Below are 57,671 nucleotides of genomic sequence, written 5' to 3'. Positions count from 1 at the left end.
GTTTTGCCAGGCATAGATCTCACCTTCGGCTGCCGTTCCGTACAGAGGGACATTGTCCAGGGAATCAAAGGTGAGAGATACCAGAATTTTATCCGTATAGGAAACTAGGGGTTCCAGGACTCCGTTCGTTCGGTACACGTTGAACCGGGACTTCATTCCATTGGGCTTCTTTTCCTTCTTATCATTGCTGGATTCTTCCTCCGGGCTGGCATTCGAGAGGAAATAGAGGTCTCCGGAGGGAGCCAGGGCAATCTGGGAGATTTCATCCAGATCATCCTGCCACAACACTTGAATCGCCCCCTGTGCGTCTGCATGAAAAAGGAGGCCTCTCCCGTACGTTCCGCCGTAAACACCCCCTTGTCCATCCGGTACCAGGGTGACGACGGCGACGTCTTCCGGAAATTCAGTAATCCGTTTTCTCCGGGTTCCGTCCCAGCAATCGAGTGCGGCCGGGTTGGAGGTAGCCACGTAAAGGACTCCATCGGTAATTGCCAGATCACGAATCGTGAGCCCGTCAAAATCTGGCAGGGTCTCCGGTTTCCCGTTTTTAATCTCCAGAAGGCCCCGGGTGTCCAGGGTCGTTGCGAATAGCTCACCCGGCGTCTTCACGGCGATCGCAGAAACGACAGCATCATCCAGATCGGCTACGAGTTCTACCGATTCTCCACGGATTCGGTAAATTTTACCTTCCGTGCCTGTGGCAATATAAAGATCCTTCCCGTTTTGCGTGATGTCGGTTACGAGGAGCTCTTCCAGACCCACAATGCGGTTCCATCCCGGACCTGGAGTCAGTCCGCGGTCGGTAATCCAGACCCCGTTGGCCTTACCAATGCTCCATGCCTTGAAATCACTCAGATTCCATGTTTTTGAAGCAGAGTAAAGCCATGGAGAAGAAAGGAGGAAAAGTACCAGGGCAATGCGTTTCATGATCCACCTCCTGGATGGTCATGGACTGCCAGTTCGATCTTTTCCCAGCCCCTCACAGGATAGGGAAATGTAAGAGCCGATTCAGGCGAAACGGAGTAGGGGAGGTTGGTTCCTCCCTGAAGAAGGGTTTTCATCCTGGGGCCGGCTTCCGGAATATAGAGATCCTCACTGCGGATCCCCGGCCTGCGTGAAACCCATACCAGGTGGAGGGTATTCGACGGCTTAAGAGAGTGAAGAAAGGTCAGCAGACCGCTGTAGGAGCTTACGCTCTGTTTTGTGAGACTATCCATAAGAGCGCCCAGTGAGGTCCCCGAAACGGCATAAAGCGTCAATCCCAGCCCCTGAGGAGATGCCGGGACTCTTGTCACCAGATGCTCCGTTCGTTCCGTACCATCATTCATAACCAGTGATAGCGCAAGGGATAGCTTTTCCCCCGGTGTAACCCGGCCGTGATCTGGAATCAGGGATCGAATCCTCGCAAAACTGACTTTTGAGTCCCACCCGATTTCGATGTCCATCGAGCGAAGTTGAACCGATTGGAAGGGATTCTGAAGGAGTAAGGCCAGAACACCGATTGAGTAGGCCGACATTTCCTTAAGGGCACCGTCTCCGGAAAAGTTTTCCCTCACGGTGACGCTGCCTGATTCTCCAAGATCCATGGTCTGAAGCAATTCGTACGTTCCAGTACCGCCGGAAGCCGGATGCCCCGATAGGGAGGTCTGCAGGGTCCATGCCGCAAGCATGGGTGCAAGGGCCGGGTTGTCTGCAATGCGGAACGATTCGGTACGACCTGGAGAAGCTTTGATGGTGACGGGAATCATACGCGCTTCTTCTCCCAGCCGTCCCGATACCGCGCTTCGCCCATCGTGGGTAAACGTACCGATGATGGTTCCCATGTTGGACATACGGAAGCTTCGAAAGAGGCTTGGGACTGTCAGAACAGGATGAGCGCGAGCCATGGGGAACGAAACTTCTCCGATTCCGAGGAAGGGATGTCCGAAAGCCATGACATCTTCCCCTTCGACTGAAGTCACGGTGCCTGACGCAAAGAGGGACTGGGGGCCGATCACCATCGCCGCCGCCACTGCATCTCCCGGTTCAAGGGAATGGAGAGGGGTGGATGTCGCTTTCATGCCTCCTCCTCCCGACACCGTACATCCCAGGGCTTCAAAATAGGGTGAGGTCATCGAAAATGCCGGACCATGGAGGAGTAAGGGGAGCGGGGTAAGGGATGAATATCCTGCACTGGCAGAGGCCGCCGTATCCGTGATCAGGGAAAGTAATTCTTCCCATTTCGAAGTTCGAGCCAGAGAAATAACTCTGTCATACGGTGGAAGGGGAATTGTCCGTATCGCACGTCGCTGCAACATGACTTCGGCCGGTGTGATCCCGCAGAAGGGTTCCTTGGAAAAACCCCATCCATAGGCAATGGCACCGAGCAGTTTACCGTCGATGTAGACCGGAGAGCCGGACATCCCTGCTACGATACCGGCGGATTCAAGATCAGGATGGTTCATTCGGCCGAGCACGATTGGATAATCCGGGGCGATTTCGGAGAGAACTCCCAGGATATCAACATCGAATTCAATTTTCTCTTCTCCATGAAGGATTGTGAGCGCCCGCCCCTTCATGCCGGGTTGGACATCGCGAACGGGGTAGACATCGAGGGCAGCCAGGGTCGCAGAACCGAGGAGAATGAAGAGCGCGAATTGACGGAATCCTTTGAACATGCTACCGTTTCTCCGTTATGATATCCGTATGGCAGTTCTTCCTTCATGAAACAGGATGGGTCGCCAAAATAGTCCTGGGGATTCTTCTTTTCTTTTCCCTGGCTTCCTGGGCAATCATCCTGGCAAAGTATCTTACCCTGAAACGGGTCAAAAGGCAAAATACCCTTTTTCGACGGGCGTTCCACAAAGCCGGTAAATTTTCTGAGGCCACGGAAATTGCGACCCGGCATCCTGCCTCCTCGGCTGCTTCGATCTTTAAGCGATCGTATGACGAAGTCTCTTCCCAGGCTCAGCAGGGAGGGGTCCGCTGGGATCTTGTGGAGAGAGAAATGGGGCGTGAACAGCGTGCCTATCATGCTCGACTCCGAAGCGGGCTTGCTTTTCTTGCGACTACGGCGGGCGCCACGCCTTTCATCGGTCTCTTCGGAACGGTCTGGGGCATCATGAACGCATTTCGGCAAATCGGTCTATCCGGATCTTCATCCCTGGCCACGGTCGCACCCGGAATCTCGGAGGCCCTGATCAACACTGCCGCAGGCCTCTTTGCAGCCATTCCGGCTTTGATGGCTTACAACCTCTTTGTCAATGGCCTTCGACGTATTGCGGAAGATGACCTCGACTTTTCGGATATGCTCCTCACGCTACTGATGAAGCGTGTTCCTGCCAGGACCACTCCATCCCAGACTCCCGGGGGTTCTGTTTCTTGAAAACGCATAACGGCGAAGAAATCGCTGAAATCAATGTCACACCTCTGGTTGATGTCATTCTCGTTCTTCTGATCATCTTTATGATTACCGCTCCCTTTCTTCTCCAGGGCATTCAGGTTGATCTGCCCCAGGCCTCAGCTCAGGCATTTAAATCTCAGCCTGCCCAGCCTCTGATTATCACGATTGACAAGGACGGGGAGATCTACCTGAAAGAAAATCGGGTCACCCTTCTGGAACTGAAACGGCGCCTTCCCTCCCTCATGCAGCTTCATAACGGGGAAGCCGTTTACTTCAAGGCGGATGAGGCTGTGCCTTATGGACGTGTAATCCGGGTCCTGGACACACTGGACGAATTGGGAATTCACGACATCGGAATGGTGACAGGAGAAAACGATTGACCGCAAAGGTGGTGCCCCCCTGGGCGGTCGCACTTTCCTGCCTTCTCCATGCTGGACTGTTTACCGCTCTATTTATCCTGCCCAACGCGGTCAATGGATCCTCAACCAAGCGTATGCATGCCGTCCAGATCCGATTGGCACCTTCCATTCGTATTCCCGGAAAACCGAAGGCAGAACCGGGAAAACCTGCGGAGGAGAAGGCACCGGTACAGGCGGCAGAACCCATTCCAAAACCGCAGGAAACACCCAAAGCATCGCCCGTCGCAAAGCCCAAGCCTGTCCAGCAGGATAGCGGAGCCAGGATTCCCCCTCCGCATCCCGTTCCGGAAAAACCTGCCGTCATTACCGCACCCTCGGGTGGGGGCGGAGGCCTTTCCGTCGCAGGGACATCCGTTTCCTCCTTTGACGGTGTGGCTTTTCCCTTTGATTACTATGTTCAACAGTTTCTGTACCGCATTTCCGCCAACTGGTATCGACCCGACATTCCGGGTCAGCGTTCTGTTACCGTACGCTTTGTCATTTCTCGATCAGGCAGGATCCATGATATAGAAGTCGAAGAGGGCAGTGGCATTCCCGCTTTTGATCGTGCCTCCCTACGCGCGGTTTACGCCTCCAACCCACTTCCCCCTCTTCCCTATGATTTTTCGGAGGATTCACTTAGTGTCCATCTTAAATTTGAATAAGTCCATTTCGCTTCTCTTTCTCTTTGCAGCCTCGCTCCTGGTGGCTCAGGAAGACATCTATGTAAACCTTCAAAAGGCGGGTATCACCCGCTATCGGCTCGGGGTCAAAATCCCGGAGGAGACCTTTTCAGGAAGTATGTCCTGGCTGAACACACTTTCCAGGGACCTCATACTCTCGGAAGCTTTTGAACTGATGTCTCCTTCTGGAGATGAACCCGAAGACCCGGAAAAGAAATTTGCCTTCTGGAAGAATGCCGGCGTAGATTTTCTGCTGACAACAACTGCCTCCATCGATGGGGACAATCTGGTTCTGACGCACAACATCTACGACACAAAGACCCGAAAGGTCGTACTTTCTAAAAGATATCGTGGACAGAAATCCTCCGTCACGACAATGGCCCACACCCTTGCGGATGAAATCGTTCTCTATTTTACCGGGAGACGCGGGGTTTCCCAGACGCGAATTGCCTTCGTGTCGGACCGAAGCGGGGCAAAGGAAATTTATTTCTGTGATGCCGATGGTTCCAACCCCCAGCCTCTGACGGCTCACAAGGACATCTGTCTTTCTCCGGCATGGTCTCCCGATGGAGAGCGCCTGGCCTTTACATCCTTTGTTCTCGGGAAGCCGGCACTTTTTATGCTTATCTGGAGACAGGCGAAACTTATTAAGCTGCCGACAGGACTGAATGTGAACACCTCACCCGTATTTTCTCCGGAAGGGGATCACATGGCTCTGGCCGCCTCGCAGGATGGCAATACCGATGTTTACATGATGAATCTCAATACCGGAGCCATCCAGCGTCTGACCCATACCCGAGCCATCGATACAAACCCGACCTTTTCTCCCAACGGGCAGGAATTGATCTTTACCTCTGACCGAACCGGAACCCCCCAGCTCTACCTGATGGATCGGGAAGGAGTCAATGTGAGAAGGTTGACCACGGAAGGATCTTACAATGATGAAGCCGCATGGTCGCCCGCCGGGAACCTTATTGCCTATGCGTCCAGGGAAAACAATAGATTTCAGATCAAGGTGATGGATATCCTCACAGGAAATACTGCCACTCTGACAACCGGGGGGAACAACGAATCTCCTTCTTTTTCTCCAGATGGCCAGAGAATTGCATTTACTTCGGATCGCAGCGGAGAGTCTCAGGTCTATACCATGAATATCGATGGATCACGCATTATGCAGCTCACGACCGAAGGCAGTAATTTTTCTCCGGCCTGGTCGCCCTATCTGGTAACGGGTAATGCCCCCTGAGGTCTATTTCTTCCCCTGCACGCGAAAGGACACGCTCGAACACCTTCAAAACGGAATGAAAGAGCTGCTGAATCGAACGGCTTTCACTCAAAGGCTCGAAAGAAACGATGCAGTAGCTGTTAAGATCCATTTTGGAGAGGAAGGAAACCGGGGACACGTTTCTCCGGATCTGCTATCTCCCATTATTCTTGAAATCCGTTCCTCCGGGGGACGGCCCTTTCTGACGGATACCAACACGCTCTATACCGGCCGTCGTTCGAACGGCGTCGACCATCTGATTCTTGCCTGTGAACATGGATTTACACCGGAGCGTACCGGTGCGCCTGTCCTGATAGCAGACGGGCTTTTTGGTGACGATGGAGTCGATGTTCCCCTGGAAGGATCCATCATTGGTAAAGCCTCGATCGCACGGGATATTCACATGGCCCAGGGGCTGGTTTCCATAAGCCATCTTACAGGCCATCTTGCAACCGGGTTCGGCGCATGCCTGAAAAACCTCGGTATGGGGTGCGCAACGCGGAAGGGGAAGATGGTCCAGCATTCTTCAATGAAACCCAGAGTCGCTCCTAAAAAATGCGAGGGTTGTGAAACCTGTGTCGAGCTCTGCCCTGCGGGTTCCATCGAAATGGTCGAGGGACGAGCGGTAATCCAGTCGGATGGGTGCATCGGATGCGGCCAGTGTGTGGCAACCTGCCGGTTTAACGCAGTCATCTTCGACTGGGGGGAAACGGCGGAACGGCTCCAGATGAAGATGGTCGATTATGCCATGGCCGCCCTGGCGACCAAGGGACAAAAGGCAGTCCATATCACAGCACTCACCCATATAACAAGGGAGTGTGATTGTCTCGCCAGGGATGAAGCACCTCTATGTGACGACATCGGGATGCTGGCTTCCAACGATCCTGTGGCTCTCGATCAGGCTTCTGTGGACCTTGTTCTTTCTTCCTCGGGACGAAGCCTGGCAAGCCTCTCAAATCGAGAGGATTTACCGGTTGTACAGACCGTCTACGCAGAATCAAGGGGTCTGGGAAGTCGCACCTATTCTTTGACGCATATCTCTTGAGACAGGTCTCGATTCCCGACATTTGCATTTGAGAAATATTCTCAATATTTCTTACGTTATACAGACAGAATGAACCAGCACAAAATACTTATTATTGACGACTCCAGACTCGTTCGGGAAACTCTCAAGGCTGATCTTTCTGCCCTCGGTCATGAACTGATCACCGGTGCAACCGGTGTAGAGGCGGTTAAGCTGTACAACGAATGCAGGCCCGATATCGTGATTCTGGACTGTCTCCTCCCTCTTCTTTCCGGTTTTGTCGCCTGTCAACAGATCCGGAATATGACCGATACCAACCAGTATCCTCTGATCATAATGATTTCCGGCGTCTATACAAAATTCAAATATCATCTCGAGGCGAAGCAGTATGGCGCCAACCACTTTCTCACCAAGCCGGTCTCGGGAGAGTCTCTTCAGCCCCTTCTGGAGGCTTTTTCATTTCAAAAACCAGTTGAGACTCCGCCTTCGGTCACACCTGCACAGGATAGAAATCCATTCCTTGTCACGCAGGATGAGTTTCAATTCTGCCTCAAATGGTCTTTGAAAATTCAGGGCAGAAAAAAACAGCCGAGCTCGTTCCTTGCCTTTCAATCGCAGTCTTCCCTGGATGAACTGAAGCAGAAAATTCTTCCGGTCATGCGGGAAACGGATGTGCTTACGGAAGACCCGGAAACTCATACCATCTATGTTTTACTTCTGGACGCCAACAGGAAGGGAGCCCGGCGTTTTCTTCAACGGCTGACCGGTGAAGACGAACCGTTTCTCCCGGATGACATGAAAATCGGCAGTGGGGAACTCTCCCACGTCATTGCCGAGGACTTCCTCCACTCGTTCGATCATCTTGAATGGACCGCTCTTTCCTGAACCGGGAACTTCTGGATGGCTGGAAGGCCCGCCTGAAGATTGCCGCCCTGATTGCAGTTGTCGCGTCTCCGCTCTGGGGGACGGTGGAATTGTGGCTCTTTGGATCTGCCGGAAGAACCATGATGATTTACCGGATTGTAATGGCACTCTTCATGGGCCTGATCTACTTCATTTCCGGACGGGCCCGCAGCTATAAAGATCTACTCGCCCTGACCTATTCCTCCTATGTCGTGGTGGCCATTCTCTTTACTCTCATTCAGTTTTCCAACCCTGATTACACGGTGTTTTTTGTGGAAAGCCACTATCTGCTGGCCTTCTCACTCCTGCTCTTTCCCCTGCGTTTTTTGGAGGTTTTCGGGATCACTTTAATTCACGGTACCTTTTACATCCTGATGAATCTGACCATGATTCAATCCCCGGGACCTGTGACAGCCCACCACATCTTCTCCATGGTCATCCTTCTTCTCTTCATCAATATCGTAGTACCGGCAAATCGAGCTCTTCGCCTCGAAAACATCCATGCAACCCGGACACTGCGCCTTCGGAATAAGGAACTTTACGACATGGCAAACCTTGATGCCCTGACGGGCATTGCCAACCGGAGATACTTTATGGACCGCCTGGAGAAGACCTTCAACCAGGCTGATCCAACCTTCATGCCCCTGCTGGTTCTCCTGGATCTGGACAATTTTAAGGAAATCAACGACTCAAAAGGTCATCTGGAAGGGGATCGAGTCCTGACCCGAGTTGCAGAAATCCTGTCCAGGAATATCCGTGAGGGTGATCTATGCGGTCGCCTCGGTGGCGATGAATTTGCAATCCTGATCCACAGGGGAGGAGGCACGGCCGATGTAATGCCTCTTCTAAAGAGAATCCATGCCTCGTGTCAGGAAGAAGGAATCCGGCTTTCGTGCGGTTATGCCCGGATGCATCGGGGGGAGTCACTTCTCAAGTTCCTTACCCGGGCAGACCGGGCTCTCTATAAAGCCAAGCATGATGGAAAAAACCGGATTTCCGGCATGTTCGAATCCATTGATGAAGCTTCATGAGTTCTTTTGTACCTTGCAATGGGCGATACCATTTGTCATGATGAGAGGCCATGACTTTCTTGATTTCACCGGATAATCCCTGGGCAACAGGGACAGTCTTGATCCTTGCAGCATTCTTTGGAATTTGGGCCGAACGGAAAACCCGGATCGGAGCCAGAATAAGCGGCTGCCTTGTTACGATGGCCTGTACGTTTTTCCTGACCAACCTCGGCATTCTCTCTCCGGTCTCTCCGGTCTACGATGCAACCTGGGGATATATTGTTCCCCTTGCTATCCCCATGCTTCTCTTCAAATCAGACCTTCGTGCCATCTTTCGCCAGTCCGGTTCGACGTTAGCCGCCTACGGGATTGGTGCCGCAGGTACCAGTATTGGAATTGCAGCAGCGGTTTTTCTGATCGACCTGGGTCCGGCAACCTGGAAGATTGCAGGTCTCTTTACCGCCACGTACATTGGTGGATCCCTGAATTTCGTAGCGGTTTCTGAAGTTCTCTCGATGCAGAATGATGCCTCGTTTCTTATGGCAGCCGTTGCGGCGGACAACCTTCTCATGGCGGCCTATTTTTTCTTTCTCTTTCTTCTTCCGGGACTCTACATCGCCAGGAAAATCTTTCGCTTTCGTTATCCCGTTCACGAGATAGAGGTCATGCGGCGTACTGCAGATGAAGGGAAGGATCGAGGGCCCACCATGACGCTTTACGAGCTCGGCCTGACGATCACCGTGGGTACTACGATTGCCGCGCTGGGAAAAATCCTGTCCGACATGCTGGGAATTCCATCTGCATCCATTCTTGTCCTCACCGCGATTTCCGTTCTCCTGGCCACCTTTCGTCCATCCTTCAGCAGTTCTCTGAAGGGAGGGGAGGAGATCGGCATGTTTCTCATGCAGATCTTTTTTGCCGCCGTCGGTGCAACAGCCCACATCGGAACGATCCTGCGGGAAGGCCCGAAGCTCTTTCTTTTCGCAGCAGTTGTTCTCTCCATTCACGGGATTACCGTTCTCAGCGGAAGCAAAATCTTTCATATCAGGCTTGAGGACGCTCTGGTCGCCTCCAATGCCAACATTGGTGGTCCGACCACGGCCGCCGCGATGGCGGCTGCGATGAGGTGGAAGGACCTGGTCGTTCCTGCCATTCTTTGCGGCACTCTGGGATATGCCCTGGCAACCTACGTGGGCGTGGCCGCAGCCCACCTGGTGAAGATGATCCTGATGTAAACAGTTTTAGAGAAACGGGCTTGAGAGTTCAAGAGCCGCACCTTTCTGAAAATCAAGGGTGCGGAGTTTTTCTTTGAAAGAATCCTGCTGGATGCTACAATGCGGTAGGGTATTCACGATGGTCCGGGTAGAAAATAATTTGCATCCTTTGAAAGAGAAAAACTTGATTATGGACCCAACTGGACTCAATGAGGGGCAGTGGATTTCGCAAGGAGGTTCAGGTTGAATGAGTCAAGAGTCTACGTTTCCAGGGAGGAATCTGCACAGATCCTCGCGCAGCTGAACCGCCAGCGCAGGATCCAGATCTTTGGTCTGGTCATCGTTGTGCTCGCAGCTCTCATGGCTCTTCTGTCGAGAGTCATCCCAAACACTGTGCCGGGGTTGTCCTTTTCCTTCTGGGGTCCGTTGGCATTTGTCCTGCTCCTGGTAAAGCTGATCCTGTTCTGCGCAGCATGGCGCTGTCCGAAGTGCGGAACATCGTTAAGCTCCAGCTACTGGCCGCGTTTCTGCCCGGGGTGTGGAATCGCCTTTGTGGATGCGGGCGAAAAGTGAGAGGACGTCAGGGGACTTTTTTCAATACTTCCTTTCCGCCGGGTTCGGGTTTATGGAAGGGGCAATCCAGCTTGAAGTCCTGAATGGCCAGAGGAGTGTCCGTCAGGGTGCAGTGGTGAGGTGCGGCAGGGTCATCATGCATAAACGGGCGAAAGTGCTGGCAGGCCATGCAAATCCTCGCCGAGGCAATGACCTCGCTTCTCTGCAGGCTTACAATGAGCTTCATCAGGAAGAGAAGAACCCTGGACTTGTCTTCTTCCGGGAGTTCCATGACCTGCCGGATCAAAGGAGCCTGCCAGTTTTCCAGCTTTCGGACCAGGTTAGCCCCCTTTCGGGTAAGAATGAGGGTCTGAATCCTTCGATCATCCGGATGGGGTTCCTTGTTCAGAAACTCTTTTTCAGTAAGCACTCGAATCGCATCAGATACCGTAGCCTGCGTAAGGCCAAATTCCTCTGCCAGGTAACTGACGCGGCAATGTTCCAGGGCGCGATCCTTAAGGAAAAGAAGAAACTGAATCTGAATCGGGCTTAAATGAACTTCTTTGGCCTTGTCCCAGAGCAGCTGGCGTAAAACATGGGTAAGGCGTTCCAGGCTGTCCACGATCTTGATATCGGTTTGAGCTGGTTCACGATGAGATTCAGACACGAATTGCCCTCGATTCTTTTAAGGATTCCTAAATTATAAAACAAGCGCGATGTATTGACAAGGTTGTAACCGTATTTTTCTTTAATGAGAAGGATGATCATTGTACGAATGAATATATCCCTTAATAACAAGGACTTTCGAATCTCAGTCTTATCCTTCAATTTTGTGTGACAAGAATCAATGAGTCTAATTTAGAAATCCTTTGATTTTTTTGGTAAATCCAATCCATAAATATACTTCTCGAAAAAGGGATGCCAATCTTTTTTCGTTATATAGTTGATAAGACCGATAAAATCCTCAGTTGTAACCTTCTGATGCTGAAATGATTTTAGAAAACTTCGCAAAACAGTCCAGAAAGTCTTGAATCCAAGTTCTTCTTTCAATGCTTGAATCACTACAGGTCCTTTAGCATAAATAAGAGCATGCTGGTATGTACCTGCATTCTCCCCTGTAAGCAAGAAAAGCCCGTAAATGGAAGCTTTCTCCGTTGCATCCTTTGATCTTGCATACCAGTGGTTGTACATCTGGCGTAAATCATTCTTTTGACGTGTTTTTGATAAAAACACTCCGGCCATATACTCAGCCAATGCTTCGATCAGCCAACTGTCCTCATACGACGCTGAATGAACAGAATGTCCAAAATACTGGTGTGCCATTTCATGGGAGAATCTTTCGTTGGCTCCCTCCGAATACAGTTGAGTATCTTCATCCTTCAAGGAGTTGAAAATTTCACCGGATGCAAATATCATCCCTGGTGGAGCTTGTCCCCACCCCAATCCTTTTGCTTCAACGATCAACAAAGATTCAAAAGGAAACTCTTTCAAGTAGTAGTTATAAACATCCATAGATGATTGAGTAAGATTTTCAAGAAGATCATATGCTCTTTTGTTTTCAAAGATCAATGAGGCGATCGTAACCTTAGTGCCATTGACCGTTACCGTATGAGGATAATATTTTCCCACTACAACGGAGTGAAATATGCACGGGTATGTGCCTGCACCCTGAAATATGTAAATCCCGTCTTTTTCGGTAGAAGTCCAGTGGTCCACTGATGCGTAGGCTCGTAAAGGGAGTTTCGTTTTGATTGAGCCGGAAAAGAGCGTATTGACTCCATAATGACCGTTACTCAGGCTTGGGAACCAGCCAATCCCAGATAACCTCACATAGGATCCAATAGCTGCTGAGGGTTCAAAAAGATCTCCATGGCATGAGATTGAAATTTTGAGGGTTTGGCCCTCCAGTGTGGCCTTTGAAAGAGTAATTGTTAGATAATCTCCATCATGGATATAGTCTAAGGGATTTCCCTGTCCATCCACTATTCGATCCACATAAAGGTGATTTACTACAAATCCGGCACCTTTAGATTCCAGTGTTGTGTTCCAGAGCTCAAGCCTCAGGAATTTAACGGCCTGTCTTTTGAACGAAATTATTTCGTTGAATTCCGCTTTCATGTTTTCTAAATCGGTGAAATCAAGATCGTATTGCATGGATGTGAGTAAAGCTGGAATATCGGGATTGACTCTTCGATCTTCTCGTAGAGTCTGTTCGACGACTGGGTTGAGCCAATAGATGTTTGACAATCCTTTCCGCTTGATCGAGGAATTCTCCAATACTGATAACCGCTCTACACCGCCCCAAATGGGATCGTATTCATACAGATAATCATCTTTACTTCCTTCCATTTGGAAAACGAGCTCTTCTGTTTCGCCCAAAACGCCTGCGAGTACCCAGGCGATCGGTTGGGAAAAATCCTGGCTGAAATATAGATCGTCCATAATTTCAAAAGCACTTCCAAAATCATTTACGACTTCCAACTTTTCTGGAATTTTTTTGATTGCCTCAAATCCCAGTACAGCGGCGGTTTGGATATCGTCCTCAATCGTACCTTCCCTGTTCGCATTATGATGAGAAGCATGCTCAAGATTATAATCAAGTACCTGGCGTGCAAAGGTCTCAGTGACGCTTTGAAGCATCTTAGCCCTTCCAGAAAAAAGAAAGCCAGTTGTCACCCCATGATAGATAATAGGGACAGCTTCACCTTCTAAGAGCTTCAAAGTCATGCCCCCTTGATGAAGGGTCATATCCTTGACACGAAATCCCTGATCTGAAAGATTAAGGTCGTTTACCGTTCCCAAGCTTATAGTTGAACAAAATAGAATCGAAATAATGAATCCGAATCGAGTCACCATGTCCTCCCACGAATATATATTCAAACTAGCCTTAATAATTAAGAAAATTATAGATAAACAATGAGAATTGTGTCAACATGTTTTCCCGATTCCATCCATGTTGATGAAAAAAATATACGGGGAAAGTATCAAGTATCGAATACTACACATGAAATACGATAACTTGTTTGATCATATCAAGCTGAAAACAATGTTTTAAAATCAGAAAAACGCCGGGGTTTGATCCCCGGCGCATATATGCTGGCTGGCTGGAAAATATAAAACTAATGAGTCTTGCGGAATTCCTTCATGAAATCGGTCAGGCATTCGATTCCTTCCAACGGCATGGCGTTGTACATGGAAACACGGATACCGCCCACGCTCCGATGTCCCTTCAGGCCGTGGAGATCCCGGGAAGCCGCTTCCTTGATGAACTCGGCTTCCATCTCTTCCGAGGGGAGGCGAAGCGTGACGTTCATCCAGGAGCGGTGTTCCTTGTCTGTCACCGTCCCCCTGTAGAAGTCGGCCATGGAATCCATCGTTCCGTACAGGAGTTCCGTCTTCTTCCGGTTGATCTTTTCAACTTCGACGAGTCCGCCCTGATCTTTGATCCACTGGATGACGAGGCCGACCACGTAAATCTGGAAAACCGGGGGAGTGTTGAAGAGAGAGTCTTTATCCACATGGGTCTTATAGGCCAGCATCGTTGGAATGTCCTGTCGGGCTTCAGCAAGCCAATCCTTGCGCAGAATGACAATCGTCAAGCCCGCGGGGCCCAGGTTCTTTTGCGCTCCGGCGTAGATCATGTGAAATTTGGAAACGTCAACGGGACGACACATGATATCGGACGACATGTCTACGACTAGGGGCCTGTTCCCGACTTCGGGATAGGCCGGCCACTGGGTACCGAATATCGTGTTGTTGGATGTGATATGAACATAGGCGGGGTTTTCAGAAAGCTTAATCTCCTCCGGGTAGGGGAGACGGTTGAAATTCATGCCGTCCGTAGATGCCGCGACATTGACAGAACCCTGAAGCCTGGCTTCCTTGATCGCCTTCTTGGACCATTCACCCGTGTTAATGTAATCGGCCGTTCTGTCTTTGAGGAAATTCATGGGAAGCATGCAGAACTGCAGGCTGGCGCCTCCTCCCAGAAAGAGGATTTCATAGGTGTCGGGGACGCCAAAAACCTCATGGAAGAGGGCTTTGGTCGATTCATGGATGGGGGTGTATTCTTTGCCTCTGTGGGATATTTCAAGAACAGACATTCCCGAATTACCGAGCTCGACAATGTTTTTCTGGACCGTTTCCAGAACGCTCAGGGGCAGAGTTGCGGGACCGGGGTTAAAGTTAAACTTACGCTTCGCCATGGGTCTACCTCCGTAGTGTGAAAAGATTCACGAATAGACTTTATCCTAACATAAGGTTCCGGGGGCTTCAAGAGGATTCCAGTGCCCGACTTCATGGCTGAAGGCACACTCCCGATCAGGCGGGAGGGAAGAATCGGAAGGCCAGGCTGGCCAGGCCCAGAAAGGTAAAAAAACCGCCGACGTCTGTCGCCGTAGTCACAAAGATGCTCGAACCAAGGGCCGGGTCTTTCCGAAACCAGCGAAGGATGATCGGAACCAGGGCACCAAAGAGCCCGGAGATGGTCAGGGTGGCAATCATCGCCAGAACCATGATAATGCTGAGAATTGGGTTTTTGAACCAGAAATAGCAGATCAATCCCATGATCGTGCCATGGATCAGTCCGTTATAGAAACCGACATTGACCTCCTTAAGGACGGCTTTCCAGCCGCCGGAAAAGGTCAGTTCCCCCAGGGCAAGTCCCCGAACCACAACGGTCAGGCTCTGTGATCCCGCATTACCTCCCATACCGGCAACAATAGGCATCAGTACAGCCAGGGCAACATAGGACTGGATCGTATCCCGGAAGAGGGAGACGGTAAGAGCCGCAAGTATGGCGGTACAGAGGTTGATCAAAAGCCATCCAGCCCTCAGACGGACGGAACGGGACACGGGTGTGAAAACACGCTCCTCCTTGTCGAGGTTGGCCAGGTGGTACATATCCTCCGTTGCCTTTTCCTCCAGCACGTCCAGGACATCATCAAAGGTCACCACCCCGAGAATCTTACGATCGGCGTCCACAACCGGGATGGCCAGAAGATCATAATTCGAGACGAGTGCCGCGACTCTCTCACTTGGCATGTCAGGTGTGATCGTAATGGGATCAGAGACCATGATGGACCGTACCGGCACATCCTCTCCACTGATCACCAGGGTATTTATGGGGACCGTGCCAAGAAGATGTCTACTTTCATCCAGGACATAGACGGTATAGAGATCACGATCTGCGTAATCTTTTCGCAGAAACTGAATGGTTTCTCCGACGGTATATTCCTCCTGAACGGCTGCATATTCCGTGGTCATGAGACCACCCGCGGTATCCCGGTCAAAGATTAATAACTTTTCCAATTCGAACCGGATCTCTCGATCCAGAGTGGAGAGAATCGTCTGCTGACGTTCCTCCGGGAGGTAGGTGAGCAAGTCAACGGCATCGTCCGGTGAAATCCTGGTAATCATCCCTGCGATTTTTTCGTCCGTAAATTCACTGATCAAATTTCTTGCCAGCTCGTCAGGGAACTCCGCGAGAACCTCTCCAGCTCTATGAATCGTGGATAATACCTGGAGAATGGACATCTGGTCCGAGTGCCTCAAATGATAAAAAATCTGAACGATCTCCGCCGTTGTCATCTTGGAGAGCATTTTCTTCAGGTTGGATGTAGCTCCGGAGATAAGCAGCCGAAGAATTACTTTCTGAACGTGGTTCAGATGCGTGGTCTGATCCATAGGTCACCTCGAACGCCCGGTATGGGCGCATTCATGGTATCACGGCTGGATACCGGGAGCCGTTTTCAGGATACGTTATAAAGATTCAGAAGAATCGTGGCAAGTCCCAGAAAGATGAAAAATCCGCCGACGTCCGCCGCCATCGTGACAAAGATGCTGGATCCCAGGGCCGGGTCCTTTTTCAGCCATTTCAAGACGATGGGGACAAGTGCACCAAAAAACCCGGCAACTATTAACGTAGCCACCATGGCAAAAAACATGACGATGGCCAGAATGAGGTTCCTGGACCAGAAATAGGTGATAATTCCCATGATAAGGCCATTCATCAGACCATTAATGAGCCCAACTGAGACTTCCTTCAGGGTAGCTTTCCAGCCTGCGGAGAAATCAAGTTCTCCCAGAGCGAGGCCGCGGACCATGACCGTGAGGCTCTGAATCCCTGCATTTCCGCCCATATTGGCCACAATCGGCATGAGAATGGCCAGGGCTACGTACTGTTCGATCGTATGGGAGAAGAGAGAAACCGTAAATGCAGCCACCATGGCAGCCAGGAGGTTGATGAAGAGCCAGCCGATCCGGAGGCGCACAGATTTAATTACGGGGGTAAATACACGTTCCTCGGTGTTCAGGTTGGCAAGAAGATAAATATCTTCCGTAGCTTCTTCTTCTACGACATCGATAACATCATCAAAGGTGACGACACCCAGAAGCTTATGGTCATCATCCACAACCGGGAGGGCGAGGAGATCAAAATTGGATACGATTCGGGCAACCTCTTCCTGGGGTGTCTCGGGTGAAATACAGATGGGGTCGGGAACATGGATGTTTTTTACGATGGCATCTCCCTCCGCAAGGACCAGCTTGTTAAGAGGAAGCGTTCCCACCAGGTGACCCCGGTCGTCCACGACGTAGATATAGTAAACATCCAGCTCGGGATATTTGGTCCGAATCGTCTTTACCGCCTCTTCCACCGTCATCGTGTCCCGAATGGCGATGTACTCCGTGGTCATGAGACCGCCGGCGGTATCCTCATCAAAGATGATGAGTTTTTCAAGGGAGAATCGATCCGGCTCACTCAATGTGGACAGAACCTTTTCCCTTCGGTTCTCCTCTACATAGCTCAGAAGATCGACGGCGTCATCGGGAGGGATCCGTAAAAGCATCTGCCCGATCTTTTCATCGGGAAACTCCGACAACAGCGTACTTGCAAGTTCCTCGGGAAGTTCACTGAGGACTTCACCGGCTCTCCGCACGGAAAAGAGGAGGGAGAGAAACTTCATCTGGTCGGCATGCCGAAGCTCCGATACGATTTCGACGATCTCCGCGGTCTTCAGCTTCACAATGGCACGCTTTACGTTTTCATAGGAGCCCGTCAGGAACAGGCGCAAGATTACCCGCTGGACATGGTTCAGCTTTTTCGTTTCCACCTGGGCACCTCCTGAGGGTGGATTTATAAGATTACGAAGGACAAAGGTCTATTTTAGCTCACTACGTAATTAGCGGCAAGGATCCCCTGTGTTATAATTCACACTTCGCATAAGGAGGGAGTATGCCTAAAAACGAAGAATTCATTGAGATCGAAGAACAGTACGGAGCCCACAATTACCATCCTCTGCCCGTCGTCCTCAATCGAGGCGAGCGTATCTGGGTGTGGGACGTCGAAGGAAACAAGTATCTGGACTGTTTGAGCGCATATTCGGCCCTGAACCAGGGTCACTGCCATCCCCGTATCGTGGAAGCCATGTGTGCTCAGGCCCGGAAACTTGCCCTGACTTCCCGGGCATTTCGCAATGACACCTTTGGCCCCTTTCTGAAAAAAATTACCGGTCTGATCGGCTTTTCCCGTGCACTCCCCATGAACTCCGGTGCGGAAGCCGTGGAAACGGCCATCAAGGCAGTTCGGAAATGGGGATACAAGAAGAAGCGAGTTCCAGAGGATAAGGCTGAAATCATCGTCTGTGAAAACAACTTTCATGGACGGACGACGACGATTGTCGGATTCTCTACCGAGGAACAGTACAAGGACGGATTTGGACCCTTCACCCCCGGGTTTGTCGTTGTCCCTTACGGCGACGTGGAAGCCTTCCGCAAGGCTGTGACTTCCAACACCGTGGCCTTTCTCGTAGAACCCATCCAGGGAGAAGGAGGCGTACTCGTTCCTCCGACAGGCTATCTGGCCGAAACCGCCGCCATTTGCAAGGAAAACAACGTTCTTTTCATTTCCGATGAGATTCAGACAGGACTTGGACGCACGGGAAAGCTTCTTGCATGCCAGCATGACGGCGTGAAACCCGATGGAGTCATTCTTGGCAAGGCACTGAGCGGCGGGATGTATCCCATCTCTGCCTTTCTGGCCAATGATGAAGTTATGGGAGTCTTTCATCCCGGTGATCATGGTTCAACGTTCGGCGGAAATCCTCTGGCTTCCGTCATTGCTTCTGCCGCGCTTGACGTGATTATCGAGGAACGTCTTTGCGAAAAAGCCCAGGAGTTAGGTGAATATTTCATGAACCGGCTCCGAAAGATGAACAGTCCCCATGTAGATCATGTGCGCGGTCGCGGTCTCCTTATCGGTGTGGTGATCAAGGAATCTTCCGGTGATGCGCGTCCCTTCTGTGAAAAGCTGATGGAAGAGGGGATTTTGGCCAAGGAAACCCATCACACGGTGATCCGGTTTGCACCTCCTCTTGTCATTACAAAAGAGGAAATCGATGCTGCGATGGAAAAGATCGCACGGGTTCTGGAAGGAAAACTCTAAACTTCAATATATTTGCCAGCCAAAGCAAACGGGCCCCGAACGGGGCCCTTATTTTTTTACCTTCAGACAGGCAGGACCATGACCGGGCAGGGCGCCACCCGGATCATGCGCTCCGTTGTACTCCCCATCAGGATGAATTCAAAGAGGGAATGCCCTCGCTTGGCCATGACGATCAGGTCGGAACTTTCCTCTCTGGCTACCTTCAGGATCATGGTTTCTGCGACACCCTGTTCCAGGCGGGTCTGTACCCTGGATGAATCGATGGACGAGGAGGTCAGGGAATCCAGGGAAAACCGGGTGGAATCTTCCTTCCCATCTTCGACATGGAGAACCGTAATCCGGCTTTCCGGATTAGCGGACAGCTCTACTGCAGCCTTCAGGGCCTTCGAAGAACCCGATGAAAGATCCACAGGCACCAGGATTCTCCTGTACGGGTATTCCGGGTCCGGGGCAACAACATCCTTTCGCACGGTAAAGACGGGAATTTCGGCCCGTTTGACGACCGCATCCGTGACGCTTCCCAGCATCCATTGATCCAGGCCCCTCCGTCCATGGGTACCCATCACGATCAGATCGGCCCCGATTTCGGAGGCGACACGAAGGATTTCGGAATCAGCGTCAATACCCCGTCGTACCATTTCTTGAACGTCAATACCCTCTACCCGGGGCGCCTTTTCCCGAAGAACCTCCTCCGCGATCGTTTCGGCCCGGCTGTAGACATCCGGAAGTTCGGGGAAATGGAACTTCGGATTGTTAGGGTCGTCCTCAAGGGGAACCCGTACATGAAGAAGTGTCAGACGGGCTCCAAAGAGAACGGCCAGGGTAAGGGCGTGGGAAAAAGCATTTTCCGCAGTTTCGGAAAAATCGGTCGCGTAAAGGATTGATTGAACCATGCTTCATCTTACGGTGAACTTTTTTATTTTTCAAGTGTATATATAGTGATTATGATCCCGGCACTCCACCGTCTCGTCCTTTTTGGGTTCCTGGTTATCCTGGGGGGATGTTCCTATGAATTTGACATGGAGATCACAAAGGCACGTCCCACGGAAACCCGCCATGCCCCCCTTCTGAATACGAACAATTATCCAAAGGCGATCGAAGACGGCTATTATCTGGACGTTGAACGCTATCTGGATAGAAACTCTGACCTGGTGGAAGAACACGCGAAAGCTGAACTGGCGCTCGGGCAGATCCTTCTCTATCGGGGAAAAATTGAGGAAGCCGCTGAACATCTTCTGCGGGCACGGGATCGTGCTGGAAGCCTGGAAGTGAAATCCCGGTCCAACTGGTTTCTGACCCTCTGTTACTACTATCTTAACCGCTTTGCGATCTCTGCTTTTTATGCCGAAGAAGCCAGGCACACCGGGGTCCAGATCGATGAAGGATTTATAGCATTTTTAAAGAAAGGCGCAAACCGTAACCTCTACCGCATGGATGGAACGGAAGCAAAAGTATCGATGACCTATAATCAGCCTCGTCTTCCCTTCCTTTCCGTTGTGGTAAACGGGAGCGAAGCACGGGCGGTTGTGGATACCGGCGCATCGATGACGATCATCTCTTCTTCTCTGGCAGAAGAGCTGGGGATTCAAATTGATCCCGAAATGAAATCCTGGGGATACGGCCTGCACCAGAAGAAGATCGATCTCCATTTTGCCTATCTGGATACCCTTCGTCTGGGTGAGATTACCGTTTACGAAGTTCCCGTCATGGTATTTCCGGATGAAGATCTGATCTTTCAAACCCGGCGCGGAACCCTTAAGATCGATGTGGCTCTCGGATATCACCTTCTCCGCCAGGGGCGCCTGTTTCTCGATTATCGTGCCAAGATCTTGCAGTGGGTCCCCGCATCGACAATGGAACCCCTGGAGGACCAGAACCTCTTTGTAACAGGCCTGCGCCCATCTGCCATGGTGGCCATTAACGAAGCCTTCGGTTATCACTTTATTCTGGATACGGGGAGCGAAAAGACCTTCCTCTCCACCTCGGGGTCCAACCGATCCTCCACGCAGGAAAAGATCAACTTCTACAAGATGATTTTCCATGGATTCGGAAAAGCCCGGACCGTCAACCTCAAGGCCGGGGACCTCCTCATGGCCCTGGCCGGGTACCAGGCCGCGTTTAAAGATATCCCGGTCAACCGGGAAAGTTCCTCCCTGATCGACGGATACGTCGGAAACGATTTCTTAAGCAATTTCCAGGTCATGCTAGATTTTCCCCACGGGAGAATCTCGTTAACGCCCTACCGGCTTGCCCGGGCAGAAATCGTCGCAGAGCCCGAAAAGGAGCCTACGCAGACTCAGCCCTAGGACCTTCCGTCTTTTTTCAGAGCGTGTATAATGACGGAAATGGACCTTCTCGTTACGATATTAGAACGTATCAACAACATGATTCTCTGGGGTCCCCCCATGCTTATTCTTCTTGTCGGAACGGGAATCTACCTGTCTTTCCGTCTTCAATTTATCCAGATCCGGGGACTCTTTAAAGCCCTTCATATGGCCCTGATCGAACGGAAGGAAAAATCAGGGGATGCCAGTGGGGACATCTCCCATTTTCAGGCACTGATGACAGCCCTTTCCGCCACGGTGGGAACAGGCAATATCGCCGGTGTGGCGACCGCCGTTTCGGCTGGCGGCCCCGGCGCGCTTTTCTGGATGTGGATCACCGGATTCTTCGGCATGGCAACGAAATATTCCGAGGCTGTGCTTGCGGTCAAATACCGCGAAACGGATGCCTTTGGAACCATGAGCGGTGGCCCCATGTATTATCTGGAAAAGGGTTTGAAGGCTCCGTTCCTTGGGATTCTCTTCGCCATTTTCGCATCCATCTCCGCCTTTGGCATCGGAAACATGGTCCAGTCCCACGAAGTGGCCAAGGCAGTACAGGATACGTTCGGCATGCCGACAATCTATACGGGCCTGATCCTTGCCGCGGCCACCGCCCTTGTGATTCTGGGAGGGATTCGGAGCATCGGAAAGACAACAAGTGTTCTCGTACCCATCATGATCGTCGTCTACTTCCTGGGATGCATGGCGGTTTTGGTTCTGCACTGGAAGGAAATTCCCTCGATCTTCCTCCTGGTCCTGGAAAGCGCTTTCTCACCGCGTGCCGCGACCGGTGGTGTCATCGGGTATTCGGTCAAAGAGGCCATCCGTTTCGGTGTGGCCCGGGGTGTCTTCTCGAACGAATCAGGCCTCGGTTCTTCTCCGATCGCCGCTGCAGCCGCGAAGACGTCCAACCCCGTCAACCAGGCCCTGGTCTCCATGACCCAGACCTTTATCGATACGATTGTCGTCTGCTCCCTTACCGGGTTTACGATCCTGGTGACCCAGGCCTACCTCAAACCGGAACTTTCAGGGAGCGAAATCACAAACTTTGCCTTTGAGACAGCTCTCCCCGGCCTGATCGGCCGCTTCATCGTCTCCTCCGGACTGATTCTCTTTGCCTACTCGACACTTCTGGGCTGGAGCTACTATGGGGAAAAGGCGATTGAATATCTATTCAGGGAACGGGCGGTCATGCCCTACAGGATCCTTTTCTGTGTCGCCGTCTTTTTCGGGGCGGCTTTTGCAAAGGTCGATTTTGTCTGGCAGTTTGCCGACTCGATGAACGCACTGATGGCTCTGCCCAATCTTCTGGGCCTGGTCATTCTTTCCAACGTCATTGTTCGTGAGACTCGAACCTACTATGGAGGAGGGGAGAAAACAAGGAGGATATCACCATGAGCTGGGTCCTTGAAATCTTTGTGGGAGGTCAGCATGCCAGACGCCTCACGCTGGATCTTCCCGAAATTTTTATTGGCCGTTCCCCTTCGAACCACATTCATCTGCCTCATGTAGCCTGTTCCCGCAAGCATGTCCGGCTCGCCGTTACATCGGGGCATGTAATCCTTGAAGATCTTGGTTCGACCAACGGTGTATATGTGAATGGCCAAAAGATGAATCGAGGCCTTCTGGGTGATCGCGACCGTTTTACAGTCGGCCCCTATACATTCCTCTTATCGAACATTGAACATCCTGAAGATGTTCCCTCGGTCTCCAAATCGGCAACCCGGGACGAACAAACAGGGCGCCACACCGTATTCATTGATGAGGAAGTGAAACGGAAATTCGTGGAGCACTCCAATCCGCTGGAAGACACGCATTCGGGGGTATGATCATGGTATTTGACAGCCTGTCCAGAGCTTTCACCACCACACGGAAACTTCTTTTCGAACCCTTTGACGCCCTGAAGTGGCTTAAATGGGGCGTGATTGTTTTTTTGATTCAGCTCACCTCCGGCGGACCGGGCCCTCAGCTTATGTGGCATGGTGGAGGAGGAAAGGGAAGCGGACACGGGGACGCCCTGAAGATCCTTCTTCCCTTTATTCTCTTTGTCGGGGTCTTTGTCCTCCTTATCGCCGTCATCATCTGGGCGGTCTTTCTCTACCTCTCTTCCCGGGCGACCTTTATGTACATTCACGGCGTCTCCAAAGATTCAGCACAGCTTGGAGAAGCCTGGCGGGCGCACCCGAAGGAGACCCTCTCTCTTTTCTGGTGGAGAATCTTCTATTCCCTGGGAACGGTTCTGATCATCCTGGTCACGGTCGGGATTCCGCTGATCTTCTTTGCGCTTCGGGTGTCCCGACACTCTCTTTCTGCTGCAGATATTCCATTTCTGGTCCTCGCGGGCCTTCTTCTTCTGCTGGTGGGAGGGGCGGCCGCCCTCATCGGCGCAATCACGAAGGATTTCGTAGCTCCGATCATGGTTCGCCGGAAGGTCGGTGTTCTGACGGGGTGGCGTGAAGCCATCTCTCTCCTGGGACCCCATGTCGGTTCCCTGGCCCTCTTTTACATCATGAAGGTCCTCCTGGTCGTCATGGCCGGGGGAGCCATCGTGGCCGCGGTCTTCATGACCTGCTGCTGCCTGATCTTTTTCCTTATCATTCCCATCATCGGCCAGGCCCTGACCCAGCCGATTCATGTCTTCTTCCGATCCTGGAGCCTTCACTTCCTGGGGATGCTGAATCCGGAGCTGGATCTCTTTGTCCAGCATGAAGCTATTCAAGAAGAGAGCAAGAAGGAAGAGCCTGGAGAGGAAGAATCAAGGGAAGAAGCGGACGAGCCTGAGGAAGAATAGAAAACAAAAAATTGATACTGAGATAGGCAGTGCCCTTTAGATTTCCAATCTTACGGGCATCCATTCGGCGAGCCGAGATATTCCATGGACATCTCGGGTCTAATGGATAACCCGTAGATAGTAGTTCGTTGATGGTATTCTCAAAATCTGGCGATCTTTCAGGCAAGGTGGCCGGTCTTCTTAAAGCGTGATATGGTAAAGGTACCTTTATCATCATTCCGTTTCCCGGGAGGCGCCTTGAAAAAGACCCTGCTATCCATTCTTGCTCTATTCTTTGTCATTCCGTGCTTTGCAGAAAGTCCAGGCAATGCGTACATCATGCTGGGCGACATCGATCAGAACTGGTTTATTACAGGGGTCCGCTGGCTTGCAGGAAAAGACTCTGTCAAGGATCTTGAACCGGTGTTCGAAGCCTATCGACAGAAGTTTGAAGCCCGGGGATACCACGTCATCATGAATGAAGTCGCAAGCTACCCGGACTTAAAAAATGCCCTTCTGGACCCGAATATCAAGGCATTGGCCTGGTTCAGCCACGGGAACACTCCGGAAAATGCTCCCTCATTCACATCGGTCGATGATCGGGAAATAACGGGGGAAGAGGTCCAGCGATGGGCGAGGGAGAAGCTGGCCCGTACCTACCCATGGATGCAGGAGATCATCGACGGTCTGGGAGTCGCACCCAAATCCTGGAGAACAGAAATCCCAAGGGAGGAGTATCGATGGAGAAAATCCCTGTATGAAAAAGCGCACATGGAGCTGGAGGAAGTCTATCTGCATGTCTGTTACAGCATGCGCACGATGACCTGGCGGGATCTCATGCTCAAGGAAGGGGGAGTAATCCGTGGGTATCCCGACAAAGCCTACCTGGACGATCGATCCAGGATGTTTTACCGGGAGATCTTTCCGGACCTGGCGACAACGATCGAGGCGAAACCTGCCCGATCCTACCGGCCGGGAGAGACCTTTGTCCTTTCGTCGACCGATGAAGGCGGCACGACCCAGTACAAGCATGAGTGGACGCTGCCCTCCGGGGAAAAAGTCACCCAGCCCGAGGTGGAGATCACGGCCGGTAAGCCGGGAACCTATACGGTATTTATGACGCTGTACGATTCTTCCGTACCGGTGAAGATGGCGGAAGCCCGATACAATTATGAAGTTTCCGATGAAGTTGCGCTCTTCAACGAAGGCGCGAACGGAGACTGGAACCTGGAAGAAGTCGATTTCGAGGTGAAGCAAAGCGGCGCTTACGTCAGAGGATCCGTCGGGAAGACACCCACCTCCGACTGGACGATCGACCGCAGCGGGTTTCACTTCAAAAGCCGGAAGGATGGGTATCGTTTCGATGTGACGTGGGAAGGAATGCCCGACAGGATAGCGCTGGGGAAGAGCTACACCGTCCGTGTGAAGGCCGCCACCCGGGGTCCCCGAAATGCCACGGTTTATATCGGCCCCGTGGGCCCCATCGACTGCTGGGAGATTACCCCGTACGTTCCGAATGACACCCTGACAAAGACCTTTAACAACGGTTTTGGGCTGCCTCTGAAAGGGAAAGAGAGGCCGGAGGAAGAGATTACCAATTCCATGGTGCTTAAGTTTACCCTTACAAAACCGGGAATTCGTCTCGACAAGAAAGAAGCCGCATTCTTAGAGCTGGACTGCAGCGGAATCGCCAAGATTCGATGGACCTATGCGAGGTAGTGGAGGATAAGGGTTTCGTGAGTTGATGAGCACCCTCCCTACCACCCCCTCATCGACCTCCAGAGTGACTCTATCTGGGGGTAGTCGGTTTAATGGGTTGATGAGCACCCTCCCTACCACCCCCTCATCGACCTCCAGGGTAACTCTATCTGGAGGGTAGTCGGTTTTATGGGTTGATGAGCACCCTCCCTACCACCCCCTCATCGACACCCTCAAGATCTGCGATCTTTCGAGTATCCATTCGGCACGCATGTTACGAGCCGTAACATACAGCCTCATGGACCTCCAGGGTGACTCTATCTGGGGGGGTAGTCGGTTTTATGGGTTTCAGGTGTCAGAATATCACCCAAACAGGAAGTTATGCGCTGCAAAGCAATAAAGAGATTCAGAACGCTGGCGTACTCGTCAATTAGGAAACCGGTTGTTAAATTCACTTAAGCGGTACACTTCTGAGATCAGGTTATGATTTCTTACAAATTCTCTGAACCAGCTATTCCTTTTCCAGTCCCGGTAACTTACAACATGGCTGAATGCACGAATATATGTCTCGGCTGAGTCAATCTTATCGTTGTCTAAATACCATCTTACGCACTTAAAGTAGTAACGCGATGAAATTCGGGCCGCGATTAATAAGGTGGGAGTAATAATAATCATCCCTGAAATTGTGATTAGGAAAATAATATGAAATTCCGTCGCGTCTATATCGGAACTGTTATAATACCAAGTTAGTATCTTTTCACCCAATATCCATACAAACGCCATGACAGGCCATATAAATACAGCGGTTAAAAATGCGATCACACCCCAAGTATTTTCAACTATATAGGGCATTTTAAAGGGGAAATCAGATTGTGAGATCTTGGTTTTCGTTTCTGTCATTTTGCTCTCACCCTAGTCCAGAGAAAATCGAGCCCATAATTTCGCTGAAAGGGAAGTATCAAACAGAAATAGCCCCCGAACCATGGTTTCATCATATCATGAGCACCCTGCCTTGGCTAATCATATTGAAAAAGCCCCTGTTTTCAGATCAATAGCCATGTAATATCTGATCTCATCATTTTCGCCATCTTTTCTTCATTCCGGAAATTTCACCCTGGGAAACCCGTAGTTGGGGAGGGCTGTTTGACAACTGAATAATATAGGCTTATTTTAGAAGGGAAGGGGGGCCGCATTATGAAACTTCGATGTCTCTTGATTCTTTTATCCCTTTTCACAATATCCATGTACGCCGCCGGGCCCTGCACCAGCTATATTACTTCAGATCTCAGCCACGTGACCATCACACTGGATCAGACGGAGTTCGAAGGGGAGGGGCCCTTTCCCCTGACCTTCCGGGTGTCGCCGGCATCGACGGAGGATCTCTATCTCTGCTCCCTCGATTTTTACGCTCCTTACCTGCTGGTCACCGGTGTCGAAAGCGATCAGGGCTCGGCAAACTACTCCTATTCTCTTCCCAAGTATGCAATCTATCATACTGATCTTAATACCCCGATCCACATGGATCATGAAGTCACCTTTACCATTTTCGTCAAAACCTCCGACAAATACCAGGAGCTTCAGAGCCGGGTATCCTTTGGTCTCGACCTGAGGTTCACTCCCACCTGCTCCGGCAGCACCTCCGACAGCTTCGAACAATTCAACACAGTCGCCAGATTTACCCGTGAATCCAAGGGTTGCCTTACATTTTCCATCGATCTCAGCTCCTATTTCTGGAACGTGGGGGAGGAGGGAACGATCCGGTACTCCACCGTGAACCACTGCAGCCGGGTCGTGGGGTCCAGCGAACTCGACGGCCTGGCTCTTGTCGTGCATTCAGGGGTCACGACCCCCTTTCAGGGCGTGCAGGACACCAACGCGACACACTGGCAGATCGAGGAAGCCTTTTATCTGCTCGCCTATTTCGACCCCCTTCAGCCGGGGGAGGAAGCATGGGTCACCACCCGGGTGAAATCCGCCTGGGGCGGCCCCTCCGATGTACGCCCCTATAGCTTCCCCACGCTTCGATGGTATGAAAACCGCTCCCTGTACGACGGAATGAGCCGGAGGGGCTACTCTGTCACATCACACTGTATTTGCAATGAGAATGACGATGGAAAGAGGGAGCAAGATCAAAGCCTCTTTCCATCAGGAAAAGAGGTGCTCCCATGAGGGCCATTCGATTCGCTCTGCTGGTCCTTGGGATCGCCCTGATGCTGCAGAGCGCGCACAGCCGGCCGTTCTGCAAAGCCTCCGGTCCTCTTCGAATCTGCATCGAGGGGCCGGATCATGTGACTGCAGGGGAGGAGATGATTTACCGCCTGACCTTTACCAATATTTCACCGAGTGCTTTTTATGACGATGGCATGATACTGTCTCCTCTCTTTCTTATGAATCAGTATGATCCCGACCGTTTTCACTTTGACTATGACGGCACTCCGGATATTGAGGACCCACTGGGCTACAATCTGCTGGGATTCGACCTGGGTCCTCTCGATCCGGGCGAAAGTACGACCGTCAATCTGGAATTTATCTATTCAAGTTTTGGGGGCGGTGTCTACGAGCAGATCGACCATATGGATACGATCAGCCTGTACTGCAACATGGGGAATCACCGACCGATCAGCATTCAGTACCCGATATCCATCGAGACCCCGCTCGAGGATTCCAACATTCACCAGGACATTTCGCAACCGGACAGGGTTACCCAGGGCACCCGCGTGACGTATACCTACACGATCGAAAACATCTCGGAAATCGATTTTTCCAGTTCACCCACCAACCTTTCCCTCTGGCAGATCTTTATTCCGAGTGACTTCATTGATCCGGAAGTCATGGATACAACCGCGGGTTCCCCCGAGATCGAAGAGGTATCGAGTGACTGGGAAGACTACAACACGAATCTGCGATACACCTTTTCCCTCCAGAATTTTGCTCCCGGGGATGTCCACCAGGTGGTCTTCCAGTTTACGATTCCGTACGGATCGATCGGATCGAACATGGAGGAGTTTGCCCTGATGACCCAGTTTGTCAACGAAAACACCTCGGCGGATGATGGTGTGCCGTTCATCCATACGTTCAGCGGCTTCAGCCCCCTCGTCCTCCACGCCGACGAGCCCTGATCCAGCCTCCGGGCAGGATCGGCAGATACCGTAGGCTGAAAGGGGTGCGAGTCCGCAGGGCGAAATTCCGACTCCCGTTCATTCTTTCTTCCCTTTTCGCTCTGTCTCTCTATTCCGCCGGTCCCTGCGCAAGCTTTGTCAGATCCGACCTGACCTATGTGGATGTCACTCTGGAGCAGTCGGTGTTTGATGGAGAGGGTCCCTTTCCCCTGACCTTTCATGTGACGCCAAGGATCACCACCGACCTTTATATTTGCGCTATGCGGTTTTCTTCAGACTACACGTTTGTTACCCGTGTGGAAAGTGAACAGGGATCTGCCTACACTCGTAATCCTCTTCCATTACTGGCCTGGGGATTTTCCGGAGAGGCCACCTTCTATAATCCCGAATTTGATGTTCCTGTCCATATAAACGAAGGCTACACAATTACTTTTTACCTGAAACCCCTCGATCCATACCAGGAATTGCAGACCCGCATTTCGTTCGATCTTGATCTGAGGTTTACACCAACCTGCTCCGGGAGTGATGTTAACTATTTTGAACAATTTCGTGACGTGGTCACCTTTACCCATCCATCGGAGAGTTGCCTCGAACTCTCAATTACACCCGATTTTCATTTCTGGAATCACCAGGAAGAGGGAACGATCCGCTATTCCGCGATCAACCACTGTGATCGTGTGATCGGATCCAGCGAGATAGATGGTCTGGGAATGATCGTTTATACGGGCTGGTATACGTTGATCCAGGAAGTGGAGGCTACCAACGCGGATCACTGGGAGGAAAATGCATACTGTTCCCTTACGGCCTACTTTGATTCCCTCCAGCCGGAGGAAGAAGCCTGGATTACTCTCCGGGTCTATTCTTCAAGAGGCGGACCGTCCGATCAGGCGGGCCATACCTTCCCAATGATTCGATGGTATGAAAACCGATCGCTTTACGACGGGTTGAGCGGAAGGCAAAGCCGCAACACGGCGACCTATGTCTGCAATCAGGATGATGGTGGTCCATCGTCAGTTAAAACAATGACTCTGGATTTTTCCGCGGGGGAGAATCCATGAGATTCGTCAGGGTAGTTTTCCTGATCCTTTTTTGTTCAGCATTTCTTATGGCTCAACACGACCGCCCGTTCTGCAAGGCCTCCGGTCCGCTTCGGATCTGCATCGAAGGATCTTCAGACGTTACAATGGGTGAGGAGGCCACCTACATCCTGTCTTTTACAAATGTTTCTTATCGAACGTTGTCCGAGGAGAACTGGGAAGGGCGGATATGGTCTCCCAGATCCATTCTTGAACGGTATGATCCAGATCACTTTCATCCTTTGAACGATAGATTTAATGATTTGGGAGATGATATTGCCTGGTACGTGCACGATTACGCTCTGGGACCACTGGGACATGGGGAGAGCACCCATGTGCAGTTAAAGCTGAAGGCCGCGCATAGGGAGGACTATGATTTTGAAGCCATCCCTCACATGGATACGATTTCGATTTCCTGCTACGGACCCAATCCCAGATTTGTCCGCTTTCCGAATCCCCAGCTGGTTCGTATGCAGTATCCCATTCTATTTTCTCCTGAACTTCAAAGCTCCGATATCGTTCAAACCATCCGCGGACCCAATAAGGTGGATCAGGGCCAGCAGGTGACCTATCTATTTTCCATCGAAAACTGCACAGAATATGATTTTTCCCATTCTTCGTCAAACCAGGCTCAATGGCAAATTTTTATTCCCGAGATCTTTGTTGATCAAGAACTGATCGATTCCACCGTCGGTTTGTATTTGGAACAGACCATTCAAACCTCCTGGCCCCTTACGAATTATATAAGATACACGTTCTATCCTCATTACTTCATCCCCGGGGTTACAGAATTCGTCACATTCCGATTTACGATTCCAGAAAGCAATTTCTATTATTACACTGAGGAATTCGCCCTCTTTACTCAATTTGTTAACGAGAATACATCCTCCAGCGACGGCGTCCCTTTCCTTCACCTCTTCAGCGGCTTCAGCCCGCTTGTAATTTCGTCCGGAATACCGTAAGACATTACAGTTCGAAAAGCTCTGCTCTTGCATTAAATCGTATTCCCATTTCATTGACTTCACAGGGACAGCCCCCTATACTTCGCCCATGGCCTACAGGAAGAGTCCCGGGAAATTTCTTCCCCATATCCCCGTTCTGCTTACCGGGACATTAATCTTTTTCTTTGGCCTTCTTGACTTTCCCTTCTCCTATATCCTTCGTTCTCTCCGCCACGGCCATTCCTTCCTCGCAGCCTGGACGTTTCAAACGTCCTCCATGACTCTCCTCGACACTCTGAAATTGGCCATCCTTCTTGTGATCTTCCACTCGGTCCTGATGTTGCTTCTCTCCAGGTATCGGGAGAAGGCCGATTCTAAAATCGGGTTTTTCCTTCTTTCCCTGGGTTGCGCGGCGCTTCATACCCTCTTCTTTGCCGCTCTGGCCTGGAAGTATATCCTTCACGGAGGCAGGTTATCCTTTACCTGGATTCTCTATCTCATCCCCGCGATAATGCTCGTGAGTACACTTGCCTGCACAGCCACAAGGGCCGGAACGAGGACAAGAACTGCAGGGTACTTTATCCTGGGGCCCGTATGTGCCTGGCTGATCCTTGTTGGTTTTGCCTGGCTTGTTTCCAGCCGTGTCACACCTTCGTACAATGTGGTCTTCCTGGTTCCCGATGCCCTCCGCTATGACCATGCTGAAACCCTGGACCGATTTCTCGTGGGGGAGGAAGGATTCCTCCGGTACCCGAAATGTTACGTGGCTTCTTCCTGGACCCGGCCTTCCGTGATTTCCCTCCTTTCGGGTGTGTACCCCCACGAACATGGTGCCGATCGAACCCAGAGCCTCCCATATCCCGACGTTGTCACTCTTCAGGAGATCCTTCGAAACAGAGGCTATGCCACCTGGTGTTTTACGGCCAATCCCCTCATCGAAACCTTTCTCTCTGAGACCACCGAGACGACAATCTATCGCCAGAATGCCCCTGCCGGGGAGATGGTCAAATCAGCCCTGATCAAACTGGATCGAGTTGAACAGCCTTTCTTTTTCTATCTTCATTTCATGGAACCCCATACGCCCTATACTTATTCGGATCCCGGATGTAAAAGACTCCTTGGTCCCTATCCCGATGCTCGCCTGAGACAGATCGATCACCTTTCGAAGAAAGAGGCAGGGCCGGTTATCGACTGCATGCGGAAGGCCTACAGGGAAGAGTCCGAACGTGTCAACCATGCGGTCGTCGAGATGGTGGCGGCCTTAAAGGAACGCAATATCCTGGACAATACGATCGTCCTTGTGATGAGCGATCACGGGCAGGAACTATGGGATCACGGCCATTTCGACCATGGCCATGCCATGTGGGAGGAAGTGATCCATGTGCCCTGCTTCCTCCATATTCCATCGGACAGGCGGAATCTATTTCCTGACACGTTAGATTTTTCACCCCGTTCCTCCATTGACATCCTTCCCACGATCCTGGAATTGACCGGAATTCAATCCACTCAACCCTTTCCCGGACTTTCTCTTTTGACTCCTTCTCCCGCGAACCGGTTTCTCTTCGTCGAGAGCGGACTTTACGGTCAGGAAATCCAGGCTGTCATAGGAAAAGAGATGAAGTACATTTTCTATACCGATGAGATTTTCAGCAATTTTCCCTATGACAGAAAGGAGCCTCACCCCTTTCTGAATCATGCTCCCGAGCTTTTTTTCCTTGACCAGGATCCCCTTGAAAAGGTTAACCAGGCTGTCAGCGCTCCGGAAATCACGGATCGAATGGAGAAGGAGCGAATTAGATTTCTTCACACCTCGATCTATCGACCGGGAGAAAAGGATACAACCCTCTCGCAGGAGGAGATACAGAAGCTGAAGTCAATCGGTTACATTCAATGAAGAATTTTTTACGATGATACGGCGTTATCCCGGGGTGATCTTGATACCCTGCGAATGGATGAACAGGAGGAACCTATGAAATGGTTACGGTGGATTCTTATCCTTGTGGGTGTGGGCGCCTGGGGCCCGGTGATCTACCTTCGTCATATAAAGCATGTTGACCTTTCTTTTCTCCAGGTTCTTCCCTTTCTGGTTCTCCATGTCTCCTGCATGATCACCCTGTTGGTTCTTCGCATACGGTCAAAGAAAAAACGTACCTGATCCGGACAGCTCATTCCGAAAAGAGACGGGAAAGCGTTTTAAGGACCTTCAGGCCGAAATTTATGTGCTTCTTCTTCACATCGTGCGAGATATGAAGTCAGATCGGCACCCCTCTCCAGGAGAGTTCGAAGTTCCGGGGAACCGGTGAGCAGGTCCAGGGCCGGGATCTCCGCAATAAATTCGTAAGGGTCCTTTCGCCAGACTGCGAGATCAGGCGCCTGCCTGAAACAGGCCTCCAGGACACGAACACCCGTTGGAAAACTGGTAAACCTATCAGGATCGGTGACCATCAGATGGACACCATGGCATAGCTCTCCGGCCCACTTCTGAAATTGAGGCCGGAAGGAATAGGGAGAAAAGGAAACCCCCGGAAGATCCAGTTCATTCAGGGTCCGAGAGAGGCGTATTCCATCGAGAAAGGGGGCCCCGACGACATGAAAGGGCAGACTTGTTCCCCGGCCTTCGGATAGGTTGGTGGCTTCCAGGAGGCACATGCCCGGATAAAGCAGGGCTGTGGTCCGGGTCGGCATGTTGGGGGAGGGGGGGACCCAGGGGAGAATGTTCCTTTCGGAGACAGGGAGTGCTGTAAGGTTTGCAGACAGGCCTTCCCGCGTCAGTTCAAAACGGATCAGCTCTCCCAATGTCATACCGTGACGAATGGGAACGTGGAAGGCTCCGACAAAGGACTCGAATCCCTCTCTCAGGATTGGACCTTCCCTCTTTTCATTTCCGAGGAGATTCGGACGGTCCAGAAGGATTACGGGAAGGTCAAGCTCCGCCGCAACCCGAATGGAGTACAGTGCCGTCACAGCGTAGGTGTAATAGCGGGTTCCGATATCCACCAGGTCAATCACGAGAGCGTCCATATCCCGTAGATATTCCTCTTTCGGCGAGAGGCTTGCCCGATGATTTCCGTAGAGAGATTGTGTCGGCAGGCCGACATCGGAAGAAACGACGGGTTCATGGTCCTGGGCTATGGCGTAGAATCCATGTTCAGGAGTCAAGAGTATTGATGGCTTGAATCCCTTCTCCACAAGGTGAGATAAGGAGTGCTTCCCGTCAACCCAAACAGCGGCCTGGTGGGAGAGAAGTGCAAAAGAATGGATGGACGGTCTGTTCTGCATCAGACAGGAAACTAGGGGATGGTCAGTCACGATGTTCACCTCCCGTAAAAGCGACAGCGGCCGCCAGGCCCGATACGGCCAGACCGATCCAGAGGTTCCATGCAGCTGCCGTAATCCCTCCGGCGGCCATGCCCGGGATCACTAGTGTCGTTCTCGAAGCCCTTCGGGCAAAGGCAATCCCGAAGAGAACGGGCAGGATGAAAGCACCGCTGAAAAAGGCATAGGAAAGAGTAAAGAGTCCCAGAAGAGAGCCGGAACAGAGGAAGAGAGCTACGCCAGCTGTCCCAAGAAGACCGGTCACTATTCGGCTTGTCCAGGTTTGAAAGGACAGATGCAGGAGATCGTGTTGAAAAAAGGTCGTAGCCGACATGAGAACGGTGTCCATGGAGGAAAGCAGAGCGGACACCGCCGCAAGAAGAACGAGAACCGCGACACCTGCCGGAAGCCCCTTCAGCCATGTCTGAAATGCATGTTCCGCGGGGATCCCATGAAATGCGGCCACCATCAGACACGCCCAGATGAGCTTTCCCGCAGCAGCCATCACGCATCCCCAACGTGCCGCCGCAATATCCCTGGCGGAGAGAATTCGTGAAAAGATATCCGATCCGGCCATGTGCGCCAGAAAGGCGAGAGCAAAGAGGGAGGTCATACCGGAAAAGGCTACCGGGGACGGATGGAACGGTGCCGGTCGAGAAACCAACAGCACGGCCGTCAGGATTCCTCCAAAGATCAGTCCGGATTGGAGCAAATCGGTCCCGAAGACGGCCCATTGGCCTCCCGCGGAAGTGTAGATGACCACGGCAAGAACGGCGACATAGAGCAGCCAGGATGGCTGGACAGCCTCCGAAAGAGCCCGGACCAGCAGGGCAAACCAGAGGATCTCCGCCACGGCGAGGAGGCCGGCACCCCAGCGGCGTACACCCGGTCCATAAAATTGTCCCAGAACTCCCGCCATGGAATAGGCATTCGTTCGACGGACGCGGGGGACCAGAAACAAACCGAGAACCAGGAGCCCGGCAGCACCTCCAATTTCCAGAACTGCACCGGATGGCCCGTGAGAGGAAATGAGATCGGCGGTTACAAAGAGAGAGGATCCGCCAATACTGGTCGCCAGCAGGCTTGCCCCGACAAGGAGCGGGCCCATGGTTCGTGAAGCGACATAAAAATCCTCATCTTTCTTCGAGCGTGTTCCGAGAAGAGTTCCCAGGATAAGAAGAAAAACCAGATACGCGATCAGGATTCCTGTCACCGATGGTCCCGGCGCTGTCGGATCTTGATGTGTGTCATGGTCTCTTCCTGGTGGACATCCAGAACTGTACCCCGACGCATACAATCACGAATGGATTCCTGATCTTCGATCGGGTAGGCATAGATAATTTCAACAAAATATTTCATAAGTCTCTGCTGAATTTCATCCAGCAGGTGACCCAGCCCTTCGCCCGTCCGGGCGGAAACGGCCAGGACGGAGTCCGATGCACGTGGTTGCGCCAGGCGGTCGATCTTGTTGTATACCTTGAGGATCGATTCGGGCTGCACCCCGAGATCGGCAAGAACCTCTCGAGCCACCGTTTCATGATCTTCGACGGCAGGATGGCTTATGTCGAGGAGAAGAAGAACAAGATCGCTTTCCAGAGCTTCTTCGAGGGTTGAACGAAAGGATGCTACAAGGTGGTGGGGAAGTTTTCGGATGAAGCCGACCGTATCGGAAAAGAGGACGGGGAAGTTCTGTCCGATAGTAACCCTGGAGATCTTTGAATCAAGTGTAGCGAAGAGTCGATCTTCAACTTTTTGTTCACCCCGGGTCAGCTGATTAAAGAGAGTCGATTTCCCGGCGTTAGTGTATCCGACGATGGAAACGCGAGGCAGCTGTTCCCTGCGGGCACGCTGGGTCTTTCGGGACAGGTTGATCTTATCCAGTTCTTTCTGAAGGTGCGAAATCCGTCGATTGATGATCCGACGGTCCGTTTCGAGCTGAGTTTCTCCAACCCCCCGGACCCCAATACCTCCTACCTGCCTTGAGAGGTGAGTCCACTGACGGGTGAGCCGGGGAAGCAGGTATCGATACTGGGCCAGTTCTACCTGCGTTTTGGCCTCCCGCGTCCTCGCATGGGAGGCGAAGATGTCCATGATCAGGGAAGAACGATCCAGGATCTTAATATCAATGATCTTCTCCAGGTTTCGAATTTGAGCCGGAGTAAGATCATCGTCGAAGACCACCGTCTGGACATTGTGCACCCCGGCCAGGTGAGTGATTTCTTCTGCCTTTCCCCGTCCAATAAAGGTGGCCGGGTCGGGCCGATCTCTCCGTTGTATCACGCGGGCGATGACTTCGGCCCCTGCCGTATCGATCAGATCTTCCAGCTCATCCAGATGCTCAGATACTTCATCTTCCTGACGATCAGGCAACAGGATCGCAACGGTAATACAGGTTTCCCTGGATTTCTGCACTTTCTCCATTCTCCCCGTACAATATAGAAAACCGGCGGGAAAGGCAAGATCCGCCGTGGGGGGCCTCTGACAACGGCCAGGGTGACCCGGCTCCCATTATTTGCTATGATACGCGCATGGATTTTGAGAAGGAACTGGACGATCTTCGAAAAAAGATTGACGAATTGAACTCTCTTCCCTCCACCGCCTCACGAAAGGAAGAGATCGCGAAATTTAAATCAAAGCTCACCCGGCAGACCCGGGCTGTTTTCGAAAAACTGACTCCCTGGCAGAAAACCTTGCTGGCCCGTCACCCCCAGCGTCCCTACACCCTGGACTATGTTGAACTTCTGATTGACGGTTTTCAGGAACTGCACGGGGATCGTCACTTCAGTGATGATCCTGCCCTGGTAACGGGACTGGGATTCCTCGGGCCCCATCGCGTGGCCATCATCGGCCATCAAAAGGGTCGAGATACCAAAGACAAGATCCGCCGAAATTTCGGTATGGCCCATCCGGAAGGCTATCGGAAAGCCTTGCGGATCATGAAACTGGCGGAGTCGTTCCAGATTCCCATCCTGACCCTGGTGGATACGCCTGGAGCCTATCCGGGTATCGGCGCGGAAGAGCGGGGGCAGGCGGAAGCCATTGCCGTCAATATTCTGGAAATGAGCCGCCTGAGGGTCCCCGTCATTGTCACGGTGACGGGGGAGGGAGGATCAGGCGGCGCGCTGGGCATTGCCGTGGGGGACCGGGTCTTCATGCTCGAACACAGTATCTATTCGGTTATATCACCGGAAGGGTGCGCTTCCATACTCTGGCGTGCCGCAGAACCTAAATTCGTGGAGGAGGCGGCCGCCAACCTTGGATTGACCGCGAAGCATCTTCTGGAGATGAAACTGATTGACGACATTCTTCCTGAGCCCCTTGGGGGCGCTCACCGGGACTGGCAGCAGATGGCTGCCACCATGAAGGAGCGATGGCTGGCGGAACTGGACACTCTCATGGCCATGGACATCGATACACTCCTTAAGGGCCGGTATGATAAATTCAGGGCCATGGGTGTCTACGCCGGCCGGTAGGCGCCGGCTGGTCATCCCGGAAGGGCCGCAGGATTTACCCGTTTTTGATTCCATTCTCCATTCGCGGGGTGTGACATCGGAGAACCGGGCGGCATTTCTTTCACCCGAATACAAGGATCTGACGCCCTGGAGTCTCTGGCCTGCCGCGGAAAATGTCGTCCGGCGCCTTTTCAAGGCCGTGGAACTGAAGGAAGCCATCCATATTCACTCGGATTACGATGTGGATGGGATCACTTCCCTTGTGATGATCAAGGCCGTTCTGGACTTACTCGGGGCACAGGTCACCTTCTCCCTGCCCCACCGGTTCGAAGAGGGCTATGGGCTCCACCCTTCTCATGTCGATGAAGCCGTCCACCATGGGGCCAGGCTCCTGCTGACCGCGGACAACGGAGCAACAGCCCATGAGTCGTTAGATATGGCAATTCAGAAGGGCCTTGATCCCATCGTGCTGGATCATCACCTGTGTGACGGAAAGACTATTCCGGGCGTGCTGATGTGCAACCCGGCTGTGGAGGCTCCCGAGCCGTTAAAACATCTGGCTGCGGCTGGAGTGGCCATGAAAGTCGCACAGGGACTGGCAGAAATGGGGAAACTGGCGATCAATCCTGACAGCTTCCTGCGTCTGGCGACCATGGGAACCCTCTGTGACCAGGTTCCTTTGCTGGGGGAGAATCGCACGATCACCTCCCTCGGCCTTAAGGCATTGAATTCACCCACCAATCTTTTCCTCACAGCCCTCTACAAAGTTTCGGGTGTTCGTCTTCCCATCTCAACCACAGACATAACTTTCCGCATCGGTCCGAGAATTAACGCGGCAGGAAGACTGGGAGATGCCAGGAGGGTTGTCGATTATTTTCTCTGTCGAGATTCTGAGGCAGCAAGGCATGCCGCCGAGGAGCTGGACCGTGAAAACCGTTTACGCCAGGGATTACAGGATCAGGTAACCCGGGAAGCTCTGGAACGGATAGCATCCGATGATCCTGTGGCGGTTCTCTATGACCCGGATTGGCACTATGGAGTCCTGGGCATTGCCGCCGCAAAAGTGGTTCAATCGACCGGCCGCCCGGCCATTCTTCTTACGAAAGAGGGAACCTCTCTGAAGGGCAGCGGACGCAGTATTCCAGGTGTGGATCTTCACGCTGCGATTCACCCCTTTTCCTCTTTTCTGCTGTCTTTCGGGGGCCACGCCATGGCCATCGGTCTATCTCTCGAAGAGAAAGACCTGGGTCCCTTTTCGCTGGCTCTTCAGGAATATCTGGCCCGAATTGGGACGGATGGGCTTTCTGCCATCGAAGTCGACGCCGTTCTCTCCATCGACGATCTGACTCCGGAACTCCTGGCTGACCTCCAGAAGCTTCAGCCCTGCGGCCCGGGAAACAGAGAACCCCTCTTTGCTTCCACGATGGTAACCCTCGATGCACCTGTTCAGCGATTCGGGAACGGCCATTTGCGTTCGAATCTTCGGGGACAGGTACGATCGATGCCCTTCATCTTCTGGAACGGGGAAGAATGCACTCCGCTTCCCGAATCGTGTTCCATCCTCTACCATGTCGATTTCTGGAACCATACACCCCGTGTATCCATGAAAGGGTATGTGACTCCGTGAACAGGCGACAGGAGAAAATAGGAAAAATTCTTTCCATGGCAGGTCTCCTCCTGTACGCCGGCCTTCTTCTGACACTTTTTAAGCCTCAGAGACTTGCGTTCAGTGAGCGCCGTGAGGAAATTCCAGCTTCGCTGCAGGAACGCATCATTCAGTTTACGGAGGGATTTCAGTATAAGGAATCCGAAGAGGGGAAAGTGGTCTTTTCTCTCTCTGCCGGCCGGGTCTTAGGATATGCAAAAAACACTTTTAATCTGCAGGATGTCTCGATTCGCTTTTACAGTGATCGCGCAGTTCTGGATCTGGCATGCCGAACCATGGATTTCGATGCCAATACCAGGGATTTTGGCATTCAGGGGAACATCACGCTGACCACAGAAGACGGTCTCACTCTCTGGACTGAAGAGATGGCCTACCGTCATCGTTCCCGATTCCTGATGGGTCTGCAAAATGTCCAGTTTTCCTACGGTGAAGAATACTGGGGATGGATGACCCGGCCAGTCGTTGACGTACGGAGGTCCTTACTCACTGTAGATGAAGGATTTTCCATGAACGGTTCGCAGGGGGATGTATTCCTTTCCGATGGATTTCAGGTCAATCTTAAGAGTAAAACCTTTACCTTTCCTGAAGGAGCAGTCGCGGTTATCGGCAATATTGTGGGGACCTTTGACTCCCTGGAAATTCGTGAGATTGAGGAGGAGAATGTCCTTTTTGGCGAATGCGGACACCTGACCATGCTGACATCAGATGCACCACAGACCGATATGACCGCACCGGTGATTCGAGCCCGTTTTCAAAAAAATGGACAGATGCCGATTGCCGTGAATCTATTGGAAGGGGGGGAGTGGACCCGGGGAAAAGATTACGCCCATTCCGAAGGTATGGTCCTTCGATACCGGGAAGGCCGTCCCGATACGCTGGAGCTTGTAGAACCTTTTGAATTTGACTATGCGGACAGCTTTCTTTCCGCGCTGAGCGGCACTGCTCGGCTGACACCCCGGGGAGATGTTGAGGAATTTACAGCATTTGGGAACATCATACTCTGCACCGAAAACACCCTGGTCCATTCCGAATACCTCCTGGCACGTCCCCTGGAAAACACCTTTACCTTTCGGGAAATGGTGGATCTGCGGAATGGGGCGCTCTATGCACAGGGAGGGAAAATGGTGTACAACCGTGACCGTGAGCAGGTCCAGATTCATGAACGCGTGCATGTGATGGAAGATACATCAGACCTGCATGTCACTTCCGACCACGCCATGATGATGATCGAACAGAAAACCTCGACCTTCACAGGTACGGTTCATGCCTGGACACCCGAATACGATCTTCGCTGTGAAACTCTTTTTAATCAGAACCGCTTTGTAGAGGCGAAGGAAAAAGTTGTCCTTCTGCGCTTCGGAGAGGGACAGGAGCGCCTTTCATGCGATTTTCTTCAAATGGATCAGGAACGCGGACGGATGAATGCCAATGGAAATATTCATATGGAACAGGAAAACATGGAAGCCGTTTCCGAGTACTTGACGGGTCGGGGAGAGAATGGGGCATGGAATGAGGTGACCCTGACAGGAGGGGTAGTCCTGAAGGATCTGGCCCAGGGAATTGAGGCGGAGGGGGATCGTGTAGATTTTATTGAAGGAGGGACGGAAACGGTCTTTATCGAAGGCTGTCCCGCCCGCGTTATCGATTCTCAGGGTAAAATGGTATCTGCGTCCACGATGGTCCTGGATCGGTCCACTGGGCAAATGTACCTGATCGGGGAGGGGAGGAGTACCAAACTGGAGGTAAAGGGTGAGCCCGTCACACAGACTCTCAATTAGGAACCTGTCCAAGCGTTACGGTTCACGCAGGGTCGTCAAGGGCATCGATATGGACCTTTTGAGTGGAGAGGTCGTCGGGCTTCTGGGACCCAACGGTGCCGGAAAGACGACTACGTTCCACATGATCGTTGGATTCGTCCCTCCGAACGGCGGAGAAGTCCATCTTGATGATTCGGACATCACTGACTCCACCATGTACATGCGCGCCAAGCACGGGATCGTGTATCTTCCCCAGGAGTCAAGTATTTTCCGCAGAATGACCGTAATGGATAATCTTCTCTGTGTGCTTGAGCAGCAGAAACGGCCCCCGAAAGAACAGATGGAGGTTGCCCGGGATCTTCTGAAGGAACTCGGAGTTCTTCATCTCGCTGACCAGAGAGCCGACCGGCTCAGCGGGGGAGAACGTCGCAGAGTGGAAATTGCCCGGGCTCTCACCCTGACCCCTTCCTTTCTCCTACTGGATGAACCCTTTGCCGGGGTTGATCCTCTGGCGGTTCTGGATGTTCAACGCGTCGTAAACCATTTAAAATCAGCGGGAATCGGGATTCTTATTACCGATCATAATGTACGGGAAACGTTGAAAATCACTGACCGGGCGTATATAATCAAAGATGGTGAGATATTCCGATCGGGCACACCCATGGAACTTTCCGATGACCCTCAGGTCCGCCAGGCCTACCTCGGGGAAACTTTCTCTCTCCACTGAGAATTTTCCGGCTGAACCCGGCAGGAATTGAATGGCACTTCAAAGCAAGCTTGAACAGCGCCTCGTACAGAAGCTGATTCTTACCCCGACCCTTCAGCAGGCCATAAAACTTCTGCAGCTGACCCGTCTGGAATTGCGGGACTTGATGGCTACTGAACTTCAGACCAACCCCGTACTTGAAGATATTCTGGGTACAGAGGGAGAGCCGCCACCACAGACGACAGAGAAGGATTCCTCCCAACCGGAAGATATCAGGGAAGAACCCATGGATACGGATATCGAGGCATTCTTCCAGGATTATCTGGATAACGCAGACCGGACGACCTTTACCGCCACCATGGAGCCTCTGGAAGCGGCACCCATTGAAAATATTTCCCGGGAGAGCCAGAAGCTCGTAGACTATTTGCTCTGGCAGGTCCAGCTCATGAATATTCCCCCGGAGTTGATCGGACCGGTTCACATCCTGATCGCTTCCCTGGATGATGACGGGTATCTCCTGGATCCCCTTGAAGATATTGCAGCTGAATCGGGGATGGACATGGAGCTTCTGGAATCGGCATTGCGGGTAATCCATTCACTGGACCCCACCGGCGTGGGGGCGCGATCTCACCAGGAATGTCTGATGATGCAGACCGAGGATCCCGTAATTAAAAAAGTAATTCAGAACCAGTGGGACTCCTTTCTTCACCAGGATTACGAAACGATTCGTCATGCCCTGGGTCTGAACGAGGAAGAAATGGATGCCGTTCGGGAAACCATTCGCCACCTGGATCTCTATCCTGGACGAAAGTATTCAAATGTCATTCCGGTTTACGTGGAACCCGAGGTGTACGTGATCCGCAGAGGAGTTCACTATACTGTCTTTCTGAACGATGATGGAATGCCCCGTCTTCGGATCAATCGCCGTTACCTGAGACTTTTTCGGGAGGCCAATACCGCGAAAGATGAAGAGACGGCTTCCTATCTGCGTAAAAAACTTCAATCAGCCCTCTGGCTTCTCAAGAGCGTGGAGCAGCGGCACCGGACCCTCTACCGGGTGGCTACCAGTATTGTGCAGTATCAAAGGAACTTCCTGGACAAGGGAAAAGATCACCTTCGCCCACTCACCCTGAGGACTGTCGCGGAAGATGTCCACGTTCACGAATCGACGGTCAGCCGTGTTGTGTCCAATAAGTATATTCAGACACCTCGTGGCCTTTTTCCAATGAGGATGTTCTTTCTCCAGGGACTGCCGACAACCGATGGATCCAACGTGACCGTCTCCAGGGTACAGAAAATCATCCAGGAGGTGATTGAGCGTGAAGATGAACGGAAACCTCTGAGCGACGCGAAAGTTGCGCAGATTATCCAAACACGGTATCATATCCGCTTGGCTCGAAGGACTGTGGCCAAGTACAGGGAAGAGTTGGGGATTCCAAGTTCTCAAGACAGAAAGAAATCCAGATCATGAGAGGTGATCCATGAGAATCGACTTCCATGCAAAAAAGTTTGAACTGTCTGAATCCTTTCAGGATTTTGTGCAGAAACGCCTGAAAAAATTTCAGAAGTATCTTGACGATACTTCCGAGGTCCGTGTCAATCTCGAAGAGTTGAAAGCCAACAAAAAAGTGGAGATCCTGGTTCACGAACATGGCGATGTCATACAGTCACACGCGTCCGGACTGGATATGCGTGAGGCTTTCATGGATGCGGTACACAAGCTGGATGTTCAGCTGGAGAAAAAGAAAAAGAAACTGAAAGATCGCAAACGTCGCGAAGCCCATAAGATGGAGAGCCAGTGGCAGTTGAGCGTGATTGACCGGAGCGGCAGGGCACCGAAAAAGAAAACGGAAAAGACGCTTACTACGACCCGTCTGGAAGTGAGAACCCTGAGTGTGGAAGATGCGGTGACCCTCATGGATAAGAGTGGGGACGATATTCTGGTATTCCGCGATGTGACCGATGGAGCCGTAAGATTTATTCACCGCCGTAAAGACGGAAAATACAATCTTATTATTCCTGAATAAACGACCATGAAACTCAACCAGGTTCTTGAACCGGAGCATATTCTCTGGAACCTGAATGCCCGGAATCGCAACGACGCGCTGAAGGATATTTCAAGTTTTCTGGAGAGTACCGGCATGATCAGGGATAAGAAAGAGGTATATGAGAAGCTGTTGGCCCGGGAAGAGATCCTCTCAACCGGTATTGGAAACGGAGTGGCCATTCCTCACTGCAAGACGGGGCAGGTCGATTCAGTTAAAGTAGCTCTGGCCAGGAGTCAAAACGGTGTCGATTTTGATGCTGTGGATAAGGCTCCGGCGCATCTCTTCTTTGTCGTTCTATCCCCGCCCGATCAACCGAATCCACACCTTCAGGTACTTGCCCGGATATCGAAAATCTTACGGACCCCCGGTGCCATTCATCACTTCATGAATGCCTCTTCCGCAAATCAGCTTTTTGAATTTATCAATCAGGAAGAAAAGAAGATCACCTGATGAAGGAAACCATACCCGTATCGGCCCGGGTTCTTCTGAATAAGGAATTGGAAGACCTCCAGCTGAGATTGATAGGCGGGAAGGAGGGGTTGAACCGCATCATTGAACGCCCCAGACCGCAGAAACCCGGTCTTGCTCTGGCGGGTTTCACAAAAGCTGTTAAGGAAAACCGCGTCCAAATCATTGGAACGATGGAACTGGACTATCTGGAGACCATGTCTGAGGAGAAGAGGAAAGTGCGGGTGGATACGCTTTGTCAGCAGTCCATCAGTGCGATTGTCCTCAGCCGTGACCACCCCCCCCCTCCAGAATTACTTGATGCCTGCAATTCTGGTGATATTCCTCTCTTCTCGAGCCCCGCCTCGTCCGGTCGACTCATTGAACGGCTGACCTATTTCCTTCAGGATCAGCTGGCGCCGCGTAGAACCGTTTCGGGCGACCTGGTGGATGTATATGGACTTGGAGTTCTGATTACGGGAAAGAGCAGTGTCGGCAAGAGTGAGTGTGCCCTTGAGCTGGTGAAGAGGGGACATCGGCTGGTCAGTGACGATGTGGTGATGGTCCGAAGGTTTCCCAATGATGTTCTGATTGGCAGGCCCGGTAACGAACGAATCAGGAACCGCCTTGAAATTCGGGGAATTGGCATCATCAACGTTCACCATATGTTTGGCGTCACGGCAGTCGCCCCTGAAAAGACAATCGATCTGGTTATCGATTTGCAGCACTGGGATGAAACGATCGAATATGATCGCCTGGGTGCGGATGCCAAATCGGCCCGAATTCTTGATGTGGAGATCCCTCTCATTGAAATGCCGGTAAGCCCGGGGCGGAATATTGCGCTTCTGGTTGAAATCGCAACACGAGCCAAGCTTCTTAAGAACATGGGCTACGATGAACCGAAAGAGTTCATCGATAAGCTCCAGGAAGACCTGATTCGAAATGCCCGCTCCTGAATCGAAGGAGAGACGGATCCTTTTGATAACGGGTCTTTCAGGATCCGGAAAGAGCTATGCGAGCCGCGCGCTTGAAGATATCGGATATTACTGTGTGGACAATGTTCCCGTCGTTCTGATCCCCGCTCTATTAGATCACCTGAAAAATATGGATCGAATCGCCATATCCGCGGATGTCCGCAGTTTACAGTACTCCCAGGACTTTGAGCGGATTTGGAGAGAAGTAAAATCATCGGATCCGCAGGCATTCATGGTATTTCTCTGGGCGGAACCGGAAATCATTTCCCGTCGTTATCAGGTAACACGTCGACCCCATCCTCTCCAGGGAACCGGGGCGACCCTGGAAGATGCCATACAGGCCGAGACAAATTTTCTGGAGCCCATCCGTAACATTGCTGATACGCTGATCGAAACGACTGATCTCAACGTTCATCAGCTTCGAACCCGGGTTTTACAGGAATTTGGAGATGCGAGCATTCGGGGCAACCAGTTTCTGATCTCGATCACCTCCTTTGGATTTGCTTACGGACATCCCGGGAATGTCGATTTTGTCATGGATGTACGTTTCCTTCCTAACCCGCATTTTGTTCCCGATCTCAAACCCTTCACTGGTCTGGACCGGGGTGTGAGCGACTACGTATTCAGCTTTGAGGAAACTCATGATTTTTATGCAAAGCTGACCGATTTTATGACCTATCTGGTCGAGCAGGTCCGTAAAGAGCACCGAAGCTATTTCGGGATCGGGATCGGCTGCACAGGTGGACGGCATCGATCGGTTGCCGTCGCGGAGCGGCTGGCAGACTTTTTCCGGTTGAAACATTTCAACGTTACGGTTCATCATCGGGATATTCATCGGAGAGAAGCATGACCTGCGGTCTGGTTCTCACCTGTGGCAACCTGGCTCATGAAATGGTATCGACCGTGGAAACCATTCTTGGCCATCCCTCGTGCCTCTTCCCGGTATCCGTCCCCTGGAAATCCTGCAATCCAGAGATGGTTGACGCGATTATCCGTGAAGCTATGGCGAAGACAGAACCGGGACCCTGGATTATTTTTAACGACACCTACGGCAGCACGACATACCATGCCGCCAGATTGTTAAAGGAGGATCGAGTCATCGAGGTCATATCCGGCGTAAATATTCCGCTTCTGCTGAAGTTTGCGACCATGTGCCTTGATCGGGAACCCTTTCACCAGATTCTGGAAGAAATGATTCATCGCGCCAAAGACAGCATTCGATTTGCAAGTTATGAACACGGGAAGGACTCATGATCACGAAGGATATTGAAATCATCAACAAACTTGGACTTCATGCGCGTGCCGCAGCGAAACTTGTGGAAACTTCCAAGCGATATGCATGTTCTGTGACCGTATCGAAGGACGGGGAAGCCGTTGATGGAAAGAGTATTCTGGGCATTCTCATGCTTGCAGCGGCCAAAGGATCGATGATAACCGTAGTCACAGATGGGGAAGATGAAGAGTCGGCGATGAACGCCGTGGAAGAGTTGATCCTGGACTATTTCGGGGAAGGTGAATGATCCATCGGGGAATCTCTGCCTGTCCCGGGATCGCTATCGGGCGAGCTGTGATCATCAATCACGGCGGGATGGAGATTCACCATTCAACCCTGACAGAGTCGGAGATTACCGGTGAGCTGAAACGATTCCGTGAAGGTCTGGAACGGGCCCGGGTAAATATTCGGGAACTCCACAGCCATACCCGGCGTGTCTTTGGAGATGAGCTTGCCTCTGTCTTTCTTGCTCACAAGATGTTCCTGGAAGACGAGGTATTTCTGAGCAAAATTGAAGATCTGATCCGTGCGGACCGAACCAATGCGGAATGGGCTGTCCATGTGGTGACCGAAGACATTAAAACCCGCCTGAAGTCGGCGGGGGATGCTTACCTCAGCGAACGGGTCGTGGATCTGGAAGATGTATCCCGGCAGATCATTTCAGCCCTTGGTGGGGAACGGGTCTCCGAAAACCGTGATTTCACGGAAGATGTTGTCATCATCGGCCACGACATTGCTCCATCGGACCTGGCAAGGTATACCCATAAAAGGATTGTCGGATATATTACCGAAACCGGCGGACAGACTTCGCATACGTCAATTATGGCAAAGGCACTCGGGATCCCGACTGTCATCGGCGTTCCCTCCATTACCAACCTGGCAGGAGATCGGGATATCGTAATTGTTGATGGTACCGAAGGCAAGGTCATTATTAATCCCGATGAAAGCATCCTGGGAGAATATCGAAATAAAAAGCAGCGGTATCGGACCTTTTATGCAAGGTTGGAACGGGAGGGCAAGGGGGAGTCTGTCACGATGGACGGTGTCCCCATCCATCTCATGGCCAACCTGGAACTCTCCTCAGAGCTTTCCCTAGTCCGCCGTTATCGAGCGGAAGGCATCGGCCTCTATCGAAGTGAATTCCTTTACCTCACCATGGTGCCCCGGATCCCATCTGAAGAGGACCATTACAAAGTTTACCGAAAACTCCTCCGATCCATGGCTCCGAAACCCGTTGTTATCCGCACCTTTGATCTCGGGGGTCGAAAAGTAGCCCGTGAGACTCTCCATCTTCCAGAAGATAATCCTGTCATGGGAATGCGCGGGATCCGCCTCTGTCTCAACTATCTGGACATCTTTCGTCCTCAGCTTCGTGCCCTGCTTCGAGCCGCCAGGGTCGGAAATCTGAAAGTGCTCCTGCCCATGGTTTCAGGGATCAATGAGATCCGCCAGACCCGTGCCCTTATCGCTGAAATATCGCAGGAACTTGAGGCCGAGGGGAAGGACCACGTAAAAGATATATCCCTGGGAGTCATGATCGAAGTTCCCTCTGCCGCGGTCATCGCCGAACGTGTAGCTCAGGAAGTGGATTTCATGGCGATTGGAACAAACGATCTGATCCAATATACACTGGCCATCGATAGGAATAATGAGCGCCTGAGTTATCTGTACGAACCCCTTCATCCGGCGATCTTATCCCTCGTTCACAGCGTCGTTGCCAAGGCCGTCCCCTCGGGATGCCAGGTCAGCGTCTGTGGAGAAATGGCTGCCGACCCCCTTGGAGCCATCGCCCTGGTCGGACTGGGAGTGGAAACGCTTTCGATGGAACCGTCCTATATTCCCATCATAAAGGATACGCTCCGTAAAATAGACTACGACCACACCCGGAATCTTCTTTCCACAGCCATGACCTTCTCGACGGCGAAGGAAGTCTACGAATTTCTCATGGAGAGTTTTGTTTCCACGATTCCCGGAGGTCTCCTTTGCCCCATCATGTAACCAAGATTGACAAACCCTGGGGTTACGAACTGATCTTTGCCCATACTTCTTCCTATGCCGGGAAAATCCTCGTCATCGAACCCGGTCAGGAATTAAGCCGCCAGTACCATGAAATGAAAGAGGAGACCATCTACGTTATAGAAGGTGAGATGATCCTCGAAACGGGGGACGGAACGGATCGGCGAACGATTCGACTTATGGTAGGGGAGGGCTACCATCTCCCGCCGCGGACTATCCACCGCTTCTCCACCGAACGGGGTTGCAGGCTGGTTGAAGTATCCACACCCCACCTGGATGACGTCGTGCGGCTGGAAGATCGATACGGGAGGATTCAGAAATGAATCGAAATATCCTTGCTGGAACCATGGCGCTCCTCATCGCTGCATCCTTCGGCCTTGCGCAGGAATCAGGATCCAAGAAGACCGGGGAAGAATCGTCTGCGAAGACGAAAAAGACGGATACTGCGAAGGCTAAAGACAAGAAGGTATCCCTGTATATGAAAGCAATGAGAAACAAAGAAACAGCGGGTAAGAGCACACTTGTGATCACAAACGATTCTCTGACCCGGATGGAGAGTGCGGAGCGATTGACGATTGCTCCCAAATCTCCCGGCGGAGACTTTCCGGAATTATCCGAATACAAGGATACGAACTCAAAAGGGGAAGAGTACTGGCAGACGAGGATGAAATCGGCTCGCTCTCAGGTCGACCGACTGGAACAGCGCGTTCAGAATATTCAGAGTGAAATCAACCGCCTCCAGACTGATTTTTATCGCTGGGACGACCCTTCCTATCGCGATTCGGTCATCAAACCGGCCTGGGATCAGGCTGTGAAGGAGCTTGAGCAGACCAAAAAGGACCTGGAGACTGCAAAACAGACCCTTGCAAATCTTCCCGACGAAGCTCGAAAGGCAGGAGCCCTCCCGGGTTGGTTGAGGTAAGACGAATCCACGTTAAAACCTGGGGCTGTCAAATGAATGAGCTTGACAGCCAGAGACTGGCTGGACATTTCGTTCAAGCGGGATGGGAAATAGCACTTTCCGAGCAGAATGCCGACCTTGTCATTCTGAATACATGCAGTGTCCGTGAAAAGGCGGAAGAAAAAATCTTTGCCTACCTTGGCCGGTTAAAACAATGGAAAAGTGCGGCCCCGAGCCGACGCATCGTCGTGGCCGGTTGTGTAGCCCAGCAATACCGGGATTCACTCCTGAACCGTGCCCCTCACGTCGATCTGGTCATTGGTCCGGCTCAGATCGACCATATTCTCAACCATCTTGAAACGCTTGATCCTCTTGCCTCCACGCACCTATCCGATGATATCACCTATGACTATGAGACGATCTACCGTTCAGGAACCCATACAGCTCTCCTGACGGTTATCGAAGGTTGTAACATGTTCTGTTCCTTCTGCATCGTCCCCTATACCCGCGGAAGAGAACGGAGCCGACCTGTAGAGAGCATTCTGACGGAAATCCATGCCCTGGTCGAGTCCAACCGTACCGATATCATGCTTCTCGGGCAGACCATTAATGCGTACCAGTGTCCGGAAACCGGTACGAACTTTGACGGACTTCTGGAACGGGCAGCCCGTGTACCCGGTCTGAAATGCCTGAAATTTGTAACCTCTCATCCGAAGCTTTTCACTCAGGACATGATCGATACGGTGGCCGGGCATCCAAATATCAGTCGTTACCTTCACCTTCCCGTCCAGAGCGGATCCAATGCGATTCTTACACGCATGAACCGTAAATATACGCGTAACGAATACCTTGACCTGCTTTCCAGGCTTCGAGATAAAATTCCCGACGCTGTTCTGAGCTCCGACATGATTGTAGGATTTCCCGGAGAGACCGAGGAGGACCATGAACAGACACTTGATCTTATCCAAAAGGCAAGGTTCGCGACCCTCTTTGCCTTCAAGTATTCTCCACGAAGGGGTACGACCGCTGCAAAGGTGAATGATGATGTAGCTCCTGAAATCAAGGATAAGCGCCTGGCCGATGTAATCCGCATTCAGGATGAGATCCAGGCTGAGATCAACCAGGCGCTTGTCGGCACAACCTTGACCGTACTTGTGGAGGGACAGTCCCGCAAAGATCCGTCTCGCTGGTCGGGCCGCAGCCATTGCAACCGCGTTGTGAATCTCGTTGATATCAATTCTGATATTGGTCCCGGTTCCTGGATCGACGTTGAGATCACCCGCGCACACGCCCATTCACTGAGCGGCAGACGTGTTCCTCAGAATCGATAGACGCTGATCCCTGCGGCTTGCTGCGGTTCAATCAGGCCCCGTATTCTTCATTTCAAAAGCAGGGGAGGATGGGAAGGTGCGGCCATTTATCCTTGACTTTCCAGTGAAAAGTTTTTATCCTACAGGTGATATGACTGAGCATATACGAATGATTTTAAAGGGTATTGTTCTGGACCCGGTGAACCATATGCCGGTCATTCTTCTAAAGCAGGAAGACGCAGACCTGCTTCTTCCCATTTGGATTGGGATTTACGAAGCGAATGCCATAGCCCTGAAACTTGACAACGTTAAGACACCGCGCCCGATGTCACACGATCTTCTGAAAAACGTTTTCGCAGAACTCGGCGCGACGGTGACAGACGTAGTGATATCCAAGCTGGAAGACAACACCTTCTTCGCGGAAATTCATGCAAAAAGCTTGGATAAAGATTTCACCATCGATTCACGGCCTTCTGACGCGATCGCGCTTGCGGTGCGCTGTGAAGTCCCCATCTTTGCCGATCCTGAAGTCCTGAAGCATGCCCAGAGCATCAAACTGGATGACCAGGAAAACCAGGACCAGCTGAGAAAATGGTTTGAATCCCTTGATGTGGAAGATTTCGGAAAGTACAAAATGTAATCATGATCATCACGATAACGAACCAGAAAGGTGGGGTGGGGAAAACCACAACAGCGATCAATCTTGCCGCAGCCCTTGCTCATAAAGGGTTGAAGACACTTCTCGTGGACATGGATCCACAGGCAAATGCGTCAATGTCCTTTGTGCCCTTTGAACCGGGCCGTCCCACGATTTTGGATGCCCTCTCCGGTGATGTGCCCATGACACAGGTCATACAACATTCGAGCAAGGAGAATCTTGCCGTGGCGCCCAGCCACATCACTCTGGCCAAGCTTGAATCTGTGATGATGGGGGAGATCGATGCCCATTTCCGTCTTAAGGATCTTGTCGCCACGGTGGAAGAATCCTTTGACATGGTTCTCGTCGATACCCCTCCGACTCTAGGCCTTCTCACGGTCAATGCGATGGTTGCAGCGAGTCATATTCTGATTCCCATCCAATCTTCCTATTACGCGCTGGAGGGAACAGATGATCTTCTGGAAACCATCGATAAAATTAAAAAAAGAATGAATCCAAACCTTCAGATTCTTGGTGCCGTGGTTACGCTATTTGACGGTAGAACTATTTTATCCAGAGATATTTACAAAGAAATTAAAAAAGTATTCGGCTCAAAACTCTTTAAAACAGTCGTACGGAAAAACGTTCGTCTTGAAGAAAGCCCAGCCTATCGTGAATCGATTTTCGATTTCGCGCCAAACAGCCATGGCGCTGTTGACTACTATAAATTATCCGAGGAGGTGCTCAGCCGTGTCTAAACGACGTGGTCTCCCCAATGAGCGTGGAATGCGGCATACCCACCATTACGTTGATGAACTCTTCAACCGGGACGACCACCCCCTGGGCCGACATCTCCCGATTTCTTCCCTCGAAGTCAATCCCGACCAGCCCAGAACTTCGGTAGGGGAGGTCGACGATTTAGCCGAGTCGATTAAATCTCACGGCATCCTGGAGCCTCTCCTTGTTCACAGAGTGGAAGAGGGAAGGTACAGGATCATCGCCGGGGAACGACGCTTCCATGCTGCAATGAAGCTGGGGCTCACCGAAGTGCCCTGTATCGAGATGGAAATTTTGAACGAATCTGAAATCCTTGAAATTGCACTAATTGAGAACCTTCAGCGGCGGGACCTGAATCCCTTTGAAGAATCTCATGGATATCAGACCCTGAAAAATAAGTACAATTACACGCACGATAAGATTGCAAAAACAGTAGGGAAAAGCCGCTCAACCATTACAGAATCTTTAACCCTCAGCCGAATCCCCGATGAGATTCGTGAACTTTGTCGGCACGCCGACATTAGCGCCAAGAGTATCCTTCTTGAAATAGCAAAGGCCGACGATCTGATGGACATGAGAAATCTGGTTGACCTTTACGCAGCCGGCGGGGATCGCCAGGCAATGCGAGAGTTACGTAAGGGGACGGAAGCAGATCCCGAAGAAGAAGATTCGGATCAGTATCAAAAACTGCGCCCCTTTGTCTTCCGGGTTTCCCCCCAGGAAGGCCACTTCAGTTTAAGCCTTAAGTTTCAAAAGCAGGAAGTTTCCCGTGATGAGATCATAAAGACATTACAGCAGATCATCGAGCAGTTACGCAGGGAAAGTGTACCGGGTCCCTCACAGCGACGCCTGGACAGCTGAACAAATCGCAAACAAATAAACACACGAATTCAAAGCATGCACGGTTTTATGGCATAACGGCATGGTAATTAGAATAAAAGTTTACATAATATATCTTATCGGAAGTTATATTTCTGGTAAACTGCACCGGTGAGCAAGGCTTCCCGCTATCTCCTGCGCACGATTCTTCCTGCCGTCTCCCTGGGTGTCGGCTTCTACCTTTCCCTATTTCTCGTCAGAGCATTTTTTGAGATTATCGAACTTTCCCTTCGTCAGGGTATCCCGTTTCTGAAAGCATCTCACATCATCCTTCTCTCCATGCCCGGACTTCTCGTGATGACGGTACCCATGGGATTGCTCTTTGGAATTCTCTTTGCCGTTTCTCATTTGCAGCGCAGCAATGAACTTCTCGCCTTCATGTCCCTGGGATTTACGCGAAAACAGATTATTACACCATTTATCCTTGCGGGCCTGGGATTCGCATTTCTTACAGCTTTCCTCCAGATTTACGTTCTTCCCCGAAGTAATTCGGCGCTGGTCAATTATCGCCTGGAACTATTGCGCAGTGCCATGTCCCAGAACATCAACAGTCGACAGTTCATCGATTCCTTTCCCAACAAGATTCTTTACATCGGAGATATGGACACATCCAAGACCCACTGGAAACATGTCACCATCTTTGAAAATGACTACCCTACGCTTCGCATTCTTACGGCTAAAAGCGGAGACCTCTTTTCAGATTCTTCCGGAATGGAACTCTGGCTAAAGCTTTCCGGGGTCGTGACCCATATTACCAATCTCAGAAAAACATCATCCCCGGAACGGTATCAGATCAACACAAACAAAGAGCAGAACATCCTGTTAAACAGAATCGCGACCCCCTTTGAACGATCCACGTCTTCCAAGGGGCCTCTGGAAATGACCCTAACGGAACTCCTTCAGAAGGTGAACAATCCCTCCAATGACTTTGAATATCGCCGGGTTCTTATCGAACTGAACCGTAAATTGACCTTCCCCGCTGCATGTATCCTGTTTGCATGGCTTGCAATGGCCTACACCTTCCGCCGGCCTCAGCTCAAGGGAACATCTGCCTTTGTACTCTCTCTCCTCTTTATCATTATTTACTACATTGTTATGGCTATTGGCGAAAACATGGCCGCGCAGGGAAAGTTAAACATATTTATTGCATCCTGGGGTCCTTCCTTTGTCCTCGTCCTCTTTGCCCTCTATTACCAATTCCGTGGCCGCAGACTCAGCCAGGGACGCCGTTTTTCTGCAGTGATTCCCAACCTGCTGTCCAAAGTGACCTTTCATAAAGGACTGGGCAGTTTTCCTACCCGTATTGACACCTATATCTGGTCGTTATTCGTCGTGATTTTTCTCATGGTGATCGTTACCCTGGCCTCTCTTTATGTCGTTATCGATTTCACCCAGATTATCGATGAAATTCAGCGCCATAACGTAGCCTTTTCCGTAGTGTGGAGGCACTATCTCTTTGCCATGCCGCAGATGCTCTACGAACAGGCCTCCCCCATCAGTATCCTGATTGCCCTTACGCTTACGATCGGTACTCTGGAGCGTAACAAAGAATTTACGGCCTTTCGTTCTCTGGGCATCTCACTGCACAGAACCATGACGCCATTTCTTCTTGTTGCCCTGGTCATGGCCACCGTCGGATTTCTTTTTGCCGAAACCTTGATGCCTCTCGCCAATAAGAAGGCGGTCATGTACCGTCAGATTATGAAAGGAAAGGATCCGGGAAAATTCCGGAACATTCCCGGGGATTACCGGTTAAATATGCTGTCAGCCAATCACCTCGTTGGATATGCATGGGCTGATGTTCCCCTCGAAACCCTGAATGATGTTTTTGTTATTGAGTGGGATGAACATATGGGTATCCGTCGCCGAACCCATGCGGATCGTCTCATCTGGCATGAAAACCGCTGGGTTTTTGTAGACGGTTGGGAGCGTGAGTTTAACGGAGATCAGGTGCTGTCTTACAATGTCTTTAATCGGCGGGATTACCCCTTTCCCGATTCGAAGTCTGATCTTCTCCTCGAAACGAATAAACCTCAGGAAATGAATTTTTTAACCCTCTATCGCCATCTTCGGCGAGCCCGGGCTGGGGGACACATCAATCCTTATCTCCAGACCCATCTCTGGCAGAAGCTTGTCCCTCCCCTGTCCATGCTGGTTCTTTGCCTTCTGGCGTACGGCCTGATCTTTCGGTTTCCCTCCCATCAGACGGCGACACTCTGGCAGATTGGAATGAGCCTCGGCGTCGGCTTTATCTACTGGGCCATTACAGCACTCTTCTTTAAACTTGGAGAATTGAACGCTCTCCCCCCCTTATTTGCTGCTCTCAGTCCCGTAATCCTTATCGGCTGGTTTGGGGCCTATACATTTTTCGACATTAAGACGTAAGAGGAGATTGATCATGAAAGCTCTACGTATCTCTCTGGGCCTTGCCGCCCTTTTATCGCTGATCTCAGGAACAGCCGTCTATGCCGGACCGGGCGAAATTGTGAATCGAATTTCGCTCGACATCAAGGAACCTACCGGTCTGGCTATTGTCGATAATCAGTTCTGGGTTGCCGATCGAGCGACAGGAACCCTCATTCAAATTGACCCGGAAACGGGGAAAATCCTGTCCTCAATCCCCTCCCCCACGGAACAACCTCTGGGTCTTACCTATGACGGGTCCGGGACTCTCTATATTGCTGACGATATTTACGGTTCCATCTATGCCATGGATGTGAATACGCATCAGACGAGGGTTGTAAATGAACCGGAAACCCGACCTCTCGGCCTGGCATGGGATGGGCAGGCTCTCTGGGTAACCGCAAACCGATCCCTCCTGAAGCTCGATCCGTCTGATGGCACGGAAATGAGTTCCTATGAAGCTTCCGGACGCTACCCGACAGGGATCACCTTTGACGGAACCTACCTGTGGGTCGCGGAGCGGAATGAAGATGAAATTGGCGTCTATACCACAGATGGAACGCTTTTCGGTTTGCTCCCCTCCCCCGGCCCGTTCCCCTGGGGGCTGGCTCGTCAGGGGGATCTGCTCTATATCGTAGACTATGAAACTCGTGAACTTGCCACCCTGAGCCTTACAGCGCCCGATACGCCTTACATACACGAAACGTCGCACCATCGAACCCTGGCCTTTACCCATGAGATACTCAACTGGGGACCCGATCCCCTGACGGAAGTAGTTCTCGCGTTTTGCATTCCCGTGGAGGATGAGCATCAGAAATTGATCGGAGAAGGCATCCTTACAGCCGACCCATCGGCGGAAATCACAACCGTGGTGGATTCCTGGAATCAATCCTTTTATCGTGTCAGAGGAACCGGGATCGAATCGGGAAAACGTTTTTCCGCTACGCTGAATCTAAACGCCGAAACCTGGGATTCCAGCGCATTTATCCTGCCTCTATGGATTACGGGACTGAACTCGATCCCCGGGGAGATTCGGACGAACTATACCGTCGACGGTTCCAAGCTTCAGATTGCCGATCCCTATATTCAGAAACTGGCAAAAGAGATCGTCGGGAATGAAACCAACCCCTTCTGGATTGCCTGGAAAATCCACTACTACCTCATGACCCACATGGAGTACAAATTGTCCGGCGGTTGGAATGTTGCACCCACGATCCTGCGGCGTGGAAACGGTTCCTGCAGTGAGTTTACAATCTCATTCCTGGCTTTAGCCCGGGCATCCGGCCTCCCGGCCCGGTATGAGGCTGGATTTGTCGTACGAGGTGATGATGCCAGTGTGGACAATGTCTACCATCGCTGGGTGCAGGTTTACCTTCCTCCCTATGGGTGGGTCCCCGTGGATTCAAGCATGGGGAAACCATCCAGTGCCCGCACCATTGCACGAGAGTTCGGATCCCGTTCGAACCGTTTTTTAATTACGACCCATTCCGGAGGGGACAGCCCCTATCTTGGGTGGACTTATAACAGTGCAGCCACCTTCACGTTCCGGGGACGGGCGAAAGCCGAAGAACGGACATGGGCCAAATGGAGCCCCGGGACCGATGCGGACGAGATTCTTCTCATTGAGAATGATACAGCGGCAAGCCCGGCTCCCGCACTGAATACAAATGCCGGAAGCTGTTCCATTCCCTGATGGAAGGGTTTCACTCTGGAACGTGGTAGACCTTTTTCGTGACCCTGTGCAGAGTTTTCTTTCATCCCCCCCATTCGGAACCCTGAACCCGGCCGAGAATGAACACCCTTTGATTCAGATTCCCGCACGACGCTGCGATCCCGTGCGGTCCGATCCACCTTCTGGGCCTTCGGCCTGAGGGCTTCCGACAAGTTATTCAATTTTCTCCGCCTGCTGATTCTCGCATAATTGCTCACGCCGGACGACTTCGGAATCTTTGGCGTTGCCCTGCTTGCACTTTCTACATTTGAAAGTCTTTCCCGGACGGGCTTCGAGGCCGCTCTGATCCATAAGACAGATCCCATCGAGACGTCCCTCGATACGGCCTGGACGCTCCAGCTCCTGCGTTCCTTCCTGGTGGGAGCCTTCCTCTTTCTGTTGAGCGCGCCGCTGGCCGCCTTTTTCAGGTACCCGGGTCCGTGGCAATCATACGGGTTGTTGCCCAGTCCTTCCTCATCCAGGGACTTACAAATATTCGCGTTGTGACATTTCAGAAGGAACTGGCATTTTCAAAACATTTGGTCCTCGCTGTTTCATGTGGGTAAGTTGAAGTCCAGTTTTCCCGCAATGAGATAGG

General features: G+C 51.7%; 53 protein-coding genes (1 of these 53 running past the window's edge). 42 read left to right on the top strand and 11 right to left on the bottom strand.

Annotation, left to right across the window (positions count from 1 at the left end):
* Together PLD04_07645 and PLD04_07640 are read right to left on the bottom strand one after the other, a co-directional pair.
* Positions 1–927: the beginning of a hypothetical protein gene (locus PLD04_07645; protein HXK68206.1), read on the bottom strand. Its footprint begins 1,074 nt before the window's first position; only the first 927 of its 2,001 coding nucleotides appear in the window; it begins with the start codon at positions 925–927; its stop codon lies off the left edge, out of view.
* Complete coding sequence (locus PLD04_07640) at positions 924–2,657, bottom strand: SpoIVB peptidase S55 domain-containing protein (GenBank protein ID HXK68205.1); 1,734 nt, start codon at positions 2,655–2,657, stop codon at positions 924–926. The genes PLD04_07645 and PLD04_07640 overlap by 4 nt, the downstream gene beginning before the upstream one ends.
* A 17-nt stretch (positions 2,658–2,674) precedes the next feature.
* Between PLD04_07640 and PLD04_07635 the strand changes: the two genes are divergently transcribed.
* From PLD04_07635 to PLD04_07595, 9 genes are all read left to right on the top strand, one after another.
* A complete protein-coding gene (locus PLD04_07635; GenBank protein HXK68204.1) occupies positions 2,675–3,364 on the top strand; it encodes a MotA/TolQ/ExbB proton channel family protein in 690 nt (229 codons plus the stop codon).
* On the top strand, positions 3,361–3,762 hold the full coding sequence (locus tag PLD04_07630) for a biopolymer transporter ExbD (protein ID HXK68203.1): 402 nt from the start codon (positions 3,361–3,363) through the stop codon (positions 3,760–3,762). The genes PLD04_07635 and PLD04_07630 overlap by 4 nt, the downstream gene beginning before the upstream one ends.
* Positions 3,759–4,445: a TonB family protein gene (locus PLD04_07625; protein ID HXK68202.1), complete on the top strand. Its 687-nt coding sequence runs from the start codon at positions 3,759–3,761 to the stop codon at positions 4,443–4,445. Before PLD04_07630 ends, PLD04_07625 begins: the two co-directional genes overlap by 4 nt.
* Positions 4,438–5,709, top strand: coding sequence for a hypothetical protein (locus tag PLD04_07620; GenBank protein HXK68201.1), 1,272 nt, complete (start codon positions 4,438–4,440; stop codon positions 5,707–5,709). Before PLD04_07625 ends, PLD04_07620 begins: the two co-directional genes overlap by 8 nt.
* A complete protein-coding gene (locus tag PLD04_07615; protein ID HXK68200.1) occupies positions 5,699–6,772 on the top strand; it encodes a DUF362 domain-containing protein in 1,074 nt (357 codons plus the stop codon). Before PLD04_07620 ends, PLD04_07615 begins: the two co-directional genes overlap by 11 nt.
* A 69-nt stretch (positions 6,773–6,841) precedes the next feature.
* Positions 6,842–7,636 carry a response regulator gene (locus PLD04_07610; GenBank protein ID HXK68199.1) on the top strand — a complete coding sequence of 265 codons (795 nt, stop codon included), beginning with the start codon at positions 6,842–6,844 and terminating at the stop codon, positions 7,634–7,636.
* Positions 7,618–8,685 (top strand): GGDEF domain-containing protein, encoded by a 1,068-nt coding sequence (locus PLD04_07605; GenBank protein HXK68198.1) that lies wholly within the window; start codon positions 7,618–7,620, stop codon positions 8,683–8,685. The genes PLD04_07610 and PLD04_07605 overlap by 19 nt, the downstream gene beginning before the upstream one ends.
* A 50-nt stretch (positions 8,686–8,735) precedes the next feature.
* Positions 8,736–9,899, top strand: a complete 1,164-nt coding sequence (locus PLD04_07600) for a DUF819 family protein (GenBank protein HXK68197.1) — start codon at positions 8,736–8,738, stop codon at positions 9,897–9,899.
* A 222-nt stretch (positions 9,900–10,121) separates the two neighbouring features.
* Positions 10,122–10,451, top strand: coding sequence for a hypothetical protein (locus PLD04_07595; GenBank protein ID HXK68196.1), 330 nt, complete (start codon positions 10,122–10,124; stop codon positions 10,449–10,451).
* 7 nt (positions 10,452–10,458) lie between these two features.
* On the opposite strand, the gene PLD04_07590 is transcribed toward PLD04_07595, so the two are convergent.
* From PLD04_07590 to mgtE (PLD04_07570), 5 genes are all read right to left on the bottom strand, one after another.
* Positions 10,459–11,097 (bottom strand): MarR family winged helix-turn-helix transcriptional regulator, encoded by a 639-nt coding sequence (locus PLD04_07590; GenBank protein ID HXK68195.1) that lies wholly within the window; start codon positions 11,095–11,097, stop codon positions 10,459–10,461.
* 191 nt (positions 11,098–11,288) lie between these two features.
* Positions 11,289–13,283 (bottom strand): M1 family aminopeptidase, encoded by a 1,995-nt coding sequence (locus PLD04_07585; protein HXK68194.1) that lies wholly within the window; start codon positions 13,281–13,283, stop codon positions 11,289–11,291.
* 266 nt (positions 13,284–13,549) lie between these two features.
* Positions 13,550–14,635, bottom strand: coding sequence for a 3-phosphoserine/phosphohydroxythreonine transaminase (serC, locus tag PLD04_07580; protein ID HXK68193.1), 1,086 nt, complete (start codon positions 14,633–14,635; stop codon positions 13,550–13,552).
* 115 nt (positions 14,636–14,750) lie between these two features.
* Positions 14,751–16,115: a magnesium transporter gene (gene mgtE / locus PLD04_07575; protein ID HXK68192.1), complete on the bottom strand. Its 1,365-nt coding sequence runs from the start codon at positions 16,113–16,115 to the stop codon at positions 14,751–14,753.
* 65 nt (positions 16,116–16,180) lie between these two features.
* Entirely contained in the window at positions 16,181–17,542 is a 1,362-nt protein-coding gene (gene mgtE / locus PLD04_07570) for a magnesium transporter (protein HXK68191.1), read from the bottom strand.
* Between the two features lie 122 nt (positions 17,543–17,664).
* Between mgtE (PLD04_07570) and rocD the strand changes: the two genes are divergently transcribed.
* A complete protein-coding gene (gene rocD / locus PLD04_07565) occupies positions 17,665–18,873 on the top strand; it encodes an ornithine--oxo-acid transaminase (protein HXK68190.1) in 1,209 nt (402 codons plus the stop codon).
* Between the two features lie 62 nt (positions 18,874–18,935).
* Here the strand turns inward: rocD and PLD04_07560 are convergent, their stop codons facing one another.
* Positions 18,936–19,766 carry a universal stress protein gene (locus PLD04_07560; GenBank protein ID HXK68189.1) on the bottom strand — a complete coding sequence of 277 codons (831 nt, stop codon included), beginning with the start codon at positions 19,764–19,766 and terminating at the stop codon, positions 18,936–18,938.
* 51 nt (positions 19,767–19,817) lie between these two features.
* Between PLD04_07560 and PLD04_07555 the strand changes: the two genes are divergently transcribed.
* The 11 genes from PLD04_07555 (at position 19,818) to PLD04_07505 (ending at position 32,956) form a co-directional block, all read left to right on the top strand.
* On the top strand, positions 19,818–21,179 hold the full coding sequence (locus tag PLD04_07555) for a retropepsin-like aspartic protease (protein ID HXK68188.1): 1,362 nt from the start codon (positions 19,818–19,820) through the stop codon (positions 21,177–21,179).
* Between the two features lie 39 nt (positions 21,180–21,218).
* Positions 21,219–22,595, top strand: a complete 1,377-nt coding sequence (locus PLD04_07550; GenBank protein ID HXK68187.1) for a sodium:alanine symporter family protein — start codon at positions 21,219–21,221, stop codon at positions 22,593–22,595.
* On the top strand, positions 22,592–23,026 hold the full coding sequence (locus tag PLD04_07545) for an FHA domain-containing protein (GenBank protein ID HXK68186.1): 435 nt from the start codon (positions 22,592–22,594) through the stop codon (positions 23,024–23,026). Before PLD04_07550 ends, PLD04_07545 begins: the two co-directional genes overlap by 4 nt.
* Positions 23,027–23,028: 2 nt before the next feature.
* The gene (locus tag PLD04_07540) at positions 23,029–23,988 is read left to right on the top strand and encodes a hypothetical protein (protein ID HXK68185.1); all 960 of its coding nucleotides are present in this window, start codon (positions 23,029–23,031) and stop codon (positions 23,986–23,988) included.
* 237 nt (positions 23,989–24,225) lie between these two features.
* A complete protein-coding gene (locus tag PLD04_07535; GenBank protein ID HXK68184.1) occupies positions 24,226–25,686 on the top strand; it encodes a hypothetical protein in 1,461 nt (486 codons plus the stop codon).
* A gap of 1,173 nt (positions 25,687–26,859) precedes the next feature.
* Positions 26,860–27,834 (top strand): hypothetical protein, encoded by a 975-nt coding sequence (locus tag PLD04_07530; protein ID HXK68183.1) that lies wholly within the window; start codon positions 26,860–26,862, stop codon positions 27,832–27,834.
* Positions 27,831–28,784, top strand: a complete 954-nt coding sequence (locus tag PLD04_07525) for a hypothetical protein (GenBank protein ID HXK68182.1) — start codon at positions 27,831–27,833, stop codon at positions 28,782–28,784. The genes PLD04_07530 and PLD04_07525 overlap by 4 nt, the downstream gene beginning before the upstream one ends.
* Before the next feature lie 44 nt (positions 28,785–28,828).
* The gene (locus tag PLD04_07520) at positions 28,829–29,842 is read left to right on the top strand and encodes a hypothetical protein (GenBank protein ID HXK68181.1); all 1,014 of its coding nucleotides are present in this window, start codon (positions 28,829–28,831) and stop codon (positions 29,840–29,842) included.
* Complete coding sequence (locus PLD04_07515; protein ID HXK68180.1) at positions 29,839–30,822, top strand: hypothetical protein; 984 nt, start codon at positions 29,839–29,841, stop codon at positions 30,820–30,822. Before PLD04_07520 ends, PLD04_07515 begins: the two co-directional genes overlap by 4 nt.
* Before the next feature lie 88 nt (positions 30,823–30,910).
* Complete coding sequence (locus PLD04_07510) at positions 30,911–32,695, top strand: sulfatase (protein HXK68179.1); 1,785 nt, start codon at positions 30,911–30,913, stop codon at positions 32,693–32,695.
* Positions 32,696–32,770: 75 nt separating this feature from the next.
* Positions 32,771–32,956, top strand: coding sequence for a hypothetical protein (locus tag PLD04_07505; GenBank protein ID HXK68178.1), 186 nt, complete (start codon positions 32,771–32,773; stop codon positions 32,954–32,956).
* A 38-nt stretch (positions 32,957–32,994) separates the two neighbouring features.
* Here the strand turns inward: PLD04_07505 and PLD04_07500 are convergent, their stop codons facing one another.
* Genes PLD04_07500 through hflX form a run of 3 tightly spaced genes read right to left on the bottom strand, consistent with a single transcriptional unit; the run spans position 32,995 to position 36,537 of the window.
* Entirely contained in the window at positions 32,995–34,110 is a 1,116-nt protein-coding gene (locus PLD04_07500; protein ID HXK68177.1) for a DUF1343 domain-containing protein, read from the bottom strand.
* Complete coding sequence (locus tag PLD04_07495) at positions 34,103–35,329, bottom strand: hypothetical protein (GenBank protein ID HXK68176.1); 1,227 nt, start codon at positions 35,327–35,329, stop codon at positions 34,103–34,105. The genes PLD04_07500 and PLD04_07495 overlap by 8 nt, the downstream gene beginning before the upstream one ends.
* The gene (gene hflX / locus PLD04_07490; protein ID HXK68175.1) at positions 35,326–36,537 is read right to left on the bottom strand and encodes a GTPase HflX; all 1,212 of its coding nucleotides are present in this window, start codon (positions 36,535–36,537) and stop codon (positions 35,326–35,328) included. Before hflX ends, PLD04_07495 begins: the two co-directional genes overlap by 4 nt.
* Before the next feature lie 107 nt (positions 36,538–36,644).
* Here hflX and PLD04_07485 point away from each other — a divergent pair, with 107 nt between their 5' ends.
* From PLD04_07485 to PLD04_07385, 21 genes are all read left to right on the top strand, one after another.
* On the top strand, positions 36,645–37,589 hold the full coding sequence (locus PLD04_07485) for an acetyl-CoA carboxylase carboxyltransferase subunit alpha (GenBank protein ID HXK68174.1): 945 nt from the start codon (positions 36,645–36,647) through the stop codon (positions 37,587–37,589).
* Positions 37,549–39,195, top strand: a complete 1,647-nt coding sequence (gene recJ, locus PLD04_07480) for a single-stranded-DNA-specific exonuclease RecJ (GenBank protein HXK68173.1) — start codon at positions 37,549–37,551, stop codon at positions 39,193–39,195. The genes PLD04_07485 and recJ overlap by 41 nt, the downstream gene beginning before the upstream one ends.
* Entirely contained in the window at positions 39,192–41,012 is a 1,821-nt protein-coding gene (locus PLD04_07475) for a hypothetical protein (protein HXK68172.1), read from the top strand. The genes recJ and PLD04_07475 overlap by 4 nt, the downstream gene beginning before the upstream one ends.
* On the top strand, positions 40,984–41,718 hold the full coding sequence (lptB, locus tag PLD04_07470) for an LPS export ABC transporter ATP-binding protein (GenBank protein ID HXK68171.1): 735 nt from the start codon (positions 40,984–40,986) through the stop codon (positions 41,716–41,718). Before PLD04_07475 ends, lptB begins: the two co-directional genes overlap by 29 nt.
* 31 nt (positions 41,719–41,749) lie before the next feature.
* Positions 41,750–43,168 carry an RNA polymerase factor sigma-54 gene (rpoN, locus tag PLD04_07465; protein HXK68170.1) on the top strand — a complete coding sequence of 473 codons (1,419 nt, stop codon included), beginning with the start codon at positions 41,750–41,752 and terminating at the stop codon, positions 43,166–43,168.
* A gap of 10 nt (positions 43,169–43,178) precedes the next feature.
* Positions 43,179–43,724, top strand: coding sequence for a ribosome-associated translation inhibitor RaiA (raiA, locus tag PLD04_07460; protein HXK68169.1), 546 nt, complete (start codon positions 43,179–43,181; stop codon positions 43,722–43,724).
* Positions 43,725–43,730: 6 nt separating this feature from the next.
* Positions 43,731–44,195 carry a PTS sugar transporter subunit IIA gene (locus PLD04_07455; protein ID HXK68168.1) on the top strand — a complete coding sequence of 155 codons (465 nt, stop codon included), beginning with the start codon at positions 43,731–43,733 and terminating at the stop codon, positions 44,193–44,195.
* Positions 44,195–45,148: an HPr(Ser) kinase/phosphatase gene (gene hprK, locus PLD04_07450; protein HXK68167.1), complete on the top strand. Its 954-nt coding sequence runs from the start codon at positions 44,195–44,197 to the stop codon at positions 45,146–45,148. The genes PLD04_07455 and hprK overlap by 1 nt, the downstream gene beginning before the upstream one ends.
* Positions 45,135–46,016 carry an RNase adapter RapZ gene (gene rapZ / locus PLD04_07445; GenBank protein ID HXK68166.1) on the top strand — a complete coding sequence of 294 codons (882 nt, stop codon included), beginning with the start codon at positions 45,135–45,137 and terminating at the stop codon, positions 46,014–46,016. The genes hprK and rapZ overlap by 14 nt, the downstream gene beginning before the upstream one ends.
* Positions 46,013–46,420: a hypothetical protein gene (locus PLD04_07440; protein HXK68165.1), complete on the top strand. Its 408-nt coding sequence runs from the start codon at positions 46,013–46,015 to the stop codon at positions 46,418–46,420. The genes rapZ and PLD04_07440 overlap by 4 nt, the downstream gene beginning before the upstream one ends.
* A complete protein-coding gene (locus PLD04_07435; GenBank protein ID HXK68164.1) occupies positions 46,417–46,686 on the top strand; it encodes an HPr family phosphocarrier protein in 270 nt (89 codons plus the stop codon). The genes PLD04_07440 and PLD04_07435 overlap by 4 nt, the downstream gene beginning before the upstream one ends.
* On the top strand, positions 46,683–48,437 hold the full coding sequence (ptsP, locus tag PLD04_07430; GenBank protein HXK68163.1) for a phosphoenolpyruvate--protein phosphotransferase: 1,755 nt from the start codon (positions 46,683–46,685) through the stop codon (positions 48,435–48,437). The genes PLD04_07435 and ptsP overlap by 4 nt, the downstream gene beginning before the upstream one ends.
* Positions 48,422–48,778 carry a cupin domain-containing protein gene (locus PLD04_07425; GenBank protein ID HXK68162.1) on the top strand — a complete coding sequence of 119 codons (357 nt, stop codon included), beginning with the start codon at positions 48,422–48,424 and terminating at the stop codon, positions 48,776–48,778. Before ptsP ends, PLD04_07425 begins: the two co-directional genes overlap by 16 nt.
* Complete coding sequence (locus PLD04_07420) at positions 48,775–49,377, top strand: hypothetical protein (GenBank protein HXK68161.1); 603 nt, start codon at positions 48,775–48,777, stop codon at positions 49,375–49,377. The genes PLD04_07425 and PLD04_07420 overlap by 4 nt, the downstream gene beginning before the upstream one ends.
* Positions 49,365–50,687 (top strand): tRNA (N6-isopentenyl adenosine(37)-C2)-methylthiotransferase MiaB, encoded by a 1,323-nt coding sequence (gene miaB, locus PLD04_07415; GenBank protein ID HXK68160.1) that lies wholly within the window; start codon positions 49,365–49,367, stop codon positions 50,685–50,687. The genes PLD04_07420 and miaB overlap by 13 nt, the downstream gene beginning before the upstream one ends.
* Before the next feature lie 130 nt (positions 50,688–50,817).
* The gene (locus PLD04_07410; protein ID HXK68159.1) at positions 50,818–51,306 is read left to right on the top strand and encodes a bifunctional nuclease family protein; all 489 of its coding nucleotides are present in this window, start codon (positions 50,818–50,820) and stop codon (positions 51,304–51,306) included.
* 2 nt (positions 51,307–51,308) lie between these two features.
* Positions 51,309–52,061 carry a ParA family protein gene (locus PLD04_07405; protein HXK68158.1) on the top strand — a complete coding sequence of 251 codons (753 nt, stop codon included), beginning with the start codon at positions 51,309–51,311 and terminating at the stop codon, positions 52,059–52,061.
* Positions 52,054–52,941, top strand: a complete 888-nt coding sequence (locus PLD04_07400; protein HXK68157.1) for a ParB/RepB/Spo0J family partition protein — start codon at positions 52,054–52,056, stop codon at positions 52,939–52,941. Before PLD04_07405 ends, PLD04_07400 begins: the two co-directional genes overlap by 8 nt.
* Before the next feature lie 129 nt (positions 52,942–53,070).
* Complete coding sequence (locus PLD04_07395) at positions 53,071–55,344, top strand: LptF/LptG family permease (protein ID HXK68156.1); 2,274 nt, start codon at positions 53,071–53,073, stop codon at positions 55,342–55,344.
* A 13-nt stretch (positions 55,345–55,357) separates the two neighbouring features.
* On the top strand, positions 55,358–57,055 hold the full coding sequence (locus tag PLD04_07390; protein ID HXK68155.1) for a transglutaminase domain-containing protein: 1,698 nt from the start codon (positions 55,358–55,360) through the stop codon (positions 57,053–57,055).
* 228 nt (positions 57,056–57,283) lie between these two features.
* The gene (locus tag PLD04_07385; protein ID HXK68154.1) at positions 57,284–57,580 is read left to right on the top strand and encodes an oligosaccharide flippase family protein; all 297 of its coding nucleotides are present in this window, start codon (positions 57,284–57,286) and stop codon (positions 57,578–57,580) included.
* Positions 57,581–57,671 lie beyond the last annotated feature (91 nt).

This window comes from Thermoanaerobaculia bacterium (assembly GCA_035593605.1).
Taxonomy (GTDB): domain Bacteria; phylum Acidobacteriota; class Thermoanaerobaculia; order UBA2201; family DAOSWS01; genus DAOSWS01.
The sequence above is the reverse complement of the archived record's forward strand: the minus strand, read 5'-3'. Positions and strand labels throughout refer to the sequence as shown.

What these genes read in the sequence shown, in the direction of transcription:
- PLD04_07560 (HXK68189.1), bottom strand. Translation starts at nt 19,766, where the DNA reads ATGGTTCAATCAATCCTTTACGCGACCGATTTTTCCGAAACTGCGGAA.
- serC (HXK68193.1), bottom strand. Translation starts at nt 14,635, where the DNA reads ATGGCGAAGCGTAAGTTTAACTTTAACCCCGGTCCCGCAACTCTGCCC.
- hprK (HXK68167.1), top strand. Translation starts at nt 44,195, where the DNA reads ATGAAGGAAACCATACCCGTATCGGCCCGGGTTCTTCTGAATAAGGAA.
- PLD04_07600 (HXK68197.1), top strand. Translation starts at nt 8,736, where the DNA reads ATGACTTTCTTGATTTCACCGGATAATCCCTGGGCAACAGGGACAGTC.
- PLD04_07640 (HXK68205.1), bottom strand. Translation starts at nt 2,657, where the DNA reads ATGTTCAAAGGATTCCGTCAATTCGCGCTCTTCATTCTCCTCGGTTCT.
- PLD04_07530 (HXK68183.1), top strand. Translation starts at nt 26,860, where the DNA reads ATGAAACTTCGATGTCTCTTGATTCTTTTATCCCTTTTCACAATATCC.
- mgtE (HXK68192.1), bottom strand. Translation starts at nt 16,115, where the DNA reads ATGGATCAGACCACGCATCTGAACCACGTTCAGAAAGTAATTCTTCGG.
- PLD04_07605 (HXK68198.1), top strand. Translation starts at nt 7,618, where the DNA reads ATGGACCGCTCTTTCCTGAACCGGGAACTTCTGGATGGCTGGAAGGCC.
- PLD04_07635 (HXK68204.1), top strand. Translation starts at nt 2,675, where the DNA reads ATGATATCCGTATGGCAGTTCTTCCTTCATGAAACAGGATGGGTCGCC.
- PLD04_07505 (HXK68178.1), top strand. Translation starts at nt 32,771, where the DNA reads ATGAAATGGTTACGGTGGATTCTTATCCTTGTGGGTGTGGGCGCCTGG.
- PLD04_07510 (HXK68179.1), top strand. Translation starts at nt 30,911, where the DNA reads ATGGCCTACAGGAAGAGTCCCGGGAAATTTCTTCCCCATATCCCCGTT.
- PLD04_07615 (HXK68200.1), top strand. Translation starts at nt 5,699, where the DNA reads ATGCCCCCTGAGGTCTATTTCTTCCCCTGCACGCGAAAGGACACGCTC.
- PLD04_07455 (HXK68168.1), top strand. Translation starts at nt 43,731, where the DNA reads ATGAAACTCAACCAGGTTCTTGAACCGGAGCATATTCTCTGGAACCTG.
- PLD04_07410 (HXK68159.1), top strand. Translation starts at nt 50,818, where the DNA reads ATGACTGAGCATATACGAATGATTTTAAAGGGTATTGTTCTGGACCCG.
- raiA (HXK68169.1), top strand. Translation starts at nt 43,179, where the DNA reads ATGAGAATCGACTTCCATGCAAAAAAGTTTGAACTGTCTGAATCCTTT.
- hflX (HXK68175.1), bottom strand. Translation starts at nt 36,537, where the DNA reads ATGGAGAAAGTGCAGAAATCCAGGGAAACCTGTATTACCGTTGCGATC.
- PLD04_07440 (HXK68165.1), top strand. Translation starts at nt 46,013, where the DNA reads ATGACCTGCGGTCTGGTTCTCACCTGTGGCAACCTGGCTCATGAAATG.
- PLD04_07525 (HXK68182.1), top strand. Translation starts at nt 27,831, where the DNA reads ATGAGGGCCATTCGATTCGCTCTGCTGGTCCTTGGGATCGCCCTGATG.
- ptsP (HXK68163.1), top strand. Translation starts at nt 46,683, where the DNA reads ATGATCCATCGGGGAATCTCTGCCTGTCCCGGGATCGCTATCGGGCGA.
- PLD04_07540 (HXK68185.1), top strand. Translation starts at nt 23,029, where the DNA reads ATGGTATTTGACAGCCTGTCCAGAGCTTTCACCACCACACGGAAACTT.
- rocD (HXK68190.1), top strand. Translation starts at nt 17,665, where the DNA reads ATGCCTAAAAACGAAGAATTCATTGAGATCGAAGAACAGTACGGAGCC.
- recJ (HXK68173.1), top strand. Translation starts at nt 37,549, where the DNA reads ATGATAAATTCAGGGCCATGGGTGTCTACGCCGGCCGGTAGGCGCCGG.
- PLD04_07610 (HXK68199.1), top strand. Translation starts at nt 6,842, where the DNA reads ATGAACCAGCACAAAATACTTATTATTGACGACTCCAGACTCGTTCGG.
- PLD04_07550 (HXK68187.1), top strand. Translation starts at nt 21,219, where the DNA reads ATGGACCTTCTCGTTACGATATTAGAACGTATCAACAACATGATTCTC.
- PLD04_07555 (HXK68188.1), top strand. Translation starts at nt 19,818, where the DNA reads ATGATCCCGGCACTCCACCGTCTCGTCCTTTTTGGGTTCCTGGTTATC.
- rpoN (HXK68170.1), top strand. Translation starts at nt 41,750, where the DNA reads ATGGCACTTCAAAGCAAGCTTGAACAGCGCCTCGTACAGAAGCTGATT.
- PLD04_07545 (HXK68186.1), top strand. Translation starts at nt 22,592, where the DNA reads ATGAGCTGGGTCCTTGAAATCTTTGTGGGAGGTCAGCATGCCAGACGC.
- PLD04_07435 (HXK68164.1), top strand. Translation starts at nt 46,417, where the DNA reads ATGATCACGAAGGATATTGAAATCATCAACAAACTTGGACTTCATGCG.
- PLD04_07420 (HXK68161.1), top strand. Translation starts at nt 48,775, where the DNA reads ATGAATCGAAATATCCTTGCTGGAACCATGGCGCTCCTCATCGCTGCA.
- PLD04_07515 (HXK68180.1), top strand. Translation starts at nt 29,839, where the DNA reads ATGAGATTCGTCAGGGTAGTTTTCCTGATCCTTTTTTGTTCAGCATTT.
- rapZ (HXK68166.1), top strand. Translation starts at nt 45,135, where the DNA reads ATGCCCGCTCCTGAATCGAAGGAGAGACGGATCCTTTTGATAACGGGT.
- PLD04_07405 (HXK68158.1), top strand. Translation starts at nt 51,309, where the DNA reads ATGATCATCACGATAACGAACCAGAAAGGTGGGGTGGGGAAAACCACA.
- PLD04_07390 (HXK68155.1), top strand. Translation starts at nt 55,358, where the DNA reads ATGAAAGCTCTACGTATCTCTCTGGGCCTTGCCGCCCTTTTATCGCTG.
- PLD04_07485 (HXK68174.1), top strand. Translation starts at nt 36,645, where the DNA reads ATGGATTTTGAGAAGGAACTGGACGATCTTCGAAAAAAGATTGACGAA.